The organism is Serratia sp. CY71090, from assembly GCF_052166845.1.
In the GTDB taxonomy this organism is placed as follows: Bacteria; Pseudomonadota; Gammaproteobacteria; order Enterobacterales; family Enterobacteriaceae; genus Serratia; species Serratia nematodiphila.
Window position 1 is genome coordinate 57,672 of record NZ_JBJNOA010000010.1, and the last position, 57,162, is coordinate 114,833.

The 57,162-nt window shown below is 58.4% G+C and carries 52 protein-coding genes and 1 tRNA gene (2 of these 53 running past the window's edge); 35 read left to right on the plus strand and 18 right to left on the minus strand.

Going from position 1 to position 57,162, the window contains the following annotated elements:
* From lpdA to pdhR, 4 genes are all read right to left on the minus strand, one after another.
* Positions 1-537, minus strand: the beginning of a protein-coding gene (gene lpdA / locus ACJ8OK_RS18185; RefSeq protein WP_004937500.1) for a dihydrolipoyl dehydrogenase. Its footprint begins 888 nt before the window's first position; 537 of the gene's 1,425 nt are visible here — the first part of the coding sequence; it begins with the start codon at positions 535-537; the stop codon falls past the left edge of the window.
* 233 nt (positions 538-770) lie between these two features.
* Entirely contained in the window at positions 771-2,654 is a 1,884-nt protein-coding gene (gene aceF, locus ACJ8OK_RS18190; protein WP_033632105.1) for a pyruvate dehydrogenase complex dihydrolipoyllysine-residue acetyltransferase, read from the minus strand.
* Between the two features lie 13 nt (positions 2,655-2,667).
* Positions 2,668-5,331, minus strand: a complete 2,664-nt coding sequence (aceE, locus tag ACJ8OK_RS18195; RefSeq protein WP_033632104.1) for a pyruvate dehydrogenase (acetyl-transferring), homodimeric type — start codon at positions 5,329-5,331, stop codon at positions 2,668-2,670.
* A gap of 165 nt (positions 5,332-5,496) precedes the next feature.
* Complete coding sequence (pdhR, locus tag ACJ8OK_RS18200; protein WP_004937490.1) at positions 5,497-6,261, minus strand: pyruvate dehydrogenase complex transcriptional repressor PdhR; 765 nt, start codon at positions 6,259-6,261, stop codon at positions 5,497-5,499.
* A gap of 631 nt (positions 6,262-6,892) precedes the next feature.
* On the opposite strand from pdhR, the gene ACJ8OK_RS18205 reads away from it, so the two are divergent.
* Complete coding sequence (locus ACJ8OK_RS18205) at positions 6,893-8,269, plus strand: amino acid permease (protein ID WP_004937488.1); 1,377 nt, start codon at positions 6,893-6,895, stop codon at positions 8,267-8,269.
* A 63-nt stretch (positions 8,270-8,332) separates the two neighbouring features.
* Here the strand turns inward: ACJ8OK_RS18205 and ACJ8OK_RS18210 are convergent, their stop codons facing one another.
* From ACJ8OK_RS18210 to ACJ8OK_RS18220, 3 genes are read right to left on the minus strand one after another with little or no spacing between them, the layout of a single operon-like run.
* Entirely contained in the window at positions 8,333-9,568 is a 1,236-nt protein-coding gene (locus ACJ8OK_RS18210; protein WP_033632103.1) for a cytochrome c, read from the minus strand.
* The gene (locus tag ACJ8OK_RS18215; protein ID WP_015379038.1) at positions 9,565-10,119 is read right to left on the minus strand and encodes a (2Fe-2S)-binding protein; all 555 of its coding nucleotides are present in this window, start codon (positions 10,117-10,119) and stop codon (positions 9,565-9,567) included. The genes ACJ8OK_RS18210 and ACJ8OK_RS18215 overlap by 4 nt, the downstream gene beginning before the upstream one ends.
* Positions 10,116-12,905: a xanthine dehydrogenase family protein molybdopterin-binding subunit gene (locus ACJ8OK_RS18220; protein ID WP_015379039.1), complete on the minus strand. Its 2,790-nt coding sequence runs from the start codon at positions 12,903-12,905 to the stop codon at positions 10,116-10,118. The genes ACJ8OK_RS18215 and ACJ8OK_RS18220 overlap by 4 nt, the downstream gene beginning before the upstream one ends.
* A 208-nt stretch (positions 12,906-13,113) precedes the next feature.
* Between ACJ8OK_RS18220 and ACJ8OK_RS18225 the strand changes: the two genes are divergently transcribed.
* Together ACJ8OK_RS18225 and ACJ8OK_RS18230 are read left to right on the plus strand one after the other, a co-directional pair.
* Complete coding sequence (locus ACJ8OK_RS18225) at positions 13,114-13,698, plus strand: nucleotidyltransferase family protein (RefSeq protein WP_048325364.1); 585 nt, start codon at positions 13,114-13,116, stop codon at positions 13,696-13,698.
* Between the two features lie 8 nt (positions 13,699-13,706).
* Positions 13,707-14,759 (plus strand): XdhC family protein, encoded by a 1,053-nt coding sequence (locus ACJ8OK_RS18230; RefSeq protein WP_135638612.1) that lies wholly within the window; start codon positions 13,707-13,709, stop codon positions 14,757-14,759.
* Here the strand turns inward: ACJ8OK_RS18230 and ACJ8OK_RS18235 are convergent.
* Together ACJ8OK_RS18235 and fumA are read right to left on the minus strand one after the other, a co-directional pair.
* Positions 14,683-15,549: a helix-turn-helix domain-containing protein gene (locus tag ACJ8OK_RS18235; RefSeq protein ID WP_033632099.1), complete on the minus strand. Its 867-nt coding sequence runs from the start codon at positions 15,547-15,549 to the stop codon at positions 14,683-14,685. The two genes, ACJ8OK_RS18230 and ACJ8OK_RS18235, sit on opposite strands and share 77 nt — an antisense overlap.
* Positions 15,550-15,699: 150 nt before the next feature.
* Positions 15,700-17,346 (minus strand): class I fumarate hydratase FumA, encoded by a 1,647-nt coding sequence (gene fumA, locus ACJ8OK_RS18240; RefSeq protein WP_004937467.1) that lies wholly within the window; start codon positions 17,344-17,346, stop codon positions 15,700-15,702.
* 349 nt (positions 17,347-17,695) lie between these two features.
* On the opposite strand from fumA, the gene ACJ8OK_RS18245 reads away from it, so the two are divergent.
* The 6 genes from ACJ8OK_RS18245 (at position 17,696) to ruvX (ending at position 21,898) form a co-directional block, all read left to right on the plus strand.
* Positions 17,696-18,208: a SprT family zinc-dependent metalloprotease gene (locus ACJ8OK_RS18245; protein ID WP_004937462.1), complete on the plus strand. Its 513-nt coding sequence runs from the start codon at positions 17,696-17,698 to the stop codon at positions 18,206-18,208.
* Positions 18,209-18,309: 101 nt separating this feature from the next.
* A complete protein-coding gene (gene endA, locus ACJ8OK_RS18250) occupies positions 18,310-19,005 on the plus strand; it encodes a deoxyribonuclease I (protein ID WP_015379043.1) in 696 nt (231 codons plus the stop codon).
* Positions 19,006-19,074: 69 nt separating this feature from the next.
* The gene (gene rsmE / locus ACJ8OK_RS18255; protein WP_033632097.1) at positions 19,075-19,806 is read left to right on the plus strand and encodes a 16S rRNA (uracil(1498)-N(3))-methyltransferase; all 732 of its coding nucleotides are present in this window, start codon (positions 19,075-19,077) and stop codon (positions 19,804-19,806) included.
* A 10-nt stretch (positions 19,807-19,816) separates the two neighbouring features.
* Positions 19,817-20,767, plus strand: coding sequence for a glutathione synthase (gene gshB / locus ACJ8OK_RS18260; RefSeq protein WP_033632096.1), 951 nt, complete (start codon positions 19,817-19,819; stop codon positions 20,765-20,767).
* Between the two features lie 145 nt (positions 20,768-20,912).
* On the plus strand, positions 20,913-21,476 hold the full coding sequence (locus ACJ8OK_RS18265; RefSeq protein ID WP_004937452.1) for a YqgE/AlgH family protein: 564 nt from the start codon (positions 20,913-20,915) through the stop codon (positions 21,474-21,476).
* Entirely contained in the window at positions 21,476-21,898 is a 423-nt protein-coding gene (ruvX, locus tag ACJ8OK_RS18270) for a Holliday junction resolvase RuvX (RefSeq protein WP_033632095.1), read from the plus strand. Before ACJ8OK_RS18265 ends, ruvX begins: the two co-directional genes overlap by 1 nt.
* On the opposite strand, the gene ACJ8OK_RS18275 is transcribed toward ruvX, so the two are convergent.
* A complete protein-coding gene (locus ACJ8OK_RS18275; RefSeq protein ID WP_135638616.1) occupies positions 21,895-22,917 on the minus strand; it encodes a type IV pilus twitching motility protein PilT in 1,023 nt (340 codons plus the stop codon). The two genes, ruvX and ACJ8OK_RS18275, sit on opposite strands and share 4 nt — an antisense overlap.
* 20 nt (positions 22,918-22,937) lie before the next feature.
* Between ACJ8OK_RS18275 and ACJ8OK_RS18280 the strand changes: the two genes are divergently transcribed.
* The 6 genes from ACJ8OK_RS18280 to hemW all read left to right on the plus strand — a co-directional run bounded on the left by ACJ8OK_RS18280 (position 22,938) and on the right by hemW (position 27,231).
* Positions 22,938-23,645 carry a YggS family pyridoxal phosphate-dependent enzyme gene (locus tag ACJ8OK_RS18280; RefSeq protein ID WP_015379048.1) on the plus strand — a complete coding sequence of 236 codons (708 nt, stop codon included), beginning with the start codon at positions 22,938-22,940 and terminating at the stop codon, positions 23,643-23,645.
* Between the two features lie 19 nt (positions 23,646-23,664).
* Entirely contained in the window at positions 23,665-24,486 is an 822-nt protein-coding gene (proC, locus tag ACJ8OK_RS18285; protein WP_033632092.1) for a pyrroline-5-carboxylate reductase, read from the plus strand.
* Between the two features lie 31 nt (positions 24,487-24,517).
* Positions 24,518-25,072 (plus strand): YggT family protein, encoded by a 555-nt coding sequence (locus ACJ8OK_RS18290; protein ID WP_033632091.1) that lies wholly within the window; start codon positions 24,518-24,520, stop codon positions 25,070-25,072.
* A complete protein-coding gene (gene yggU, locus ACJ8OK_RS18295; RefSeq protein WP_016930091.1) occupies positions 25,069-25,362 on the plus strand; it encodes a DUF167 family protein YggU in 294 nt (97 codons plus the stop codon). The genes ACJ8OK_RS18290 and yggU overlap by 4 nt, the downstream gene beginning before the upstream one ends.
* 140 nt (positions 25,363-25,502) lie before the next feature.
* Positions 25,503-26,096: an XTP/dITP diphosphatase gene (locus tag ACJ8OK_RS18300; RefSeq protein ID WP_049239920.1), complete on the plus strand. Its 594-nt coding sequence runs from the start codon at positions 25,503-25,505 to the stop codon at positions 26,094-26,096.
* On the plus strand, positions 26,089-27,231 hold the full coding sequence (gene hemW, locus ACJ8OK_RS18305; protein ID WP_033632089.1) for a radical SAM family heme chaperone HemW: 1,143 nt from the start codon (positions 26,089-26,091) through the stop codon (positions 27,229-27,231). Before ACJ8OK_RS18300 ends, hemW begins: the two co-directional genes overlap by 8 nt.
* 37 nt (positions 27,232-27,268) lie before the next feature.
* Here the strand turns inward: hemW and ACJ8OK_RS18310 are convergent, their stop codons facing one another.
* The 6 genes from ACJ8OK_RS18310 to trmB all read right to left on the minus strand — a co-directional run bounded on the left by ACJ8OK_RS18310 (position 27,269) and on the right by trmB (position 30,775).
* The gene (locus ACJ8OK_RS18310) at positions 27,269-27,517 is read right to left on the minus strand and encodes a DUF2442 domain-containing protein (RefSeq protein ID WP_004937422.1); all 249 of its coding nucleotides are present in this window, start codon (positions 27,515-27,517) and stop codon (positions 27,269-27,271) included.
* Positions 27,501-27,743 carry a DUF4160 domain-containing protein gene (locus ACJ8OK_RS18315; protein ID WP_004937418.1) on the minus strand — a complete coding sequence of 81 codons (243 nt, stop codon included), beginning with the start codon at positions 27,741-27,743 and terminating at the stop codon, positions 27,501-27,503. The genes ACJ8OK_RS18310 and ACJ8OK_RS18315 overlap by 17 nt, the downstream gene beginning before the upstream one ends.
* 94 nt (positions 27,744-27,837) lie before the next feature.
* Positions 27,838-28,560 carry a DUF2884 domain-containing protein gene (locus tag ACJ8OK_RS18320; RefSeq protein WP_015379052.1) on the minus strand — a complete coding sequence of 241 codons (723 nt, stop codon included), beginning with the start codon at positions 28,558-28,560 and terminating at the stop codon, positions 27,838-27,840.
* 30 nt (positions 28,561-28,590) lie between these two features.
* Complete coding sequence (gene glsB / locus ACJ8OK_RS18325) at positions 28,591-29,514, minus strand: glutaminase B (RefSeq protein ID WP_004937414.1); 924 nt, start codon at positions 29,512-29,514, stop codon at positions 28,591-28,593.
* A gap of 215 nt (positions 29,515-29,729) precedes the next feature.
* Complete coding sequence (locus ACJ8OK_RS18330; RefSeq protein ID WP_442530795.1) at positions 29,730-30,056, minus strand: YggL family protein; 327 nt, start codon at positions 30,054-30,056, stop codon at positions 29,730-29,732.
* Positions 30,056-30,775, minus strand: coding sequence for a tRNA (guanosine(46)-N7)-methyltransferase TrmB (trmB, locus tag ACJ8OK_RS18335; protein WP_048325379.1), 720 nt, complete (start codon positions 30,773-30,775; stop codon positions 30,056-30,058). Before trmB ends, ACJ8OK_RS18330 begins: the two co-directional genes overlap by 1 nt.
* Positions 30,776-30,952: 177 nt before the next feature.
* Here trmB and mutY point away from each other — a divergent pair, with 177 nt between their 5' ends.
* The 3 genes from mutY to mltC all read left to right on the plus strand — a co-directional run bounded on the left by mutY (position 30,953) and on the right by mltC (position 33,462).
* On the plus strand, positions 30,953-32,053 hold the full coding sequence (gene mutY / locus ACJ8OK_RS18340; protein WP_311265867.1) for an A/G-specific adenine glycosylase: 1,101 nt from the start codon (positions 30,953-30,955) through the stop codon (positions 32,051-32,053).
* Complete coding sequence (locus tag ACJ8OK_RS18345) at positions 32,050-32,322, plus strand: oxidative damage protection protein (protein WP_004937404.1); 273 nt, start codon at positions 32,050-32,052, stop codon at positions 32,320-32,322. Before mutY ends, ACJ8OK_RS18345 begins: the two co-directional genes overlap by 4 nt.
* A 63-nt stretch (positions 32,323-32,385) precedes the next feature.
* Positions 32,386-33,462 (plus strand): membrane-bound lytic murein transglycosylase MltC, encoded by a 1,077-nt coding sequence (mltC, locus tag ACJ8OK_RS18350; RefSeq protein ID WP_033632087.1) that lies wholly within the window; start codon positions 32,386-32,388, stop codon positions 33,460-33,462.
* A gap of 48 nt (positions 33,463-33,510) precedes the next feature.
* On the opposite strand, the gene speF is transcribed toward mltC, so the two are convergent.
* Positions 33,511-35,676 carry an ornithine decarboxylase SpeF gene (gene speF, locus ACJ8OK_RS18355; RefSeq protein WP_442530827.1) on the minus strand — a complete coding sequence of 722 codons (2,166 nt, stop codon included), beginning with the start codon at positions 35,674-35,676 and terminating at the stop codon, positions 33,511-33,513.
* A gap of 705 nt (positions 35,677-36,381) precedes the next feature.
* On the opposite strand from speF, the gene ACJ8OK_RS18360 reads away from it, so the two are divergent.
* The 16 genes from ACJ8OK_RS18360 to ACJ8OK_RS18435 all read left to right on the plus strand — a co-directional run bounded on the left by ACJ8OK_RS18360 (position 36,382) and on the right by ACJ8OK_RS18435 (position 55,182).
* A tRNA-Phe gene (locus tag ACJ8OK_RS18360) sits at positions 36,382-36,457 on the plus strand.
* 609 nt (positions 36,458-37,066) lie between these two features.
* Positions 37,067-37,549: an Hcp family type VI secretion system effector gene (locus ACJ8OK_RS18365; protein WP_004937362.1), complete on the plus strand. Its 483-nt coding sequence runs from the start codon at positions 37,067-37,069 to the stop codon at positions 37,547-37,549.
* A 47-nt stretch (positions 37,550-37,596) separates the two neighbouring features.
* Entirely contained in the window at positions 37,597-38,079 is a 483-nt protein-coding gene (locus ACJ8OK_RS18370) for an Hcp family type VI secretion system effector (protein ID WP_004937359.1), read from the plus strand.
* Positions 38,080-38,115: 36 nt separating this feature from the next.
* The gene (locus ACJ8OK_RS18375) at positions 38,116-38,976 is read left to right on the plus strand and encodes a hypothetical protein (protein WP_228392543.1); all 861 of its coding nucleotides are present in this window, start codon (positions 38,116-38,118) and stop codon (positions 38,974-38,976) included.
* 918 nt (positions 38,977-39,894) lie between these two features.
* Positions 39,895-41,190, plus strand: a complete 1,296-nt coding sequence (locus ACJ8OK_RS18380) for a lysine N(6)-hydroxylase/L-ornithine N(5)-oxygenase family protein (protein ID WP_033632085.1) — start codon at positions 39,895-39,897, stop codon at positions 41,188-41,190.
* 50 nt (positions 41,191-41,240) lie between these two features.
* Entirely contained in the window at positions 41,241-42,125 is an 885-nt protein-coding gene (locus ACJ8OK_RS18385; RefSeq protein ID WP_033632084.1) for an ATP-grasp fold amidoligase family protein, read from the plus strand.
* Between the two features lie 640 nt (positions 42,126-42,765).
* Positions 42,766-43,671, plus strand: coding sequence for an alpha/beta hydrolase (locus tag ACJ8OK_RS18390; protein ID WP_442530797.1), 906 nt, complete (start codon positions 42,766-42,768; stop codon positions 43,669-43,671).
* Positions 43,672-44,098: 427 nt separating this feature from the next.
* Positions 44,099-44,509: a GNAT family N-acetyltransferase gene (locus ACJ8OK_RS18395; RefSeq protein WP_004937348.1), complete on the plus strand. Its 411-nt coding sequence runs from the start codon at positions 44,099-44,101 to the stop codon at positions 44,507-44,509.
* A 27-nt stretch (positions 44,510-44,536) separates the two neighbouring features.
* Positions 44,537-45,226 carry a helix-turn-helix transcriptional regulator gene (locus tag ACJ8OK_RS18400; RefSeq protein ID WP_004937346.1) on the plus strand — a complete coding sequence of 230 codons (690 nt, stop codon included), beginning with the start codon at positions 44,537-44,539 and terminating at the stop codon, positions 45,224-45,226.
* Between the two features lie 20 nt (positions 45,227-45,246).
* Positions 45,247-46,548, plus strand: a complete 1,302-nt coding sequence (locus ACJ8OK_RS18405; protein WP_033633580.1) for a cytosine permease — start codon at positions 45,247-45,249, stop codon at positions 46,546-46,548.
* A gap of 529 nt (positions 46,549-47,077) precedes the next feature.
* On the plus strand, positions 47,078-47,692 hold the full coding sequence (locus tag ACJ8OK_RS18410; protein ID WP_004937341.1) for a helix-turn-helix domain-containing protein: 615 nt from the start codon (positions 47,078-47,080) through the stop codon (positions 47,690-47,692).
* The gene (locus ACJ8OK_RS18415; protein WP_004937338.1) at positions 47,693-48,589 is read left to right on the plus strand and encodes a queuosine precursor transporter; all 897 of its coding nucleotides are present in this window, start codon (positions 47,693-47,695) and stop codon (positions 48,587-48,589) included.
* Positions 48,567-49,406 carry an NADPH-dependent 7-cyano-7-deazaguanine reductase QueF gene (gene queF / locus ACJ8OK_RS18420; RefSeq protein WP_033633579.1) on the plus strand — a complete coding sequence of 280 codons (840 nt, stop codon included), beginning with the start codon at positions 48,567-48,569 and terminating at the stop codon, positions 49,404-49,406. Before ACJ8OK_RS18415 ends, queF begins: the two co-directional genes overlap by 23 nt.
* Before the next feature lie 122 nt (positions 49,407-49,528).
* Complete coding sequence (locus tag ACJ8OK_RS18425; protein ID WP_033632082.1) at positions 49,529-51,676, plus strand: phosphocholine-specific phospholipase C; 2,148 nt, start codon at positions 49,529-49,531, stop codon at positions 51,674-51,676.
* Positions 51,677-51,761: 85 nt separating this feature from the next.
* Positions 51,762-52,898 carry an ABC transporter substrate-binding protein gene (locus ACJ8OK_RS18430; RefSeq protein ID WP_033632081.1) on the plus strand — a complete coding sequence of 379 codons (1,137 nt, stop codon included), beginning with the start codon at positions 51,762-51,764 and terminating at the stop codon, positions 52,896-52,898.
* Between the two features lie 160 nt (positions 52,899-53,058).
* Positions 53,059-55,182, plus strand: a complete 2,124-nt coding sequence (locus ACJ8OK_RS18435) for a TonB-dependent receptor family protein (protein WP_442530800.1) — start codon at positions 53,059-53,061, stop codon at positions 55,180-55,182.
* A 26-nt stretch (positions 55,183-55,208) separates the two neighbouring features.
* Here the strand turns inward: ACJ8OK_RS18435 and ACJ8OK_RS18440 are convergent, their stop codons facing one another.
* A complete protein-coding gene (locus ACJ8OK_RS18440; protein ID WP_048325731.1) occupies positions 55,209-56,105 on the minus strand; it encodes a LysR family transcriptional regulator in 897 nt (298 codons plus the stop codon).
* A gap of 272 nt (positions 56,106-56,377) precedes the next feature.
* On the opposite strand from ACJ8OK_RS18440, the gene ACJ8OK_RS18445 reads away from it, so the two are divergent.
* On the plus strand, positions 56,378-57,162 hold the 5' portion of the coding sequence (locus tag ACJ8OK_RS18445) for a M20 family metallo-hydrolase (protein ID WP_442530801.1). It continues 532 nt past the right edge of the window; the window shows 785 of its 1,317 coding nt (coding positions 1-785); the start codon lies at positions 56,378-56,380; its stop codon lies beyond the right edge, outside the window.

Here is a 57,162-nt window from a genome sequence, read left to right on the forward strand (position 1 = left end):
CAGCAGACGCTCTGGGACGGTTTTCAGTTCCAGCGCATCGGTAGAATCCCACACGCGTGGATCTTCATGAGGAATGAATGGCAGTTGGATCGGACGAGAACCTGCGGCGATGATGGCGTTGTCGAAGTTGATGGTGGTTGGGCCGTTTTCGCCTTCCACAACCAGGGTGTTAGCGCCGGTGAACTTGCCCAGGCCGTTGACCACTTTCACTTTACGGCCTTTGGCCATGCCAGCCAGACCGCCGGTCAGCTGAGTGATGACTTTTTCTTTCCAGACGCGCACTTTGTCGATGTCGGTTTTCGGCTCGCCGAAAACGATGCCGTGTTCGGCCAGCGCTTTGGCTTCTTCGATCACTTTGGCAACGTGCAGCAGTGCTTTGGAAGGGATACATCCCACGTTCAGGCAAACCCCGCCCAGAGTGGAATAACGTTCAACCAGAACGGTTTCAAGACCTAAGTCAGCGCAACGAAAGGCTGCAGAGTAACCTGCCGGGCCCGCCCCAAGTACCACGACCTGAGTTTTAATTTCAGTACTCATCATGACCTCTTAATTGATTGTCCGGCGGGTCAGACGTCATTTTTATTGCTAATCGATCTCATAACGCCCTTCATCCACCGGGACGCTTACACCGCGAGCAGTTTACAGAATTGTTAATAATCTGCAAAGCGTGTTCGAGTGACCCGTGTCTCAACAATTTTGTCGAGTTATGCAAAATCCGACAAAACTGCTACAGAATCGTCAGGGGCGCAGCATGCTGCGCCCCTTTTGCATTACATCACCAGACGGCGAATGTCGGACAACATGTTGTTGATGATGGTGATGAAGCGCGCACCATCGGCACCGTCGATAACGCGGTGGTCGAAGGACAGCGACATCGGCATCATCAGGCGCGGCATGAACTCTTTACCGTTCCAGACCGGCTCCATCGCAGACTTGGAGACGCCCAGGATAGCCACTTCCGGCGCGTTGACGATCGGCGCGAAGTGAGTCGTCCCGATACCGCCCAGGCTGGAGATGGTGAAGCAGCCGCCCTGCATCTCGCCCGCGGTCAGCTTGCCGTCGCGCGCTTTCTTGGAGATGGTCATCAGCTCGCGAGACAGCTCGGTGATGCTCTTCTTGTTCACGTCCTTGAACACCGGAACCACCAGGCCGTTCGGGGTATCTACCGCCACGCCGATGTTGATGTATTTCTTCAGCGTCAGCTTCTGGCCATCTTCGGACAGCGAGCTGTTGAAGCGCGGCATCTGCTCCAGAGCGGCAGCGACGGCTTTCATGATGAACACGACAGGCGTGAACTTCACGTCCAGCTTGCGCTTGGCCGCTTCTTCGTTCTGCTGCTTGCGGAACGCTTCCAGATCGGTGATATCGGTTTTGTCGAAGTGAGTCACGTGCGGGATCATCACCCAGTTGCGGCTCAGGTTCGCGCCAGAGATCTTCTGGATGCGGCCCATTTCGACTTCTTCGATCTCGCCGAACTTGCTGAAGTCCACTTTCGGCCATGGCAGCATGCCCGGCAGACCGCCGCCGGCAGCAGCCGGAGCCGCTTCAGCGCGTTTCACCGCGTCTTTCACGTATGCCTGAACGTCTTCGCGCAGGATGCGGCCTTTACGACCGGTGCCTTTCACTTTCGCCAGGTTAACGCCGAATTCACGCGCCAGACGACGAATGACCGGAGTCGCGTGCACGTAGGCCGCGTTCTCGGCGAACTCGCCTTTGTCTTCAGCTTTCGCAGCCGGAGCGGCGGCTTTAGCGGCGGCCGGCGCCGGCGCAGCGTCCGCTTTAGCGGCTGGCGCGGCGGCAGCGGCAGGCGCAGCGCCTTCCACTTCGAACACCATGATCAGGGAGCCGGTTTTCACTTTGTCGCCGGTCGCGATCTTGATCTCTTTCACGGTGCCCGCGAACGGCGCTGGCACTTCCATAGAGGCCTTGTCGCCTTCCACGGTGATCAGAGACTGCTCGGCGGCAACCTTGTCGCCTACCTTGACCATCACTTCGGTCACTTCGACTTCGTCACCGCCGATGTCCGGCACGGCGACGTCTTTGGCCGCAGAGGCCGCAGGCGCTGCAGCGGCAGCCGGTGCTTGCGCCGCAGCCGGAGCAGCAGCGGAAGCGGCGCCAGCCACTTCGAACACCATGATCAGGGAACCGGTTTTCACTTTGTCGCCGGTCGCGATCTTGATCTCTTTCACGGTGCCCGCGAACGGCGCAGGGACTTCCATGGAAGCCTTGTCGCCTTCCACGGTGATCAGGGACTGCTCGGCTTCCACCTTGTCGCCCACTTTCACCAGGATCTCGGTCACTTCGACTTCGTCGGCGCCAATGTCCGGCACGGCAACGTCTTTGGCAGCAGCGGCAGCCGGAGCAGCTGCTGCTGCCGCCGGTTTTTCTTCCGCTTTCGCCGCCGGAGCAGCTTCCGCTGCGCCTGCCGCTTCGAAGATCATGATCAGTTTGCCGGTTTCGGTTTTATCGCCGACCGCCACTTTGATCTCTTTCACCACGCCCGCCTGCGGGGAGGGCACTTCCATGGAAGCCTTGTCGCCTTCCACGGTGATCAGCGATTGTTCCGCTTCAACTTTATCGCCGACCTTCACCAGAATCTCGGTGATTTCGACTTCATCTGCACCGATGTCCGGTACGTTGATTTCGATAGACATTATTCAGTACCTCTTAGGCCAGACGCGGGTTAACTTTTTCCGGGTTGATGTCGAATTTCTTGATTGCGTCAGCAACCACAGAAGCTTCGATCTCACCGCGTTTAGCCAGTTCACCCAGAGCAGCAACCACCACGTAGGATGCATCGACTTCGAAGTGGTGACGCAGGTTTTCGCGGCTGTCCGAACGACCGAAGCCGTCGGTGCCCAGTACGCGATAATCGCTGGCCGGCACATAAGTACGAACCTGTTCGGCGAACAGTTTCATGTAGTCGGTAGAGGCTACCGCAGGCGCGTCGTTCATCACCTGAGCGATGTAAGGCACGCGTGGCGCTTCGGTTGGGTGCAGCATGTTCCAGCGCTCGCAATCCTGGCCGTCGCGCGCCAGTTCGGTGAACGAGGTCACGCTGTAGGTGTCGGAACCCACGCCGTAGTCCTTCGCCAGGATCTGCGCAGCTTCGCGCACGTGGCGCAGGATGGCGCCGGAGCCAAGCAGCTGTACCTTGCCTTTGCTGCCTTCCAGCGTTTCCAGCTTGTAGATACCCTTGCGGATACCTTCTTCCGCACCCTGCGGCATCGCAGGCATGTGGTAGTTTTCGTTCAGCGTGGTCAGGTAGTAGTACACGTTTTCCGGGTTGTCGCCATACATGCGCACCAGACCGTCGTGCATGATCACCGCCACTTCGTACGCGTAAGCCGGATCGTAAGAGATGCAGTTAGGGATGGTCAGAGACTGAATGTGGCTGTGGCCATCTTCGTGCTGCAGACCTTCGCCGTTCAGGGTAGTACGGCCCGAGGTCCCGCCGATCAGGAAGCCGCGCGCCTGTTGGTCGCCCGCTGCCCAGCACAGGTCGCCGATACGTTGGAAACCGAACATCGAGTAGTAGATGTAGAACGGAATCATCGGCAGATCGTTGGTGCTGTAGGAGGTCGCTGCGGCCAGCCAGGAAGAGGCTGCGCCCAGTTCGTTGATGCCTTCCTGCAGGATTTGGCCTTTCTCGTCTTCTTTGTAGTAAGCAACCTGCTCACGGTCCTGCGGGGTGTACTGCTGGCCGTTCGGGCTGTAGATACCGATCTGACGGAACAGACCTTCCATACCGAAGGTACGCGCTTCGTCGGCGATGATTGGCACCAGACGATCTTTGATCGACTTGTTCTTCAGCATCACGTTCAGGGCACGCACGAAGGCGATAGTGGTGGAGATCTCTTTGTTCTGCTCTTCCAGCAGCGAGCTGAAATCTTCCAGCGCCGGCATTTCCAGCTTCTGGGTGAACTCCGGCAGACGGGTAGGCACGTAGCCTTTCAGCGCCTGGCGACGTTCGTGCAGGTATTTGTACTCTTCGGAATCTTTCTCGAAGGTGATGTACGGCAGTTTTTCGATGTCAGCATCGGCAACCGGCACGTTGAAACGATCGCGGAAGTGGTGAACCCCTTCCATGTTCATTTTCTTCACCTGGTGAGCGATGTTTTTACCTTCCGCGGTTTCACCCATGCCGTAACCTTTGATGGTGTGGGCCAGGATAACGGTCGGTTTGCCTTTGGTGTCCTGCGCTTTTTTCAGTGCAGCGAAGATTTTCTTCGGATCGTGACCACCACGGTTCAGCGCCCAGATTTCGTCGTCGGTCATGTCTTTGACCAGCGCCGCGGTTTCCGGGTAACGGCCGAAGAAGTGCTCGCGCACGTAAGCGCCGTCTTTGGATTTGAAGGTCTGGTAGTCGCCGTCCAGGGTCTCGTTCATCAGCTGAACCAGTTTACCGCTGGTGTCTTTGCGCAGCAGCTCGTCCCAACGGCCGCCCCAGATCACTTTCAGCACCTGCCAGCCTGCGCCGGAGAAGATGCCTTCCAGTTCGTTGATGATCTTGCCGTTACCGGTGACCGGGCCGTCCAGGCGCTGCAGGTTGCAGTTGATGACGAACACCAGGTTGTCCAGCTTCTCGCGGGTGGCGATGGTGATGGCGCCTTTGGATTCCGGCTCATCCATCTCGCCGTCGCCCAGGAAGGCGTAAACGGTCTGCTCAGAGGTGTCTTTCAGGCCGCGGTGTTCCAGGTATTTCAGGAACTTCGCCTGATAGATGGCGCTGATTGGGCCCAGGCCCATGGATACGGTCGGGAACTGCCAGAATTCCGGCATCAGCTTAGGATGCGGGTAAGAGGACAGGCCGTTGCCGTGCACTTCCTGACGGAAGTTGTTCATCTGTTCTTCGGTCAGGCGGCCTTCAAGGAAGGCGCGCGCGTAAACGCCCGGAGAGATGTGGCCCTGGAAGTAGACCAGGTCGCCGCCGTCTTTCTCGTTGCGTGCGCGGAAGAAGTGGTTAAAGCAGACTTCATAGAAGGTCGCGGAAGACTGGAAGGAAGCCATGTGGCCGCCCAGCTCCAGGTCTTTCTTGGATGCGCGCAGAACGGTCATGATCGCGTTCCAACGGATCGCAGAGCGAATGCGGCGTTCCAGATCCAGGTTGCCTGGGTAAGCCGGTTCGTCTTCTACCGCGATGGTGTTGACGTAGTTGTGCGCTGCAGCACCGGCCGCAACGTTAACGCCGCCTTTGCGGGCTTCTCCCAATACCTGATCAATCAGAAACTGAGCTCGCTCAACACCCTCTTCACGGATGACCGATTCGATCGCCTGCAGCCAGTCGCGGGTTTCGATCGGATCCACGTCATTGTTTAAACGTTCTGACATGGTGGTATTCCTTATCTGTCTAATGGTTTGTTTGGAGCCTGTCTTCCTGTGCTCTGTGAAAAAACACACGAAGACAGGCCCATCAGTTTAGTTGCCGCTTAAGTACTTAACTAAGTACCTCGAACTTAACCCCCGCAGGCTGGTGTACCCTGAAGAGGACAGCTCTTAATCCTTGCGTTGCTGGAGACGCCGCAGCGATCTCTCGCGCCGAGTATGCTCCCGGCTGAGATCCAGCAAGATTTCCTCGATAAACGCCAAGTGGCGATGCGAGGCTTCACGGGCCTTTTCCGGCTCGCGTGCCACAATCGCCTCAAAAATTCCGGCGCGGTGGCTGCTCACTTTTGCCAACATCTCACGGCGCGAGTAGAGCAATTCAAAGTTCTGACGCACGTTCTGTTCCAGCATCGGCCCCATGCAGCGTAGCAGGTGAAGTAACACAACGTTGTGAGCGGCTTCGGTCACGGCGATTTGATACTGCATGACCGCATCGGCTTCGGCGTCGAGATCGCCGCTGTCTTGAGCCTGTTGAATCACGATGTGGCAGTCGCGGATGCGCGCCAGATCTTCATCGGTGCCGCGCAGCGCCGCGTAATAGGCGGCAATGCCTTCCAGCGCGTGACGGGTTTCCAGCAGATCGAACTGTGATTCGGGATGGTCGGCCAGCAGCTCGGCCAGCGGATCGCTGAAGCTCTGCCACAGATTAGTTTGCACGAAGGTGCCGCCGCCCTGACGGCGCAGGAGCAGCCCTTTCGCTTCAAGGCGCTGAATGGCCTCTCTCAGAGAAGGACGGGAGACATCAAATTGTTTCGCCAGCTCGCGCTCCGGAGGCAGTTTTTCGCCTGGGCGCAGTGTCCCCTCGAGGATCAGGTATTCGAGCTGTTGCTCGATAACATCTGACAACTTGGGTTGGCGGATTTTGCTGTAGGCCATGAGTGAATTCTTCTCTGCGAATGGCGCGGAGTCAATTGGTAATACCAATTTCAAAAACGTGACGGTAAAGTAACAAAGTATTCACCTCCTGTCCATACGGGCCTTGATCGAAATCAGGTTACCCGCACATTTTAACACCCCGCTGAAAACCCCGCTGCAAACCGGTAACGCCGTGATGGTATTACCATTTACGCGGCGGGTTGGGGATTTAACTTTAACCAAACCTTACGCAAGGCAGAGTGCAAACTTTTTGCCCGAGTTTTATTGCATGGTTATTACGCTTTAATGAATGGCTATTTGGCGAGCAGCGCAACGGCGGTTCGTTCATTATTTGAACGCAGCCCACCGTTCAGATCTACGTTATTTTTGCGCATTATGTGATTTGTTGCTTATTTCATGCACTGAATCCCCCCTGCCGTCACACAACCCGCATTTTGTTTCCTAAACTGCTGCAATCTTAATCACTCACACGACAAAGCAGGTGCAAACCGACGCGCATAACATTATTCTCTGCCAAACGGTAGCGGCGCCGTGGAATTAATAGCTATAACGCCGTAAATAAAACAAAACACACATCGTAACCACTGCTTTACAGGCAGGTGGGCATTCACAACGACAGAGGGTTAGATTGATGGATGGTCAACAGCATGGTGACCAGCTGAAGCGCGGCCTGAAAAACCGCCATATTCAGCTCATCGCCTTAGGTGGCGCAATCGGCACCGGGTTATTTCTCGGTATCGCTCAAACAATAAAAATGGCCGGCCCGTCAGTGCTCCTCGGCTACGCCATCGGCGGCTTCATCGCGTTTCTGATCATGCGCCAGTTGGGAGAAATGGTGGTGGAAGAGCCGGTCGCCGGTTCCTTCAGCCACTTCGCCTACAAATACTGGGGCAACTTCGCCGGCTTCGCCTCCGGCTGGAACTACTGGGTGCTGTATGTCCTGGTGGCGATGGCGGAGCTGACCGCGGTCGGCATCTACGTGCAGTACTGGTGGCCGGAGATCCCCACCTGGGTTTCCGCCGCGGTATTCTTCCTGGCGATCAACGCCATCAACCTGGCCAACGTCAAAGTTTACGGCGAGATGGAGTTCTGGTTCGCCATCATCAAAGTGGTGGCGATTATCGGCATGATCGTGTTCGGCGCCTACCTGCTGTTCAGCGGCATGGGCGGCCCGGAAGCCACCGTCACCAACCTGTGGGCGCAGGGCGGGTTCTTCCCGAACGGCGTCATGGGCCTGGTGATGGCGATGGCGGTGATCATGTTTTCCTTCGGCGGCCTCGAGCTGGTCGGCATCACCGCCGCCGAAGCCGACAACCCGCAAAAAAGCATTCCGAAAGCCACCAATCAGGTGATCTACCGCATCCTGATCTTCTATATCGGTTCACTGGCCATTCTGCTGTCGCTGTACCCGTGGGGCAAAGTGGTCGAAGGCGGCAGCCCGTTCGTGCTGATCTTCCACGCGCTGAACAGCAACCTGGTAGCGACCGTGCTGAACATCGTGGTGCTCACCGCCGCGCTGTCGGTCTACAACAGCTGCGTCTACTGCAACAGCCGCATGCTGTACGGCCTGGCGCAGCAGGGCAACGGACCGAAAAGCCTGCTGAAGGTCGATGGCCGCGGCGTGCCGGTGGTGGCCATCGGCATCTCCGCCCTTGCCACCGCGCTGTGCGTGCTGATTAACTACCTGATCCCGGGCCGCGCCTTCGAACTGCTGATGGCGCTGGTGGTGTCGGCGCTGGTGATCAACTGGGCGATGATCAGCCTGGCGCACCTGAAATTCCGCGCCGCCAAAAACCGCGAAGGCGTAGTGCCGAAGTTCAAAGCGTTCTGGTACCCGTTCAGCAACTACCTGTGCCTGTTGTTCATGGCCGGCATCCTGGTGATCATGTACCTAACGCCGGGCATTCAAATCTCGGTGCTGCTGATCCCGGTATGGGTGGCGATCCTGGCCGTCGGTTACGCCATCAAACAGCGCAGCCAACGCGTCGACGGCGTCACCAGCCGTTGAATCCCGTGACCGCGCAATAAAATGGCCCGCATCTGCGGGCCATTTTTTTCGCCTGAACGCCGCTTACTTGCGCAGCGCTTTCACCTGCTCGGCGGTGACGTTCGCCGGCAAACCGCCCCAGGTCACCCGCAGGTAGTTTACCAGTTCCGCCACGTCGGCATCGCTCAGACGCTCGCCGAAGCCCGGCATGCTCTGCATGCTTTCACCGTTCGGGAACTGCTGGGCCGGCAGGCCGTCCAGCACCGACACGATCAGGTTCTTGCCGTCCGCCTGGCGCAGCGTGGCGTTATCGCGCATCGCCGGTGCGACGTGCGGTTTGCCCTCGCCTTCACGCGCATGGCAGCCGGCGCACTGATCCAGATAGACCATACGCCCGGCATCGCTGCCCTGCCCCATTTTCACCGGCACCGCCGCCGGCGGCTGCTCGCCCATCAGATACAGCGCCAGCGCCTGATGATCTTCCGGCGTCAAATAACGGGTGCTGAGATCCACCACCATGTGCATCTCGCTGAAGGCGGAACCCTGCGGCGCAAGGCCGGTGCTGAGGAAGCGGCTGACGTCCTGCGGCGTCCAGCCGCGCTGCGCCAGACCGTGCGGCGTAATGTCCGGCGCCATGAAGCGGCCGAGATCGCCGCCCTGCATCGGTTTGCCGAGATCCATCTGCCCCAGCGCGCCGCGCGGCGTGTGGCATTCGCCACAGTGGCCCAGCACATCGGCCAGATAGCGGCCGCGCTGCCATTGCGGCGAGCTGCCCTGCGAGCTGGCCGGCAGCGGATCCTGGCTGCGGAACAGCAGATTCCAGCCGATCAGCGCCATGCGCTGGTTGAACGGGAACGGCATCTCGTTGGCCGGAATGGCCACGTCCACCGCCGGGCGCGTCATCAGGTAAGCGTAGATGTCGTCGGCGTCCTGGCGCGAAATGCCCTTGTACGAGGTGTAAGGCATCGCCGGGTACAGGTGCCGCCCGCCCGGCGCCACGCCCTGCGTCAGCGCCAGGAAGAAGTCGTCCTTGCTCCAGCGCCCGATGCCGTGGTCGGCCGACGGCGTCAGGTTGCTGCCGTAAATCGTGCCGAACGGCGTGTCCAGCGGATAGCCGCCGGCCAACGGCGCCCCACCGCTGGCGGTATGGCAGGCGGCGCAGTCGGCGGCCTGCGCCAGATAGCGGCCGCGGGCGATCTGTTCGGCGCTGGCGGTCACCTGCTGCACCGGGCCGTCGTAACGGCGGTTTTCCCGCCACCACAACAGCGCAATCACCACGATCGCCACCAGCACAATCAACACTGCGAGACGTTTTTTCATTGCGCCGTCTCCTTCAGCAGGCCCGGCGTTTTCAGCACCACGTCGCGCACCGCTTCGTAGTAGCGCACGTAGCCGGTGCAGCGGCAGATGTGGCTGTCCAGCGCCTGCTCGATGGCGTTCTCCAGCTGATCGCGGGCGATCGGCTCACGCTTGAGCTTTTCCACGAAAATGGTGGCGGCGTTGACGAAGCCCGGCGTGCAGTAGCCGCACTGGAAGCTGTAGTGCTCCAGAAACGCCTGCTGGATCGGCGACAGCTCAACCACCTCCCCCTGTTCGTCCACCCTGGCGTGGCCTTCGACGGTGCGCACTTTCTTGCCGTTGAAGAAATGCGCGCCGGTGATGCAGGTGCGCACCTCTTCGCTGGTGCCGCTCGGGTGATCGACAATCGCCACGCAGGCGTGACAAATGCCCTGCCCGCAACCGAGGCGCGAACCGGTCAAATCGAGATACTCGTGCAGGAAATCGATCATCATCAAGCCTTCTGGCACCTCGATCGGGCCGTACTGTTTCTCGTTGATGGTCAGGGAAATCGGCTGGGTTTTAATGCTCATTGTAATACCTCACGAATATTTTCTGCACGAACGGGCAAATCACGGAAACGGTGGCCGGTGGCGTCGGCAATGGCGTTGACCAGTGCGGCCACGATCGGGATCATCACCACCTCCGCCATGCCTTTCGGCGGATCGGTTTCCGACAGCGCCGGCAGGATGTCGCCGCTCTGTTTCCACACCGCCACATCGCTGGCGCGCGGCAGATGGTAACGGTTGAAGTTCCAGGTGCCGTTGCCCGGGCCGTCTTCGTACAGCGGTAAATATTCGTGCAGCGCATGGCCAATGCCCATCGCCAGCCCGCCCTGCAGCTGGCCGGAAACCAGTTCCGGCACGATCAGGTTGCCGCACTCCATGATCGAATGGTGATTCAACAACTCCACCTGGCCGGTGGCGATATCCACCGCCACTTCCGCCAGCGTGCCGACGGCGCTGTAGTAGGTCACCGCCGCATTGTTGCGCTGGGTCGGCGGGTAGTAGACCTGCCCGCGCGCCAGCGGCTTGAATTCGCCGTTGGCGTTGCGCAGCGCCATGCCGTCGATCGGCAGGCGTTCGCTTTTGCCGTTCAACGTGAAATCGGCCTCCGCCCACTGCCAGCGGTTGAACACGTGCACCGCCGCGCCGGTGACGCCGCCCATCTGATAAGCCGTCTTGGCCAGCAGTTCGAGGCTCAGCACCGACATGCCCGCCGCCGTCAGGCCGCCTTCGACCCAACGCGCATCTTCGCGCCGCACCACCAGCGGCGCTGCCTGGCCGCCGCCGATGCCGGCCTGCCACAGCGCCATCGCCGCCGGCCACAGGCCGTGATCGAAGATCAGGCGCGCCGCTTCGCGGGTGCTGTGCGAGAAGTAATAGGCCGAGTTGCTGGCGCTCGACGGCGAACAGTAGCTCGGCGTCCAGTTAGGGTTGGTTTGCAGCTTGTCCTGCTCTTCCTGCGACATCAGGTAAGGATCGCCGCTGGTGACCATCGGCAATACCGACCAGTCGGTGACCGAGAAGTGGGCTTCGTCGGCCGGTTTGCCCAGCCACTGCGCGCACAATACCGACTGCGAGGTCGACATGCCGGTGCCCATCTCCGCGCCGCTATGATGCAGCGTGATGCGGCCATCTTCGCTCAGCTCCACCCGGGCGAACGAGGTTTCCGCCCCGGTGCCAAAGTCTTTCTGTACGCAGCCGAAGCCAACGCCATAGCGCTTGCCGGGATGGCGGCTCTCAAACTCGGCCTTGCGTTCGGCGCGCTTGAGCCACATCTCGTGCTTCGCCGCCTTCTCCAGCACTTCATCGGCGCGGATCGCACCGGCCGGGATCGCCCCCTGGGTGTTTTTCATGCCGGATTTCAGCACGTTGCGCAGGCGAAACTCGATCGGGTCGATCTTCAGCTCGGCGGCCAGCTCATCCACCATCATCTCGGTGGCGGCCATGCTCTGTAGCGTGCCGTAACCGCGCGCCGAACCGGCGTCGATGGCGCGTGAGGCCAGCCCGACCGACGACAGATCGCTTTTCGGGAAGTAGTAAATCGACTGGGCGGCGGTCGCGCCGACCATCACCACCGAAGGGGTGAAGTTGCTGCGGCCGCCGCCGTCCGCGGTCATGTCACCGAGGAACGACTGCATGACGCCGGTCTGCTTATTCACCGCGATGCGGTAGTTCATGTCGAACGCATGGCGCTTCAGCGCCGTCTGGAACTGTTCGAAGCGATCATTGGCCAGGCGCACCGGGTGGCCGTCGCCATACATTGCCGCCACCGCGCCGTAATACGGGAAGTTGTAGTGATCTTTCGAGCCGTAGCCCACGGTGTAGCACGGGTGCAGGATCAGCTGTTTCACCGGCGGGTTGCGCTTGGCCAGCATGCGCGGCATCTCGTCGGCTACTTCCTGTGGCGACTGAGTCGGCACCACCAGATGCAGGGTTTGCGTCTGCGCGTCGAACCAGCCGTTGGCGTTGTCCGGCTCCAGCGCCGAGGTGTCGATCGACTGCGTGGTGTAGCGGCGTGACATCACCAGCCAGTCGGCCGGCGGATTCGCCAACTCGTCGGCGATCAGGCCCGCATAGCGCATGCCTTCCTGATCCAGCTTGCCGCCCTCGCGCCCTTCCGGCCACACCGGCAGGTGTTTTTTCATCGATACCGGGAAGATCGGCGTATCCTTCAGGCTGGAGAAGCGATCGTCGTCGAACGGCTGTTCTCCCCCCACCCGCACATAGCGGAAGCTGCCCCAGGGATCGCGCTCCAGCGGGCCGGTGACCGCGCCGTATTTGATGGTTTCTTCGCGGAATTTCAGCTTGTCCTTGGCGAAGCGGAAACGGGCGAAGTCGTGATAGATCAGGATCGCCACCGCCTGGCCAAGGTAGGCCGGAGTTTTGCCGTTCGGCAGCAGCATGTCGTCACCGTAGAACGCCGGAAAGGCCAGGCCATCGCGCGCCAGATCTTCCGCCGTCACCAGGCGATCGGGCTGCAGATCGTCCCCCAGCAGCGACAGATCGACCCCCTCGAACAGCCGGTCGGCTTTGGTCACGCGCAGAATGAAGGCGTGCGCCTGTTTCTGCGGCCAGTGCGGCATGTCCACCGCGCGGATATCGCGTGCGAACACCTTCTGCCCCATGACCTTGGCGCGGCCATCGATACGGAAACGCACGCGCTTGGCCTGCGGATCCCAGTTGGGTGACTGGAGGATTTTTTGCTCGAACAGCGCGGCGTAGGCGCGGCTGTACAGGGGGGCGAGGTACACGGAGACCCCCGCAATCACGGCGCTTTTGATAAAGCGGCGCCGCGACGGGTTGAAATTGCTCATAAATAAGTCCTTCACGTCTTTCTTGTAATTGGTTTTTGTTCGCGGTGTTGTTGCGCAAACGCTGACGACCTTGCCGTAGACGTCATAAGCATATGCTTATAACTAAAATTATGTGATGATTAACAGGCTGTTTTCAACAAAAAAACATTTACAAAACACAGGTAGTTTGTAGGCTAATAAATAATTTGCGCAAACGCGGACTTCAACCATGACCACGGGCATTGTCATTACCGCCGCCGGACGCGGAGAGCGCTTTATTCAGGCCGGCGGCCAGGGCAACAAATTGAACGCCGGGTTTGCCGATGCGGCGGGCGAGCGGCGTTCGCTGTTCGAGCACACCCTATGCCAGGCGCTGGCCTCCGGCCTGCCGGTACAGGTGGTGACCCGGCCGGATAATCTGCCGGTACTGGCAGCCTGCGCCGCCAACCAGGTGCCGGTCACCTTGCTCGCCAGCGCGGGCCTCGGCGACTCGATCGCCGCGGGCGTTGCGGCCACGCCGCACTGGCAGGGCTGGCTGATCCACCTGGCCGATATGCCATTCGTCGGCGCCGACGTTTTCCGACAGGTGGCGGATGCCTTACGGCAACACCCGATCGTGCGCCCCTGTTATGCGCAACAGCCCGGTCACCCGGTCGGCTTTTCCGCTCTATTGCGCAAACCACTTTGCCAACTGCGCGGCGATAATGGCGCGCGTGAACTGCTGCAAGGCGCGGCAGTCCACCTGCTGCCGCTTGAGCACCCCGGCGTCGTGCGGGATATTGATCTTCCATCGCAACTCCCGGCCAGCGAGTAAATTCACCTATGCAACATCTTGATGTCACCGTGGTCAGCCAGGCGATAAGCTGGCTGCAACAACAGCCGGTTTGGTTATGCACCGTGCTCAGCACCTATGGCTCTTCGCCGCGCTCGCCGGGCGCGTTGATGGCGGCGACCCGCGACGGCCGCTACAGCGGCTCATTGTCGGGCGGATGCGTGGAGGAGGACTTTCTGCGGCGCGTGGCCGCCGGGGAGTATCAGGCGGCCAGCCAGGTGATTCGTTACGGCGAAGGCGGCATGACGCCCAATGTAGCGCTGCCGTGCGGCGGCGTGCTGGACGTGCTGATCGAGTATCTGCCGGCGGGAGAAGCCAGCGTCGCTTACCTGCAGCGCATCGCCGGCGCGCTGGAAGGGCATCACGCGTTGCTCAAACGCCTGACGCTGCCCCACGCCTGCCACAGCCTCGAGCAAAGCCACTTCACCAGCGCCACTCAGGTCGAACGCCGGCTCGAGCAGATTACCCTGCACATCGCGGCCGCGCCGCGCCTGCTGATCGCCGGGCTGTCCAGCGTGGCGCTGTACTGCGCCGATTTCGCCGTGGCGCTGGGGTTTGAGGTGCTGGTGTGCGAGAACCGCCCGGAGGCGCTGGATAACTTCGCCGCCGAGTTAAAACCGGGCGTGACGCTGCTGCGCCAGTTTCCGGCCAAGTTCATTGAGGACGGCGGTTGCCACGCCAATACCGCCGTCGTGGCGCTGACCCACGATCCGCGTATGGACGATCTGACGCTGATGGAAGCGATCCACACCCCGGCGTTTTATATCGGCGCCATGGGCTCGCTGAGAAACAGCGCGCGCCGGCGCCAGCGGTTGCAGCAGATCGCCGAGTTCACGCCGCAGGAGCTGGAACGCATCCATGCGCCGATCGGCCTGCCGCTCGGCAGCAAAACCCCGGCGGAAATCGCCCTGGCGGTGATGGCGGCGATCGTGCAGCAAAAAAACCGGCTGCCGGCCGCCGACGGGATCAGTGCAGCGGCACCACCGGCACCAGATGCTGCAGCTCCAGGTGCAGCTCCTCTTTCCCGCTCAGCGAATAGCTGAACACCGTCATGTCCGGCCCGTCGCCGCGGGCCAACCCCATTTCGGGCAGCACCTGCGTGTAGATTTGAATGATGTGATCATTGAGCGCCACCGGCTTGCCGGAATAGCGAAAACGGCAAAACTCGCCGTGGACCTCCGGCAGCGGCTCCAGCGCCACGCCTTCACGCAGCGGATAGTCCGCCGTCACGCCCAGGGTATAGTCGACCCTGACCCGCTCGCCGTCCGGTACCAGTTGGGTAAACGAATAGGTCTGCGCCGGACGCTCGCCCAACAAGGTGTAGAACTGCGCCCGCAGCGCGCTGCGCTGCGGCAGATGCGACTTGTCCAACTTTTCGATATCCAGGTGATAAGCGTACTGTTTACCGTGAAAGGCGTATTGCCCTCTGGCGATGCTGACGCGTTCGACCTGAATATCGCCGGGCTGGCTGGCCGCCAGCGAACGCACCAGATTGCTGAAGTCCTGTTTGCGGGCATGACGATACACGCTGGGCGATTCGGCGAAATGTTTCTTGAAACAGCGCGAGAACGTCTGCTGGTTATCGAATTGATACTCGACCGAAATATCGAGGATGCTCTTCTGCGTGAAACGCAAGGCGAAGGCGGCGATGTAGAGGCGGCGAGCGCGAATGTAGGAAGCTAACGATAATCCGGTCTGCTTCTTGAACATGCGCTGCAGGTACCATTTCGTATAACCTGACTTGGCGGAAACGATATCCAACGACAGCGGATTGGTCAGGTTGTCTTCAATCCAGACCAGCAATTCCCTGATGTGACTTTCCTGCGTACCCATGTGCTTGCCGAACCTTATGTTGCCGATATTCCATTAGTCGAATTTTAGTGCTATTCGCGTAGGGTATACAGGTTAAAACTCGACGTCCAGCAAGCTACAGGACTTTACACAATCCCCTCCACCGCCTGCGGGCGGTGAAGGGGGTAGCGATTATTTCAGGCAGCTGGAGCACTGACCGGCCTGGATCTTCTGGAAGAAGTCATTGCCTTTGTCATCCACCAGGATAAACGCCGGGAAATCTTCCACTTCGATTTTCCAGATCGCTTCCATGCCCAGCTCAGGGTACTCCACGCACTCCAGGCTCTTGATGCTCTGCTGCGCCAGCACCGCCGCCGGGCCGCCGATGCTGCCGAGGTAGAAGCCGCCGTGCTTGTGGCAGGCATCCGTCACCTGCTGGCTGCGGTTGCCTTTCGCCAGCATGATCATGCTGCCGCCGTGAGATTGCAGCAGGTCGACGTAGGAATCCATACGCCCGGCGGTGGTTGGCCCCAAGGAACCGGATGCATAGCCTTCCGGCGTTTTAGCCGGGCCGGCGTAGTAGATCGGGTGGTCCTTGACGTACTGCGGCAAGCCTTCACCGCGATCCAGGCGCTCTTTCAGCTTGGCGTGCGCGATATCGCGGCCGACGATGATGGTGCCGCTCAGCGACAGGCGGGTGGAAACCGGGTACTGCGACAGCTGTTTGAGGATCTCGGCCATCGGGCGGTTGAGATCGACCTTGATCGCCTCGCCCTCCCCGGCCTGGCGCAGCTCCTGAGGAATGAATTTACCCGGATTGTGCTCCAGTTTTTCCAGCCAGATGCCGTCGCGGTTGATCTTGCCTTTGATGTTGCGGTCCGCCGAGCAGGAGACGCCCATGCCGACCGGGCAGGAGGCGCCGTGGCGCGGCAGGCGCACTACGCGGATATCATGTGCGAAGTATTTGCCGCCGAACTGTGCGCCCAGCCCCAGGTTTTGCGCTTCTTGCAGCAGTTCCGCTTCGAGTTCCAGATCGCGGAACGCCTGACCATGCTCGTTGCCTTCCGTCGGCAGGCCATCGTAATACTTGGTCGAGGCCAGTTTGACGGTTTTCAGCGTCGCTTCCGCCGAGGTGCCGCCGATGACGAACGCCACGTGGTACGGCGGGCAAGCCGCGGTGCCCAGCGTGCGCATCTTGTCGACCAGGTAGTTTTTCAGCTTGCCCGGCGACAGCAGCGCCTTGGTTTCCTGATACAGATAGGTTTTGTTGGCGGAGCCGCCGCCCTTGGCGATGCACAGGAATTTGTACTCTTCGCCGTCCACGCTGTAGAGATCGATCTGCGCCGGCAGGTTGCTGCCGGTATTGACCTCTTTGTACATATCCAGCGCGGCGTTCTGCGAATAGCGCAGGTTCTCTTCGATGTAGGTGTTATACACCCCGCGCGACAGCGCCTCTTCATCGCCGCCGCCGGTCCAGACGCGCTGGCCCTTTTTGCCGACGATGATCGCCGTGCCAGTGTCCTGGCAGGTCGGTAAAATACCCTTGGCGGCGATTTCTGAGTTACGCAGAAATTGCAGCGCAACGTACTTGTCGTTTTCGCTGGCGTCCGGATCTTTGAGGATATCGGCCACCTGCTGTTGGTGCGCCGGGCGCAGCATGAACGAGGCGTCGTGGAACGCATGCTGGGCAAGCAGGGTTAACGCTTCAGGGGCAACTTTCAGAATTTCCTGGCCTTCAAATTCGCTCACGGAAACGTGGTCGCGGCTCAGCAGGTAGTATTCGGTATCGTCTTTCTTCAGCGGGAACGGATCTTGATAGTGGAACGGTTTATTCGACATTGATCTCTCACTTGCAACATCAGCTGCGTTAAATTCACACTTGCGGCGCGCGACACGGCGCCTTGTCAAAAAACTGCCTCCACCTTACGTATTTTTAATCAGTCAGTTATTGCGCCAAATCGCAAAATAACCGCTATTTGCGTAAGGGATTACCACAGGCGGCGTTTCAACCTTGCTCGGTGAGAACTGCGGGTACAGACTCATCATGCACGCTTTATTATCCCGCAGTTAACACATTGATTACAATCCATCGGCGGCGATCGTCTTATCAATGTGGTGAAAAAGCGCCGGATGCGATTTGCGCCGGGGCATATTGTCAGCCGCCGCGCCATTGCTTAAGCTAGCCGCAATGAACAAACCGAGAATCCCCATCGCGCTGCAACAAGCGGTGATGCGCTGCCTGCGAGAAAAGCTGCAGTTGGCCCGCCAGCATTTTGCCGTCGAGTTCCCCGAACCCAGCATCGTCTATCAGCAACGCGGCACCAGCGCGGGCACCGCCTGGCTGCAAAGCTGGGAAATCCGTCTGAACCCGGTGCTGCTGCTGGAAAACCAACAGCCGTTTATCGATGAAGTGGTGCCGCACGAACTGGCGCACCTGCTGGTGTTTCGCCAATTCGGCCGGGTAGCGCCGCACGGCCGCGAATGGCGCTGGATGATGGAAAGCGTGCTGCTGACGCCCGCCAGCCGCACTCATCGTTTCGAAACCGCCTCGGTGCAAAGCAAAACCTTCCCCTACCGCTGCGGCTGCGGGCAGCACCAGCTCACCATTCGCCGCCATAACCGCGTGCTGCGCGGCGAAAGCGAATACCGCTGCCGCCGGTGCGGTGAAAAACTGAAATTTCTTGCTAGCGAGAACCTTTAGTTAAACGATTTATACGTTAAAACAAGTAAATATCGCCATTTGCCACTGCCGACAAGTTCCGTTACCCTGCCTGCTTTTCCAATTTTGAGCTGTTTTGGAATATGCTTCGCAGAATTTTGTTTATGGCGGTTTTCGCCGCAGGCGCCGCACAGGCGCACGGCATCAATAACTTCTCTCAGGCCAAGACGGCGGCGGCCAAGATTAACCAGGATGCGCCGGGCAGTTTTTACTGCGGCTGCCGCATCGAGTGGCAAGGCAAGAAGGGCATTCCCGATCTCGCCGGCTGCGGCTATCAGGTGCGTAAAAACGCCCAACGCGCGCAGCGCATTGAATGGGAACACGTGGTGCCGGCCTGGCAGTTCGGCCACCAGCTGCAGTGCTGGCAAGACGGCGGGCGCAAAAACTGCAACAAGGACGCCACCTATCGCCAGATAGAAACCGATCTGCACAACCTGCAGCCGGCGATCGGCGAAGTGAACGGCGACCGCAACAACTTCATGTACAGCCAATGGAACGGCGGCGCAGGCCAGTACGGGCAGTGCCCAATGAAGGTGGACTTCAAGAATAAACAGGCGGAGCCGCCCGCCCGCGCCCGCGGCGCCATTGCCCGCACCTACTTCTACATGCGCGATCGCTACCAGCTGCGGCTGTCACGCCAGCAAACCCAACTGTTCGAGGTGTGGAACCGGCAATATCCGGTGAGCCAATGGGAATGTCAGCGCGAAGCACGTATCGCCAAGGTGCAGGGCAACCACAACCCCTATATTCAACAGGCTTGTCAGCAGCGGAAAAGCTAACCTACTATAGCCTTTATCTTTCATGGCGCCGCCAACCCGCGGCGCCGTTTCGTCAGGATCAGACTACCCATGCGCATACCCCGCATTTACCATCCGCAGCCGTTGACCGACCGGGCGGAGATCGCCCTCAGCGAGGACGCCGCCAACCACGTCGGGCGCGTGCTGCGCATGAGCGCCGGCCAGGCGCTGCAGCTGTTCGACGGCAGCAACCAGGTGTTCGACGCCGAAATAATCCGGGTGGACAAAAAGAGCGTGCTGGTGCGCCTTGGCGACGGCCGCGTGGAGGACATCGAATCGCCGCTCAACCTGCATCTGGGCCAGGTGATCTCGCGCGGCGAGAAGATGGAGTTCACCATCCAGAAATCCATCGAGCTGGGCGTCAACGTCATCACCCCGCTGTTTTCCGAGCGCTGCGGCGTGAAGTTGGACGGCGAGCGTCTGGCGAAGAAAATCCAGCAATGGCAAAAGATCGCCATCGCCGCCTGCGAACAGTGCGGCCGCAACCGCATTCCCGAAATCCGTGAGGCGATGTCGCTGGAGGCCTGGTGCGCCGAGCAGGACGGCAGCCTGAAACTCAACCTGCACCCGCGCGCCAGCCACAGCATTAACACGCTGCCGCAGCCGGTGGATCATGTTCGCCTGTTGATCGGCCCGGAAGGCGGTTTGTCCGCCGACGAAATCGCCATGACCACCGACCACGGATTTACTGATATTCTGCTGGGACCACGCGTTCTGCGTACCGAAACCACAGCGCTCACCGCCATTACCGCTCTGCAGGTCCGCTTCGGCGACCTGGGTTAAAGGAGAAAAGATGATTAAGCTCGGCATCGTGATGGATCCTATCGATTCCATCAACATCAAGAAAGACACCAGCTTCGCCATGCTGCTCGAAGCGCAGCGCCGCGGTTACGAATTGCACTACATGGAGATGAACGATCTCTATCTGCATGCCGGTGACGGGCGCGCACGCACCCGCCTGCTGAGCGTGAAGGAAGACAAGGAGAGCTGGTTCAGCTTCGGCGCCGAGCAGGATCTGGCGCTGCACGAGCTGGACGTGATCCTGATGCGCAAGGATCCGCCGTTCGATACCGAATATATCTACGCGACCTACATTCTGGAACGCGCCGAAGTTAAAGGCACGCTGGTGGTCAACAAGCCGCAAAGCCTGCGCGACTGCAACGAGAAGCTGTTCACCGCCTGGTTCCCGGAGCTGACGCCGGATACGCTGGTCAGCCGCAGCGCCGCGCACATCCGCAAATTCCACCAGCAGCACGGCGACATCATCCTGAAACCGCTGGACGGCATGGGCGGCGCGTCTATCTTCCGCGTGAAGCAGGACGATCCTAACCTGTCGGTGATCATCGAAACCCTGACCGAACACGGCAGCCGTTTCTGCATGGCGCAGAACTTCCTGCCGGCGATCAAGGACGGCGACAAGCGCATCCTGGTGGTGGACGGCGAGCCGGTGCCTTACTGCCTGGCGCGCATTCCGGCGCAGGGCGAGACCCGCGGCAACCTGGCGGCCGGCGGCCGCGGCGAAGCGCGCCCGCTGAGCGAAAGCGACTGGAAAATCGCCCGCGCCGTCGCCCCGACGCTGAAAGAGAAAGGGCTGATCTTCGTCGGCCTGGACGTGATCGGCGATCGCCTGACCGAGATCAACGTCACCAGCCCAACCTGCGCGCGCGAGATCGAGGCGGCATTCCCGATTTCGATTACCGGCATGCTGATGGACGCGATTGAAAAGCGCCTGGCGGCGAAGTAATGCGTCATGCGGGCGGCATGCCGCCCGCTATCCCGTATCGCGCCCGCCAAAGCTCGCCTTTGCGCGCGGCTTGAAAGGCGGCGGGTATAGCCGCATACTGGCGGCTGTTTATTTTCTCACCCATTGATTACCTTATATTAACGCCATGAATTTACAGCACCATTTTCTGATCGCCATGCCAACGCTGCAGGATCCTCGCTTCAAGCGCTCGGTGATTTACATTTGCGAGCACAATGAAGAAGGCGCCATGGGTTTGGTGATCAATAAACCGGTGGAGCAATTCACGGTAGCCACGGTGCTGAGCAAGCTGAAGATCATGCCGCCTGCGCGCGATCCGGCCATCAGCCTGGACAAACCGGTGTTCGCCGGCGGGCCCCTGGCGGACGATCGCGGGTTTATCCTGCATACGCCGCGCCACGGCTTCGGCGCCAGCATTCAAATTTCTCCCAACACCATGATCACCACCTCGAAAGACGTGCTGGAGACGCTCGGCACCCCGGAACAACCGGACGACGTGCTGGTGGCGCTGGGCTATGCGGGCTGGGAAAAGGGCCAGCTGGAGCAGGAGGTGTTGGAAAACGCCTGGCTGACCATCGAAGCCAACACCGACATTCTGTTCCGCACGCCAATCGCCAGCCGCTGGCGCGAGGCGGGGAACCTTCTGGGCATCGACATTCGCAGCATCGCCAACCACGCAGGACACGCCTGATGAGTAACCGCACCATTATCGCCTTCGACTTCGGCACCAAAAGCATCGGCGCGGCCATCGGCCAGGAGTTGACCGGCAGCGCCCGCGCCCTGCCGGCTTTCAAAGCGCAGGACGGCTCGCCGGACTGGCTGAAAATCGAAAAGCTGCTGAAAGAGTGGCAGCCGGATTTGGTGGTGGTCGGCCTGCCGCTGAACATGGACGGCACCGAACAGCCCGTTACCGCCCAGGCGCGCAAGTTCGCCAATCGCCTGCACGGCCGTTTTGGCATCCAGATCGAGCTGCAAGACGAGCGTCTGAGCACCGTGGAAGCGCGCGCCAACCTGTTCGATCGCGGCGGCTTTCGCGCCCTTGATAAAGGCAGCGTGGACTCCGCCTCCGCGGTGGTGATCCTCGAAAGCTGGTTCGAACGGCAGCTGGGCTAAACGCCCGTTCCCTCCGCCGCGCACTCCCCCAACACACCGGCGTCGATCCGCTGCTGCAAACCTTGCTCAAAGGTTTGCATGCCCGACTGCGCGCCGGTTTGCAACACGCTCGCCAACTGATGGGTTTTCCCTTCGCGGATCAGGTTGCTGACCGCCGCCGTCGCCGTCAGCACTTCAAAGATCGCCACGCGTCCGCCGCCAGGGCGCCTCATCAGCTTTTGCGCGATCACCGCTTGCAGGCTGCCGGCCAGCTGGGCCCGCACATAGGGTTTCTCTTCCGCCGGAAACACGTCCACCAGCCGTTCCACCGCCTGCGGCGCGCTGCGAGTGTGCAGCGTCGCCAGCACCAGGTGGCCGGTCTCCGCCGCAGTGAGCGCCAGCCGGATAGTGGCGGTATCGCGCAACTCGCCCAGCAGGATCACATCCGGATCTTCGCGCAGCGCGGCGCGCAACGCCGCATCGAAGCTGTGGCTGTCGCGGCCGATCTCCCGCTGCTGGATCAGCGAACGCCGGCTGTGATGCAGGAATTCGATCGGATCTTCCAGCGTCAAAATATGCCGCTGCTGGTGCCGGTTGATCTCGTCGATCATCGCCGCCAGCGTGGTGGACTTGCCGCTGCCGGTGGCGCCGGTGACCAGGATCAATCCGTCGGCGCGCCGCAGCAACGCCGGGACGATGGCTGGCGCCGCCAGCTTGGCAAGCGAAGGCGATTGCCCGGCGATACGCCGCAACGCGAGAGAAACTCCCGCGCTTTGCTGAAAAACGTTGGCCCGCAGCCGTTCCCCGCTCGGCCTGTGCAGCGCCAGATCGACCTGCCCCAGCCGCCGCAGGCTCTCGCGCTGCTGCGCATTCAGCAATCCGTCGCAGAGGGCCTGCGCGCCCTGCGCCGTCAGCGTTGGCGCCGCCGCCAATGGCTGCAGTTCACCGTCGATGCGCAACATCGGCGGATGACCGGCACAAAGGTGCAGATCGGAAGCATTATGCTTTACACTAAGGGCCACGAATTCATCGATATCCATATCACTCTCCCGGGTCAATAATGAGCACTATCCAACAGAACCTGCAGGATGTCAGAAACCGCATTGCGGCCGCCGCGCGAAATTGCGCGCGGGCGCCAGAAGAAGTTGCCCTGCTTGCAGTCAGCAAAACCAAACCTGTGGCGGCGATCGAAGAAGCCATCGCCGCCGGCCAGCGCGCCTTCGGCGAGAACTACGTGCAGGAAGGGGTAGACAAGATCCGGCATTTCGCCGAGTCGCCGCAAAGCGGCGAGTTGGTGTGGCACTTTATCGGCCCGCTGCAATCCAATAAGAGTCGGCTGGTGGCGGAACACTTCGCCTGGTGCCATACCGTGGATCGGCTGCGCATCGCCCAGCGCTTGAGCGATCAGCGCCCGGCCGACATGCCGCCGCTCAACGTGCTGATTCAAATCAACATCAGCGACGAGCAAAGCAAATCCGGCATTGCGTTGGCCGAACTGCCGGCGTTGGCCGAAGCGATCGCCGCGCTGCCGAACCTGACGCTGCGCGGCCTGATGGCTATTCCGGCGCCGGAAGCGGATTATCAGCGGCAGCTGGCGGTATTCAGCCGGATGAACGACGCATTTCTCGCCCTGCGTCAGCGTTATCCGCAGGCCGATACGCTGTCGATGGGCATGACGGACGATATGGCGGCGGCGATCGCTGCCGGCAGCACCCTGGTGCGCATCGGCACCGCAATTTTTGGCGCCCGCGACTACTCGCAGGCCTGACACACAGACGAGGGATTTGATGCAACATCGCAAGATTACCTTTATCGGCGCCGGCAACATGGCGCGTGCAATCATCGCCGGCCTGGTGGCGGGCGGCTATCCAGCCAAATCCATCAGCGTCTGCGCCCCTTCGCCGAAAAACCGTGATGCGCTGGCTGCAGACTACGGCATCGTCAGCAGCGGCGACAACGTCGCCTGCGCGCGTGAAGCCGAGGTGGTGGTGCTGGCGGTCAAACCGCAGATGATGGCCGACGTGTGTCAGCCGCTGCGCGAACAGGTCGATTTCAGCGGCAAGCTGGTGCTGTCGATCGCCGCCGGCATTCAGGTCAGCCGTTTCTATCAGCTGCTCGGCGACCAACTGGACATCGTGCGCATCATGCCCAACACTCCGTCGCTGGTCGGCAAGGGCATGAGCGGGCTGTACGCGCCGGCGCAGGTCAGCCAGCGGGATCGCGATTACACCGGCGATTTAATGGCGTCGGTCGGTAAAGTTTGCTGGGTCGATGACGAAAATGGCATCAACGGCGTGATCGCCGCCGCGGGCAGCGCCCCGGCCTATTTCTTCCTGTTTATGGAAGCGATGCAAAAAGAGGCCGAGCGCATGGGCTTCGACAGCCAGACCGCGCGCGATCTGGTACAACAGGCCGCTTCCGGCGCCGCCGCATTGGTGGAAGCCAACCCGGATACGCCGCTGGGCACGCTGCGCGAGCAGGTGACCTCCAAAGGCGGCACCACCGCCGAAGCGCTGCGGGTGTTCAACGAACGCCAACTGCCGGAAACCGTGGGGCAAGCGATGCAGGCCGCCGTTTCCCGTGCCCAAGAGATGGAAAAATTATTTTAAATAACCGCGAGTTAAGGAGAAGGACCACTTCATGCTAACGCTGACTTTCCTGGTCAAGACCGTTATTGATCTGTACGTGATGGTGCTGTTGCTGCGCATTTGGATGCAGTGGGCGCGCACCGATTTTTACAACCCGTTCTCACAGTTTGTGGTGAAGATCACCCAGCCGGTGGTCGGCCCACTGCGCCGCATCATCCCGTCACTGGGGCCCATCGACAGCGCTTCGCTGCTGCTGGCGTTCCTGCTGATGACCATCAAGTACCCGCTGCTGCTGCTGATTCAGGGCGGCGCGATGTCGCTCAGCCCGTATAACCTGTTGTTCGGCCTGATCTCGCTGGTGAAGTCCGCCGGCTACCTGATCTTCTGGGTGATGATCATTCGTGCGCTGATGAGCTGGATAAGCCAGGGCCGCAGCCCGATCGACTACGTGATGTACCAACTGACCGAACCCTTGATGGCGCCGATCCGTCGCATCATCCCGGCGATGGGCGGCATCGACTTTTCCGCCATGGTCGTGATCCTGATCCTCTATTTGATCAACTACCTGGGCATGGATGTGTTCGGTGAGATCTGGTTCCTGCTGTGAGTGCAGTCACTCCGGTGCTGGACGGGCTGGCGATCAGGCTATATATTCAGCCGAAAGCCAGCCGCGACCAAATTATCGGCTTGCATGGCGACGAACTGAAAGTCGCCATCACCGCCCCGCCGGTCGACGGCCAAGCCAACGCCCATTTGATCAAGTTTATCGCCAAGCAGTTCAAAGTGGCGAAAAGTAACGTCACCATCGAGAAAGGCGAACTGGGGCGGCATAAACAGTTACGCATCGTGAATCCGCAACAGATCCCCGCCGTGGTCGCAGCGCTATACACAAAGTAGCTGGAGCCGCAGCAAGGCGGCAAGGGCTTGAGTCCCCAGGAGCTGGGTCACTCCAGTGACTGGGGTGAGAGCGTGCAGCCAACGCGGCTGCGGCTTCAGATACGCAGAGTATCATCGAATAATTTTCAAGGTAGTCACTTATGCAAAAAGTCGTTCTTGCCACCGGTAACCCGGGCAAAGTGCGCGAACTCGCCGACCTGTTGGCCGATTTCGGCCTGGACGTGGTCGCACAAACCGATCTGGGCGTGGAGTCCGCCGAAGAGACCGGCCTGACGTTTATCGAAAACGCCATTCTGAAAGCGCGCCATGCGGCACAGGTCACCGGCCTGCCGGCGATCGCCGACGACTCCGGCCTGGCAGTAGACGCGCTGGGCGGCGCGCCGGGCATCTACTCCGCGCGCTATGCCGGTGAAGATGCCGACGATCGGCAGAACCTCGACAAGCTGCTGGCGGCGTTGAAAGACGTGGCGCCGGGCCAGCGCGGCGCGCAATTCCATTGCGTGCTGGTCTATCTGCGCCATGCGGCAGACCCGACGCCGCTGGTGTTCCACGGCAGTTGGGCCGGCGAAATCACCGAGCAGGCCGCCGGTGAAGGCGGCTTCGGTTACGATCCTGTCTTCTACGTGCCGGAGCTGGGCCGCACCGCCGCCGAGCTGAGCCGCGACGAGAAGCGGGCGATTTCGCACCGCGGCAAGGCGCTGAAGCTGATGTTGGAAGCCATGCGCAATGCTTAAGCTGCCCCCGCTGAGTCTCTACATCCATATCCCGTGGTGCGTGCAGAAATGCCCGTACTGCGACTTCAACTCCCATGCGCTGAAGGGTGATGTGCCGCATCAGGAGTATGTCGAGCATCTGTTGGCGGATCTGGATGCCGACCTGCCGCTGGCCGGCGGCCGGGAAATCAGCACTATCTTTATCGGCGGCGGCACCCCCAGCCTGCTGAGCGCCGAGGCGATGCAAGCCTTGCTGGACGGGGTGCGGGCGCGCATTCGCGTCGCCGACGACGCCGAAATCACCATGGAGGCCAATCCCGGCACCGTGGAGGCCGATCGCTTCAGCGGCTACCAGCGCGCCGGCGTCAACCGCATCTCCATCGGGGTGCAAAGCTTCAGCGCCGAGAAGCTGAACCGTCTGGGGCGCATCCACGGCCCGGAAGAGGCCAGGCGCGCGGCGACGCTGGCGACCGATCTTGGCCTGCGCAGCTTTAACCTCGATCTGATGCATGGCCTGCCGGATCAGTCGCTGGAAGAGGCGCTGGACGATCTGCGCCAGGCTATCGCCCTCAATCCGCCGCACCTGTCGTGGTATCAGCTGACCATCGAGCCGAACACCCTGTTCAGCTCGCGCCCGCCGGTTTTGCCGGACGACGATGCGCTGTGGGACATCTTCGAACGCGGCCACCGGCTGTTGAGCGCCGCCGGCTATCAGCAGTACGAAACCTCGGCCTACGCCAAGCCGGGCTACCAATGCCAACACAACCTCAATTACTGGCGCTTCGGCGACTATCTGGGGATCGGCTGCGGCGCGCACGGTAAGGTGACCTTCAGCGACGGGCGCATCCTGCGCACCGCCAAGACCAAGCATCCGCGCGGCTTTATGCGCGGCGACTACATGGACAAGCAGCATGAGGTGGCGGCGGCGGATCGGCCGTTCGAATTCTTCATGAACCGCTTTCGCCTGCTGGAAGCCGCGCCGCGCGCCGACTTCGTCAACTACACCGGGCTGGCGGAAAGCGTCATTCGTCCGCAGCTGGACGAGGCGTTAGCCAAAGGCTATCTGGAAGAAACCGCAGAGCACTGGCAGATCACCGAGAAGGGCAAGCTGTTTCTCAACTCGCTGCTGGAACTGTTCCTGGCGGACGACGAGTAAAAAAAAAGCGCTGAATAATCAGCGCTTTTTTTCATGTTCAGGCGGCATTATGAGGGCGATGCGTCACGTCGCCACGCCCCTTCAGCAATCCCTCAACGGAAACATCCTCGTCCAACGCATCCCAATGGATGCCGCGAGCGCTGAGTTCATACTCTGCCCGCTGTTCTTGCGTCGCATTCAACAAACGCGGAAACCAGGCCAGTGGCACGCCAATAATTCGGGCGTCGCTCAGTTCGACCCACATCGTCGCATCGTCAAAGCTGACGCGTTTAGCCGAAATACTCATGCCAAGCCTCCAAAAACAATGCCTGATAGGTATCAACCAGACCCGCCAGCTCTTTTAGCGTTCTGGCGTTAAAGCCGTCATTACGCGCCAACTGCACGCCAGGAACCAACCAGAATTTCGCTTCAGCCTCAGCATCTCTGATATGAACATGCGGCGGCTCAAGCGGGTCACCCTCGTTGGAATAAAAAAAGAACCTGTAGCCTTTATAACGGAATATCACTGGCATCAATGCAAAATCCTTTTGCCGATTGATTATAGTTTAGCCAGTTTGTCAGATAGCCGTCGTGAGGTCAAAAACGCACGGCGGCTACGCCTATCCGTTACTTCAACGCTTTCAGCAGATCCTTGCGCTGGGTTTCCAGTGCGGTGACGCGGTTGCACACATCATGGCCGAAGTTCTGGAAGTCCTGCTCCTGATTGTTCCATTCGTTCTGGATCGCCTTCTGCAAGCCGCCCAGGTTGCCCATGATCGCCTGCAGCGGGTTACCGCCGCTGTTGGCGGCCTGTTTGACGCCCATTTCGTTCAGGCTGTCCTGCAGCACGCCGCCCATGCTCTGCTGCACGATGTTGCGGCCATCCTGTTCCACCTGGTCGATCGCCTTGTGGTGGAAGGTCAGGCCGTCGCTGCGGTGCTCGATGATGCGGTTCATCTGCTGTTTCAGCTGGCCATTCAGGGTGGTCAGCCGGTTGCGCACGTTGCTGTTGCTGCCCAGCTCTTTGACGATCACTTTATCCAGCGCTGCGCGGGCTTTCTCCAGGTGTTTCTGCGCGCCGTCGTCGATCCACGGCAGTTGCTTGCGCAGCGCGCTCTGGTAACTGAAGGCTTTCTGCCGCTGGCTGTCGTTCAGGCTCAGCGCCTGGCCGTTGCGGATCACGTCGCCATCCGGCGAGATTTGCAGGTCGCCGCTGGCGCCTTTCACCTGCACGCTCTGCGGGCTGATGATCACATCGTCCTGGGGTTTAACGCTGCATTGGTACTCGGCGTGGGCCTGCGCGGCAGTCGCCGCCAGCAGCAGTAAGGCTAACCCGGTTTTCTTCAACATAGCTTCTCCTGACTCCCATCCAGACTGGGATTAAAAAATCGAACGACCGATACGTTGAGACAACAGTTCCAGCGCCGCAGTTCCCGCCAGCGAGTTGCCGGAAGCATCCAGCTCCGGCGACCAGACGACGATCGACAGCTCGTCCGGCACGATGGCCACGATGCCGCCGCCCACGCCGGACTTGCCCGGCATTCCCACCCGATAGGCGAATTCGCCGGCGCCGTCGTACATGCCGCTGGTCATCATCAGGGCGTTGATCTGCCGAGCCTGCAGCGGGCTGATCACCGCCTCGCCGCTGAGATCGCGGCCGTGATTGGCCAGATAGACGAAGCTGCGCGCCAGCTCCACGCAGCTCATGCGCAGCGCGCAGTAATGGAAATAGGTTTGCAGCACGGTGATCACGTCGTTCTCGAAGTTGCCGAACGACTTCATCAGATAGGCGATGGCCGCATTGCGATCGGAGTGTTCGAATTCGGAACGCGCCACCCGCAGGTCATAGGCCAGGTCGTCTTCGCCGGCCAGCTGACGCACCACCTCCAGCATGCGCTGTTTGGGGGCGCTGAGCCGGGTTTGCAGCATGTCGCACACCACCAGCGCGCCGGGGTTGATAAACGGATTGCGCGGTTTGCCCTGCTCCATCTCCAGCTGCAGCAGCGAATTGAACGGCAGGCCGGAAGGCTCTTTGCCCACGCGCCGCCAGATCTCAGGCTCCTGATAGCGCGTCAGCGCCAGCGTCAGGCTCAGCACTTTGGAGATCGACTGGATGGAGAAGCGCTCCGCGGCGTCGCCGGCCTGGAACAGTTCACCGTCCACCGTACACACGGCGATCGCCAACCGATCGGCGGGCACTTCTGCCAACGCCGGGATGTAGTCGGCCACTTTCCCCTGGCCAATCAGCGGGCGCACCTGTTGCAGGATCTCCTCCAGCAACGCGTTATCCAATGTAGTTACCACCTCGGTCACACTCCGGGCAAAACAAAGGCGCCGTTAAGGCACCTTAAATCCATCCCCGTCATACTTGAATCCGCATCTGTGTTGGCTGCGAGCGCTCACCCCAGTCACTTACTGAAGTAAGCTCCTGGGGACTCACACTCTTGCCGCCGTGATGCAAATCCAATTATTTAGGGGGAAATAAGCGGCGCGAAGCCGCGCTCATCGGGCAAGCGCGATCAATCCCACCAGATATCGAACAGATCGCTGACCTTAACGTCGGTCAGTTTGCGCGTTTCCAACCAGTTTTTCACCAGTTCGCGATGCTCGTCGGTGCAGTGGCCGATCTTCTGCAGGCAGATCAGACCTTCCCACTGCAGGTAGCCGCTGCCGTCAAACGCCAGGCCGTTCGGCTCGATCACTTCATCGATGAAGGTATCCAGCGTGCTGTCGATGTCTTCCACCGACGTGCCTTCGGCAAAACGCCAGGCTACGGAGAAACCCAGCTCCTGAAATTCTTCAATGTGCAACTTTTTACGTAAACGACGACTGCGGTTCTTAGCCATTATTCTTTCCTCTCAAACATCAAGTCCCAAACGCCATGTCCCAGGCGCTGGCCGCGTAATTCAAATTTCGTCAGCGGGCGTGAATCCGGACGCGGCACGTAATCATTATCGCTGGAAAGATTACGGTAGCCTGCGACCCCGTTCATAACCTCTAACATATGTTCCGCATAAGGTTGCCAATCGGTAGCCATGTGGAAGACGCCGCCGGTCTTCAGCTTGCGCAGCACCAGTTCGACAAACGGCGTTTGCACGATGCGGCGCTTGTTGTGGCGCGCCTTGTGCCACGGATCGGGGAAGAACAGCTGCACCATGTCCAGCGAGCCGTCCGGGATCATGTTTTCCAGCACTTCAACCGCATCGTGGCACATCACGCGCAGGTTGCTCAGCTTCGCCTCGTGGGCGTCGGCCAGGCAGGCGCCCACGCCCGGCGAGTGCACTTCGATCCCTAAAAAGTTCTGCTGCGGATTGTTGCCCGCCATGGTCACCAGCGAGGCGCCCATGCCAAAACCGATCTCCAGCACCGTCGGCGCTTCGCGGCCGAACAGCGCGGAGAGATCGACAGCGTCAGCCTGATACTCCACGCCCATCACCGGCCAATAGTTCTCCAGCGCGTGCTGCTGGCCTTTGGTCAGCCGCCCCTGGCGGCGGACAAAACTGCGGATACGGCGCATCGCGCGGCCGTTCTCATCAAATTCCGGGGAGATGACGTCATTAATCATAGTGCTTTCTGTCTGTTTGGCTGCCAATTAGGGAAACGCGCATTATGCAAAGATACATTGGTTTAGCAAGTGTTCATCTTCTGTACCCGCCGTGCGGCGTCGGAAAGTTCCGGTTTACAGCATCATGACTCTATGCTGCAATCTCGCTTCATTTTCTGCCGGATAACGACGCTGCTCATGATGCAAGCACAACAATTCGCACAGGTGGTGCTTGACTGGTACCAACGCTACGGTCGCAAGACCCTGCCGTGGCAGCTGGAGAAAACCGCCTATCAAGTATGGCTCTCCGAGGTGATGTTGCAACAGACTCAGGTTGCCACCGTCATTCCTTATTTTCAGCGCTTTATGGCCCGTTTTCCCAACGTGCGCGCGCTGGCGGAGGCTCCGCTGGACGAAGTGCTGCATCTGTGGACCGGCCTCGGCTATTACGCCCGCGCCCGCAACCTGCACAAGGCGGCGCAGACCATTGTCGCACAGCACGGCGGCGAGTTCCCGACAACCTTCGCAGAAATCGCCGATTTACCGGGCGTCGGCCGCTCCACCGCCGGCGCGGTGCTGTCGTTGGCGCTGGGCCAACACTATCCGATCCTCGACGGCAACGTGAAGCGCGTGCTGGCTCGCTGCTACGCGGTGGAAGGCTGGCCGGGCAAGAAAGAAGTCGAAAATCGGCTGTGGAAAATCAGCGAAGAGGTCACCCCGGCGCAGGGCGTCGGCCAGTTCAACCAGGCGATGATGGATCTGGGCGCCATGGTCTGCACCCGCTCCAAGCCCAAGTGTGAACTCTGCCCGCTCAACGTCGGCTGCCTGTCTTACGCCAATCACAGCTGGGCCAACTACCCCGGTAAGAAGCCCAAGCAGACCCTGCCGGAAAAAACCGCCTACTTCTTATTGCTGCAGCACGGCGACCGCGTGTGGCTGGAGCAGCGCCCGGCGGTGGGCCTGTGGGGCGGCCTGTTCTGCTTCCCACAGTTCAGCGCGCGCGTGGATGTGGAACTCTGGCTGCAGCAGCGCGGTCTGAAAGGCAAGCGCCTGGAACAGCTGACCGCGTTTCGCCACACGTTCAGCCATTTCCATCTCGATATCGTGCCGATGTGGCTGTCGCTCGACGCGGCGGGCAGCAGCATGGATGAGGGCGCGGGTCTCTGGTATAACTTAGCGCAGCCGCCGTCGGTCGGGCTGGCAGCGCCGGTGGATCGCCTGTTGCAACAGCTGGCGAAGCAGCCCCCGATCCAACAAAACTTATATGGCGATAGCGCCATCGACGAGGAATTAGCATGAGCCGCACCATTTTTTGTACTTTCCTGCAGCGCGACGCCGAGGGCCAGGACTTCCAGCTTTATCCCGGCGACGTCGGCAAGCGCATCTACAACGAGATCTCCAAGGAAGCCTGGGGCGAGTGGATGAAGAAGCAGACCATGCTGATCAACGAGAAGAAGCTGAACATGATGAACGTGGATGATCGCAAACTGCTGGAAGAGGAAATGATCAAGTTCCTGTTCGAAGGGCACGACGTGCACATCGAAGGCTATACGCCGCCGAGCGAATAACGCTGTTGGGGCCAGGCGCTGGCCCGCTTCAATCCTCTTATACTTCTTCCAAACGGCTTTAAGATGAAGAAAATTTTAGCTTTGCTCGTAATAGCGCCTTTGCTGATCTCCTGTTCCGGCAAAAAAAGTGAAGAAATCAACGAAGCCTGGATCAAAGACACCAACGGCTTCGACATTCTGATGGGGCAATTCGCTCACAACATCGAGAACATCTGGGGTCTGAACGAAGTTCTGATCGCCGGGCCGAAAGACTACGTCAAATATACCGACCAATACCAAACCCGCAGCCACATCAACTTCGACACCGGTGCCATCACCATCGAAACCATCGCCACCACCGATCCGGCCGCGCACCTGCGCCAGGCGATCATCAGCACGCTGCTGATGGGTGACGATCCGAGTTCCATCGATCTCTATTCCGACGCCAACGATATCCAGATCAGCAAAGAGCCGTTCCTGTACGGCCAGGTGCTGGATAACAAAGGCGCGCCGATCCGCTGGGAATGGCGCGCGGCGCACTTCGCCGATTACCTGCTGCAGACCAAGCTGCAAAAACGCACCTCCGGCCTGCACGTCATCTACTCGGTCACCATCCAACTGGTGCCGAACCACCTGGACAAACGTGCGCACAAATATCTGCCGATGGTGCGCAAGGCGTCGGAAAAATACGGCGTGGACGAATCGCTGATCCTGGCGATCATGCAGACCGAATCGAGCTTCAACCCGTATGCGGTGAGCGGTTCGGACGCGCTGGGCCTGATGCAGGTGGTGCAGCACACCGCCGGTAAGGATGTGTTCCAGATGCGCGGCAAATGGGGCACCCCGAGCCGCAGCTACCTGTTCGATCCAGAGAACAACATCGATACCGGCACCGCCTACCTGGCGATCCTGCAGAACAACTACCTGGGCGGCATTCAGAACCCGACCTCGCGCCGCTATGCGGTGATCACCGCCTACAACGGCGGCGCCGGCAGCGTGCTGCGGGTGTTCTCCAGCGACAGGACGCGCGCGGTGGGCATCATCAACGGCATGCAGCCGGGCGACGTGTACCAAACGCTGACCACCAAGCACCCGGCCGCCGAGTCGCGCCGCTATCTGGTGAAAGTGAATACCGCGCAGAAGAGCTACCGCAGAAAGTAGCGCTTCCCGCGTGGATAGGAGAAGGGCCGGTGCGAACCGGCCCTTTTTTTACTGCTTGATCATATAGCCAAAGATGCGCTTCCAGCCGTGATCTTTTTTCTCGATGTAGACCCCCTGCAGCTCCGGCGAGAAGCCCGGCAGGCGGTTGATACCCTCCTCGAGCGCCAGGAAGTAGCGCTGCACCGCGCCGCCCCACACTTCGCCCGGCACCACGCACAGCACGCCCGGCGGATACGGCAGGGCCCCTTCCGCCGCGATGCGCCCTTCCGCCTGGCCGATCGGCACCAGCTCGACGTTGTCGCGGATAAACTCCACGTTGGCGTCCTGCGGGTTCATCACCACCGGCGGGAAATGATCCTGACGGAACATCTCCTTTTGCAGCTGCTTAACGTCAAAGCTGACGTACAGATCGTGCATCTCCTGACACAGCCGGCGAATGCTGTAGCCGCGGTAATGCTGCTCGTTCTTGCGGTACACCGTCGGCAGCACCACGCTCAGCGGCGCATCCTCTTCGACATAGCGTTCGAACTGCGCCAGCATCTCCACCAGCTGTTCCATCTTGGCCGGGTTCTCCGCCGGGGTCAGCAGGAACAGGATCGAGTTGAGATCGCACTTCTCCGGCACGATGCCGTTCTCGCGCAGGAAGTTGGCCAGAATGGTGGCCGGTACGCCGAACTCGGTGTATTGGCCGGTCGCGGCGTCAATCCCCGGCGTGGTCAGCAGCAGCTTGCACGGATCCACCAGATACTGATCCTGGGCATAGCCTTCGAAGCCGTGCCACGTCTCCCCCGGCACGAAGGTGAAGAAGCGCGCGTCGTTGGCGATCAGATCGGTATCGTGATCCTGCCAGTCCTTGCCCGCCACCTGCAGCGGAATAAACGGCTTCAGCTGCGAGCAGCGCGTGAGCAGCTGTTTGCGCGTCTCGATGCCCAGCTTGACGCAGTCCATCCACATGCGGCGCCCGGCGGGGCCGGCGTGCATCTTGGCGTTGACGTCCAGCGCGGCGAACAGCGGATAGAACGGGCTGGTCGACGCATGCAGCATGAACGCGTTGTTCAGGTGCTTGTGGTTGCAGTGGCGTTTTTGCCCTTTGATATGGTCGTCTTTCTTATGGATCTGCGAGGTCTGCGAGAACCCCGCCTGCTGTTTATGCACCGACTGGGTGACGAAAATGCCCGGATCGTGCTCGTCCAGCTCCAGCAGCAGCGGCGAGCACTCTTTCAGCATCGGAATAAAGCCTTCGTAACCCACCCAGGCGGAGTCGAACAGAATGTAATCACACAGGTGGCCGATGGTGTCGATCACCTGGCGAGCGTTGTAAATCGTGCCGTCGTAAGTGCCGAGCTGAATGATCGCCAGCCGGAACGGCCGCGCCGCCGCGGCTTTCTCCGGCGCCACCTCGCGGATCTGCTCGCGCAGATAGCGTTCGTCGAAGCAGTGCGCATCGATGCCGCCGATAAAGCCGAACGGGTTGCGGGCGGTTTCCAGATAGATCGGCGTGGCGCCGGCCTGGATCAGCGCCCCGTGGTGGTTGGATTTGTGATTGTTGCGATCGAACAGTACCAGATCGCCGCGGGTCAGCAGCGCGTTGGTCACCACCTTGTTGGCCGCCGAGGTGCCGTTGAGCACGAAGTAGGTTTTATCGGCGTTGAATACCCGCGCCGCGTGCTTTTGCGCATCCTTGGCCGAGCCTTCGTGGATCAGCAAATCGCCCAGCTTGACGTCGGCGTTGCACATGTCGGAACGGAACAGGGTCTCGCCATAAAAATCGAAAAACTGCCGGCCGGCCGGGTGTTTGCGGAAGAACTCGCCGCCCTGATGCCCCGGGCAGGCGAAGGTCGAGTTTTCCATCTCGACGTAGGTCTTCAGCGTTTTGAAGAACGGCGGCAGCAGCGCCTGCTCGTAGGCGTCGGCGGCGGCCTCCAGCTGCGCCATGTAGAACGGCTTGCTGGCGCCGGCCAGCAGCGCGAAAACACCACTGACAAACGGCAGATAGTCCGGCGAGAGATGCTCGTCCCCTTCCACCGCCACGAAGGTCGGAATGTCGAACCCCGTCGCCTGCAAGCGCGCCAGAATGCCTGCGTTCACGTCGGCGACCGACACCACCGCCGCCGCCACGTCGGTGCAATCCGTCTGCTCTACGCGCACGATCTGGCGCAGCGTCTCAATGGTGGCGACCAGGCTGGCGCTGGTCGCGATTTTCAATTCTTTCATCATGCTGACTCTCAAACGGTGAAGGATGAGGGTGTGCCACCGGCACGGCAATGAGATAACGCGGTTATCCCGGTAAAAGCGATACCCGGGCACGGCAGCATAAGCGGCGTGCGTGACCGGCTCATGATCGGGGATCATCAGGCGGCTATCGGGGGAACTGGTCTTGGCAGCGTCCGACAGGCATCAGTAAAATCAGGGCCGCAGCGCTGGCTTTACGCATGCCTAACAGCGAGCGTCAGGCGGCCTTACCGCATGGCCGGCAGGCGTATTCGGGCGGATGACGTGCGGAGGAAACAACGGCGGAACGGTGGCGGCGTCAGATGTCTGGTGCGCAGCAGCGCTTGAGCAACAAAACCAGTCATGCCAATAACCCTCTGGCTTATAAGAAGCGGAAACACCGTCAGGGAACGGAGAGTGCTAAAATTTGCGCAATGATTGCATGATTCGTTGCAGGGTTCAAGCGAGAATCGCCTTGATTGAACGCCCATTGATTAAAGAATAATTCATTGTTATTTAATTGAAAAACCAAAAATCGCGCGTTTTAAGATGGTATAAATACACGTTTTATATGCATATTTATTGAATGCGGATATCCCCCCGTCCCCCGCCCCTCCGGGCTTGCTGCCTGAAAATAGAGCAACCGATCGGCTTTGTGACAGAAAGCGATTGACGCCATCCGGCCAATACGGTTTAATGCGCCCCGTTGCCCGGATAGCTCAGTCGGTAGAGCAGGGGATTGAAAATCCCCGTGTCCTTGGTTCGATTCCGAGTCCGGGCACCATATTTAGAATAACCCGCCTATGGCGGGTTTTTCGCTTTCTGGAGTACGAACTCTCCATCGAACTGCGTTCGATTATTCGGTCAAAGGCCTCACCCTGCGGGCCAGCGCTAAAGCCCTGTTCAACGCGGCGCCAGCGCCGGTTGTCCGAGTCCGGTCGCCCTATTCAGAAGAACCCGCCTATGGCGGGTTTTTCGCTTTCTGGGGTACGGACTCTCCATCGAACTGCGTTCGATTATTCGATCTTACGGCCTCACCCTGCGCGCCAGCGCTAAAGCGCCACCGCATCATCCGATGGATGTGCAATTTCGCATTACAGGTGCACTTTCTCAAAAGGCCCGCCCCCAATCCTCCACGCGTCAAACGAGCGCACTCATATTCTCCGTTTATCGAGTGTTTTTTATTGTCATTCGGTGATGGAATATAGCCACGAACCTCTAAAGGTATCACTTTGTTAAATCACAACATATTGAATTAAAACTAGGAACATTCCGAATAAAAACGACATTGCTGTTAATTCATTCATATAAGGCTATGCTGAATTTTACCCATTGATAAGACATTTTTATCCTATTCCGCTGCCAACGCGAAATAATGGAGGATCCGGCGACAATGGCAATTGATATGTATATGAAAGTTGAAGGAATGACGGGCGAGTCCCAAGACAGCAATCATAAAGGATGGACCGACGTACTTTCGTTTAACTGGGGCGCTTCACAGCCAGGAAATATGGCTGTCGGCGGTGGAGGCGGTTCCGGGAAAGTGAATTATCAAGACCTCCGTATTCAAGCGCTTATCGACAAATCTACACCCGCCATTCTTAAATATTGTTCCAGTGGAAAACATGTCGCGAAAATCGAGCTTTCCGTATGCAAAGCGGGTGGCAACCAGGTGGAATATTCCAAAATCGTTCTCGAAGACGTGCTGGTGACGCAAACCGATTTTAATGGTGTCGGTCAAAATGATGCGATCCTGGTTGATTACGCCTTCCAGGCGTCAAAAGTCACCATGAGTTACTGGGAACAAGGCAGCAGCGGCACTAAAGGCGCTGAAAGCAAATCTGGTTGGGATATCAAGCAGAATAAAGAGAGCTAAGTGCATTCGGGCACCTAACAATACGTTAATGATCGGGTGATAAAATCATGGCAATGGATATGTTTTTAAAAGTTGAAGGCATTAATGGCGAATCGAAAAATGCGAATCACAAGCAATGGATCGATGTCTTCTCCTTTAACTGGGGCGCGCGGCAGCCTGGCAATATGGCCGTTGGCGGCGGCGGCGGTACGGGTAAAGTGAATTTTCGCGATCTGACCGTACAGGCTCTGATAGATAAAGCGACACCTGCCTTATTGAAATACTGTTCGGCCGGTAAACACCTCGCCAAGGTGCAGTTGTCGCTTTGCAAAGCCGGTGGGCAGGAAGTGGAATATACCCGCATTACTCTGGAAGATGTATTAGTGACTCATACCGACTTCATCGGTGTCGAGCACGGTTCCACGCTAGGCATTGAATACTCTTTTCAGGCCGGTAAAGTATCGATGGAATACTGGGAGCAAGCGAAGCAAGGCAATAAAGGAGCTTCGGTGCAGATGGGCTGGGACATTAAGCAAAATAAAGAAAGCTAATCACATTACGGTGCATATCGTAATGGCGGGGGGATTATGGCATTTCCTAAGTCACATGAAATTTTAGCTCTGACATCGCAACACGAATCGAATAATCGGGTGTCAGCCAACTTTTTGACCCGTGAGATTTTGAATGAGGCGCTGATCCTAGTCAGGTCTCTGTCACCAGAAGAAGTCTTTCGATTAACAAAAACGGAGACCGGCCAGATCGCATTTACGCTGGGTGAACTCAAAGATGAAAACAACCGCCGATTGACCGCCAATAATATTGAGTCAGGACAACGACCAGGCGGAAGAATTAATCACCTGGATAACCGCATTAATGTCTCTTTTCCCGGAACCTCATGGCAAATGGGGGCGCGTGTTCAGCATTTTGAGAATATCGCGTCGAGTACCGTCGGCGGAGCCGGTCTGGTTTTGATCGCGGGATTATGGACGGGGGCCGGTTCTGGCGTTGGCAGCATTTTAGGCAGAAATGCCGCCCAGCTCGCGGTAGTGACTGGCACGTATTTGGGTAAACGCTTCGTGACCAATAAAACCATGGTCGTGAATCAGATGGCAGCACATATCAAAAACCTTGCCGATATGTTTAACTCCACCCACAACGCCTTTAATGATTTCAAGTTCGAAAGCGCAGCCAAGCGCGCACAATACAGTCCCGATCCTCAGGCACAGCACCCTATTACTTTTGAACAGAAAGTCACGGATAACAATGCAGTTCCTGCTAATCATACCGATGCCATTCAGGCTATCGTGCGCCGTTTTGTGACGGGAACTTACCAACGTGTAGATATCGTCGGCCAGGGCGATATGTTTATAAAAGTCTTTTTCAGCGATGGGGAACTGGACATTTCGCAAGCCCAGTATGACTACCTCAGCAATTTGAAGCTCCCGTGATTGATCAACCTGGCAGGTCTTCGCGGTTCTGGCGCAACGGTTGTCATTCTGTCCAGGGTGCAAAAATGCCCCGAATTGACGAAAAGATTTTTATTGTCGGTAAGAATGGTCAATGACGATGACAAGGCAGACTGCCGGATCGGACGCGATCGTTGCACCAGCGTGGCCAGGTTTTTTCACACTCGGCTCGAGCAAGCGTCCTCTCCGGGCAGTCTTTGTCCGGCATTAATTAAACGAACCCTCCCCCCGGTAGTTAACGCGAACCATCCGCGTCCATAGGGTGCAGCTCGGGGTAAAATATTGCCGTTCGGGGGGCAACAAGAGGAGATAAAGGTACAGAAGTGTGCGTATCACCTTAGTGAAAAAGTGTGACGCCCTGCCGCAAAATAACATATTGAATTAAATGATAAAAATCAACTTACAACGCACAGATTTCATAATTTCACTTCCGATTTCATCTTTGCAAAAAGCATCCTGCCTCTAATATCACGTTATTTCACCTTCCCCGCGCCTATTTTAAGGCTATTCTAAGCATCGAATACACCGAGCCCGGCAGTGCAATGGCATATACATCAGAAAAGCAGATAAGAACTCATACGGTGGGCATCCTCCCTGGTGGCCGTTTTCATGGCTTGATGAATCAGGGGGGCATCGGAATTTTACTTAGGAATATTCATTAAATACACGCGCAAACCTTCATAGGGATTTTCATGGAAAGAAATACGCCCGTAGCCTTTGCCTGATGCGCTACCGAATTCTAAACGGGCATTTAAAATTGCGGTATTTTGGCCCGCACACCTTTTAATTACATTTAATTCGTGAAGCTTACTTATAAGAAAAAGGCAGCCTGGTTGCTATAAGCCACCCTATCTGCAGTCGTATTTCTGGGTATTATTCTCATTATACTGGAGCTTATTAATGAATCAGCGTTTGGATATCATCGGTATTGGCCTTGGCCCGTCGAATCTTAGCCTGGCAGCCTTAGGAAGTGAAATAGAGGGATTTACGGGACAGTTCCTTGAACGCAAACCTCATTTCTCCTGGCACCCAGGGATGATCCTGGCGGATTGCAGTATGCAGACCAACTTTTTAAAAGATTTAGTGAGCGCGGTTGCCCCAACCAATCGCTACAGTTTTCTCAACTATCTGGTAAAAAACAGAAAATTTTATCGTTTCCTAACGACGGAGCAGCGCACCGCATCGCGCGAAGAGTTCGCCGATTACCTCACCTGGGCCGCCGCCGGGATGGGATCATTGGCATTCAATCAAGACGTTCAGCGGGTCGAATTTGACGATCGGCAGCGCCAGTTCGTGGTGACCACCTCGAATAAGGTCTTCCACGCCAAACACGTCAGCATTGGCATAGGCAAGAAAATAAAGTTGCCGGATTGCGTGACGATGCAAAGCGATCGCTGTTTCCATGCCAGCGAAATGATGCTGCGCAACCCCGATCTGACCGGCAAACGCGTGGCGATCGTCGGCGGCGGCCAGAGCGGCGCAGATCTGTTCCTGAATATGTTTAAAGGAGAATGGGGGCAGCCGGCGCAGCTCGACTGGATATCGCGCCGCAATAACTACAATGCGCTCGATGAGGCTGCTTTTGCCAACGAATACTTCACGCCCGATTACGTCGAGAGCTTTTACTCACTGGACAGCGCGGCCAAGCGGCATATGCTGGCCGAACAGAAGATGACCTCAGATGGCATCACCAGTGAGTCGCTGCTGGCGATTTATCGCGCCATGTACCACCGCTTCGACGTCCTGCGCGAGAAATTATGGGTGCGCCTGCTGCCCAGCCGTTCGCTGACGGCCGTGAAACACACGCTGGATAACGCCTACCAGCTCGAAACGCGTCATCATCTCGATCACGGCCAGGAAACCTTCAAGGCGGACGTGGTGATCTTTGCCACCGGTTATCAATCGGCGACGCCTGAGTTCCTTGAGCCTTTGGCCCACCGGTTGTTAAAGACTGCGGACGGCGAATACCGCATAGCCCCGGACTTTACCTTTGAGTGGGAAGGCCCAGTGGAGAACTGCTTATTTGCGATGAACGCCAGTATGCATAATCACGGCATTGCCGATCCTCAGCTGAGCCTGATGGCCTGGCGATCGGCCCGCATTCTTAATCGGGCGTTAGACCACAAGCCATTTGATCTGGGAACAACGCCGACAGCCATTCAATGGCGCAGTGAAAGCGTACCGCCCGCGTTTTAAATACAAGAACGTCTTAATCATTGTCACTATGCTTTGATGGAATTACGTATATGAAGAGACAATTCAAGAAGTTTATTCTAGATCAACTGGCCGTATTAGCCCCCGAGTTCAAGGCCAGATTGATATACAAAAGGGCATTTGGCAAACCGCTGAATTTACAGTCGCCCTCAACCTGGAATGAAAAAATAAATCATCTTAAGTTGAATGACTACAGTAATAACGCATTGGTGACTCAATGTGCAGATAAATATGCGGTGAGAGAGTACATCAAAGAAAAGGGATGTGAAGAGATTCTAAATGAGTTGTATTTCTCCTGTGATTCAGTGCAGGAAATACCCTGGGAAACGCTGCCTGATAAGTTTGTCATTAAGGGAAACCACGGTTCAGGGTATAATTTAATTTGCCAAAACAAACAATCGTTGAACATTAAAAACGCCTCTCATCTGATCGATGGATGGATGAAAGACGATTACTGGAAAACCTATGTAGAACTCAACTACAAAGGGATACAAAAAAAGATCATTGGGGAAAAGTATATCGAATCGGCCAATGGTCACGGGCCTGAAGACTATAAAATCTATTGTTTCCGCGGTGTGCCTTACTGCACCTTGCTGTGCGTCGGCAGGGATACCGGGACGCCAAAATATTACTTCTTCGACAAAGAGTTCAAGTTCCTTTGCTATAGCGAAGACTGCCTGGCATTGAGCCAGGAGGAGATAGACGCTTTCGTGAAGCCTGAGGGATACGATGAACTGTTTGAGTACGCCACTCGCTTGTCGGCGCCCTTTGAGTTTGTTCGCGTTGATTTCTACATCTCGCAAGGCCACATCATTTTTGGCGAGCTAACCTTTACCCCCTCCGCCGGATTGGATACGGATATTTTGCCGCCGACCGATATTTTGCTTGGCAAGATGCTGACGCTGCAGCAGCACTGATTTTCACCGGACGCTCGCAGGGAAGATCGGGCGGCGCAGTGCCCAGCGCGAGGAGGAATACCGGCCGACATGTTCGCAGCCTGTCGGCCGGTATTGCCCTGAAGGTATCGGGCCAAGGATCTCGCTTGTTCATACCGCCGTTACAGAAAAATCCCGCCACCTATCCCTGATAGCCCGCAACCGACCCAAGCGCAACACCTCAGCCGGACCACATAACCATTTGAAAAATAATGGCATTAGATAATCAATAAGAATCACTTACATATTTATAATAAAATGTTCTATATGTATAGGAAGCTATAATATAAGATACCGGAAAGTTTCCCTGGTGTTGTTGTGTGTCTTTGCCCTATTTTATAGGGCTTTTTTTGCTAAAAATCGTTGATAACCGTGTGTTTCCCCCGCTATTCGCCATTCCCCCCCCCCATAAAAACCATAACCATTTCTAATTAATTGCAATCTCTCTTATTCCTGACTTACCAATAATAACAATGAGTTGCTATTAACCCGGCAAAGCAACTGGCGGCCCTCTTCCGGATTTTGGCCGCCATTCGCGGCCGAAATATCCGCCCTAAAGGTAGGTTTTTGCCGGGCGCGAACGGATGCTACTATCGGCCTTTTTCCGAAGGTGTTAACCCGCATGTTTTTGTCCAACCGGCATTTTATCTCTGCGCTTCTGGCGCTCGCCATCGGCCTTTGGCTGCCGGGTTCCGTGCTGGCCAGGCCCGATTTGGAACGCAAGATCGGCGCTACCGTAGCCGATAGCGATTCTGCGGATTACCGCTTCAGCGACCTGCGCTTCACCTCCGCCGATGGCCGACGGCATTACCGCGTTCGCATCGCCCAACCGCATCGGGCGCCTGAGCCGGGCGGCTATCCAACGGTTTATTTCCTCGACGGCAACGCGGTGCTGATGGAGCTGAACGCCGCCTTACTGGCCAAATTGGCGGCGGCGAAGCGGCCGCCGGTGCTGGTCATGATCGGCTATGACAACGATCTGCGCATCGATGCCGCCGGCCGCGCCTACGACTATACGCTCCCTCTGCCGGCAGGCATGAAGACACCGCCGCGGGCCGGCGGGGGCGCGGATGCGTTCCTGCAATTGATTGAAACTCGGATCAAACCGGCGATCGCCGCCAGACTGGCGGTCGATCCGCAGCGACAGACGCTGTGGGGGCACTCCTACGGCGGGCTCTTCGTTCTGCACACGTTGTTTACCCATCCTGCCGCCTTTCAGCGCTATATCGCCGTGGAACCCTCGCTGTGGTGGGGCAACGGCATGATCCTGCAAGAAGCGCAGCGGATGACGGAACGGCGCGCGGCGCCGGCGGTAAGGCTGCAACTGTGGGTTGGCCTGGCGGAACGCGATCGCGCGGCCCCGCCCGGTGTAAAGAGCCCCGCTCTGCCGGCGGACGCGACGCATTTGCTGGCCGAACAGCTCGACGGTTTCACCGTCGGCTATCGGGAATGGCCCGCCTTAGGGCACGGCGCCATGCTGGGCGCGACCATCGAGCCGGCGCTGGGCAGCGTCATCGCAGAAGACTGAATTCGCAGCTCAGAAGGCATCGGCCACATTTTCATCTGCGGCGCATATCTTCTGATAAGAAGAGTGTTTAATATCTGAGACAGAGAACGGTGGCCGCGGGCGGGCGCGTCAAAAAACAAAGTGGCTCCCCCGTCGGCAAGTGAGCTTGCTCTATCCGGTGGAGCCATACAGTACTGCAGTTTTCCCGGTGGGGCCCTGGTGAGGCGCAAGTAGGAAAAGATGGTGTAAGCAGGGCATTTCAGCGTTTTAATACCGCCTGTTTCACTATTTTCTTCTCCCTGTGGCGCCTATCATAAGCGCCCGCTCACCAGGCGGAAAAGGGTGAAAACCACCCTTGAAATACATTAACGAAAGTGATATTAGAAGCGGTTGGGGCGAAAGCGCCTAGTTCAGTTTTGAATAATTAAATCAGGGAATTATATTAAAAATGAATATTAATATCACCGACAAACCCAACCCGCAGGATGAAGAGTTCGTTATCGACAGCCTTTGGGCGCACAATCACAAAACCCAGCCCGTAGACATTCACCCGCTGTTCCTGACCGTTACCGACGACAACCAGCAGATCGTCGGCGGCCTGGTCGCGCGCACCTGGTGGGGCGGCCTGGAAGTGCAGTATCTGTGGGTTGGCGATCAATGCCGCAAAAGCGGGTATGGCCGCCAATTGATGGAGTTGGCCGAAGAAGAAGCCCGCAAGCGCGGTTGCCATATGGCCTATGTCGATACCTTCGATTTCCAGGCCAGAGGCTTCTACGAAAAATTGGGCTACCGGGTCTACGGCGAGCTGGGCGACTATGCGCATCGCCACACCCGCCATTATCTGGCTAAAAGCCTGTAACGCGGCCTGAGCGGCACAGAGGTGGGTATGGGTTCATCACATAAAAATAATGAATCTTATTTTAAGGGCCTCATCACCATGATGGAGCACCTGAGCGAACCCTGGGGCATCAAAGACCACCTGTCCCGCCACCTCTATATGAACCGCGCCGCTTATCTCTATACCAATACGCCGCTGAATTTCGACGTCGCCGGCAAATATGACCACGAGTTCCCCGCCGACTGGGCCGACTCCGCCGCCGACTTTATCGAGCATGACAAGATGACCGAAGCGGCGCGCGATCGGGTCACGGTCATAGAAACGCACTACTGGTACGGCAAAGACAGCCTGACGCCGTTTATCAGCGAAAAGCTGCCGGTGTACAACGATGACAAACAGGTGATTGGCGTGATCTGGAACGCCAAGCCGATGAACAGCCTGTCGCCGCTGAAGTATATCAATCAGCAAAAACCCAGCGTGTTGACCACCGAAGTCAATAACGAGCTGTTCACCCGTGCCGAACTCGATGTTATTTTCCTTATGCTGCAAAGATTTACGGTGAAAGAGATCGCCAAAATCTATAATGTCAGCAATAAGACCATCGAAAACCGCATTTATAACATTTACCAGAAGGCCAACGTGCATACTCAGCAGCAATTTGAGGAATACTGCAAATACGCCAATCTGGATAACTACATTCCCGATCGCCTGATAACCAAAGGCATTCAATTTATTTGAACCGCAAGGAAGATCTCACCGTGATAAAGATCGAAGATTATCCGCTCACCCGGGTGCCGCAGGATAAACGAGTTTCGTTTTTAAGCGTGGCCATCGTGCATATGGGCATGCTGACCGCGCTGGACCAGTTCATGCTCGGCGCCGTACTCGGCAATTCCATGACGCTGATTGACGCCTTCACCGCCATCTTCGTCGGCAGCCTGATCTTCGGCGTGGTGACCTACGGCCTGGGGCTGGCGGGCATGCGCGAAGGCATTTCCGGCAGCCTGCTGGCGCGCTGGTGCGGCTTCGGCCGTCTGGGCTCGGTGCTGATCGGCGTGGTGGTTGCCGTCAGCCTGCTGGGTTGGTTCGGCATTCAGAACGCCATTTTCGCCAAGTCGCTCGACTTCGCGCTCGGCAATAAGCTGGGCTTCGGCCTGGCCGCCGGGCTCTCGGGCACGCTATTGACCATCCTGGTGGCATTCGGCTTCAAGGCGCTGCGCATCGCCGCCCGTATCGCGGTGCCGATGTTCATCATGCTGGTGGCCTATATTTCGGTGACCGCGCTTTCCGGCCATAACCTGCAGGAGATCATCCAGCTGGCACCGCCGGGTGAACCGCTGACCATCAGCGCCGGCATCACCATCGTCGTCGGTGGCGCCATCGTGGCCAGCCTGATGACCCCCGATCTGACCCGTTACTCCAAAAACGGCAAGCACGTGCTCGGCGTCACGCTCTTCACCATTATCGCCGGCGAGTTCGTGGTGAACGGCCTGGCGATCCTGATCGCCAAAACCCTGGGCACCGCGGATGTGGTCACCATCATGTCGCAAGCGGCCGGCGGCGCCGGTTTGCTGGTGGTGGTGTTCTCCACCCTGCGCGTCAACGATCTCAACCTGTACTCTTCTTCGCTGGGCATCGTCAATGCTGTGGAAGGCATCACCGGCAAGAAGCTGAAGTACACCTACACTACGCTGGTGATCGGTATTCTGGGCACCACGCTGTCGGTGCTGGGCATTCTTGACCGTTTTGTCGACTTCCTGACGGTGCTTGGCGTGGTCTTCCCGCCGATTATCGGCATCATGCTGGTGGACTATTATCTGCTGCGCAGCCATCGCAAGATCCTGGATGAGAGCCGCCGGACCGGCCAGTTGCCGAACGAAACGCCAACTATCGGCTGTGCGGCGATCGTCGCCAGCATCGCCGGCGGCGCCGTTGGCCTGGCGACCGAATGGGGCGTACCGACCATCAATTCCCTGGTCGCTGCCAGCCTGCTGTATTGGCTGCTTAAACTGGTCTTCAGCCGGGCGCAAAAACCGCTGGCATCACAGAAATCGCTCTGATTTTCGTGAACGCGGTAATGCACTCCTCCGGTAACGGGGGAGTGTTAAACGCTCGAAAAGGGGATTCAATGCAAAAGAATGAGCCGATCGCGCAGATAAACGGCCGTGGTGGTTAGGGTCCCTGGTGTCGGTAGCAAGCTATCCATTATGCTCAGAGTGTGGCAACGCCCCCTCTGAGCTTTTTATTATAAAAACTGTCGGCTTCCGTGTTTTGATCGTAAAGAGAAACTTCAGCTTGCATGAACAGTAGCCCATGAAATCGGCTTTGGTCAACATAAAAGTAAACATAAAACCGGCTTTTGTGTTCACTTTTCCATAAGAGAAACCTAATCAATTGATTTGCACGGCTTTATCTTTCGCGCAGAGGAAGCAGACCGCCTCCGCTGATATCATTGCGCTAAACGGCTGACGGAAAACAATAATTACTACTAATAATCAGTTCGTTACCTGCTCGCCTGCGCCTTTTTATCTGGACAACGCCAATGCGTAAGTTATAGTGAAGCCTGCGTAATGTTTGTAAGGACAGCCAATGAAAACCACCAACGCACAGCGCAAAATCAACATCATTAAAAATATTGAATATCTGATGCGTACCCGCGGTGAAACCAAGGCTTCCTTTTCCAATCGCAGCGGCCTGACGCGCACGACTCTCTACAAAATTCTTGACGGAAGAGTGAACAACGTTCAGCAATCCACCGTGAATCGGATCTCCGATTTCTTCGGTGTCTCCTGTGAAGAGATCGAAGATTACGATCTGGAAAAGCTGGAGCTGCTTAACGAAACGCTGTCCACCGAAGGCAACAAGAACCCTTCCGCCATTCCGGTGATCCCGCAGTCGCGCTACCTGGCCGTCTCGCAGCGCAAGATCGGGCAACTGGTCACTGAGTTCCCTTTGACTTATTTCTTCGGCGATGAGTCGAACATGTTGGCAATGAAAATAGAGACCGAAATTAAAGGGTCATTTATTCCCGGCGAAGTCATCATCATCAAACGCCCGCCGGTACTGATTTGCGATTCGCCTTTGCTGTATCACTCGGGAAAAAGCGGCTTCTTTGTGGTTGACGACAAAGACAGCGAAAGCATGGACAAACGCCCTCAGGACACCGTGCAATTCCTGGGTTACATCGTTGGAGAAAGGCTATAAATGGAACCGAATCAGAAGTTCAAGCTGTTGGGCTTCACCCGGCATGGCACCATCGCGGCCAATGTCATGGTATTGGCCACCGGCAAAACCATCACCATGGGGCTGAATGAGCTGGCCGACAGCGAAATATCAGAAGATTTAAGCCGGCATGAGCTGCAGGCGCTGTACCGTAAACTCTATGGTGACAACCAACAAAAAACCGCCTATGAGCTCAGCGATCGCCATGAACGATCCTGGTACGCCTACCTGATTATTACCGTGGCGCTCAGCGTGATTTATATTTTCTCAACGCTGTGCGGCGTCAAGCCGATCCAAATCCCGGTGCTGAATCTCATCACGCCGCCGGCGATCTTCATTTACCCGCTCACGTTCATTCTGGTGGATATCCTCAACGAATTCTATGGCTTACGGCTGGCCAGGCGCACCATCATCATCTCGTTTATCGCCAATCTGACCTTCGTCCTGGGCGTTTGGGTAACGACGCTGGTGCCGAGCATTCCGCAGTGGGAGTACAGCGAGACCTACAACGGCATCGTGCACAGCATCATGGCGGTGCTGGTGGCCTCGTCGGCGGCCTATCTGATCTCCGAAAACGTCAACTCCTACCTGCTCTGCAAAATCAAAGAGTTGACCAATTCCCGCTACCTGTTTGTGCGCGTGATCACCAGCACCGTAGTGGCTTCGGCCATCGACAGCGTGGTGTTCTGCACGCTGGCGTTCTACAACGTGCTGAGCTGGGACATCATCAAAACCATGATCCTGTCGCAGTTCCTGATCAAGGTGGTTTACGCCCTGCTGGGCGTCGGGCCGATCTACGCCACCCGCAGTCTGTTTAATCGCTACATCAATACCGAACAAGCAAAGGGCAATGAATATGCATATCCAAAAGCAAGATAAAATCACCCATCTTGGCGCGAACTCCGATTATCCGGATCAATATGCTCCCGCATTGCTCGAAGCCTTGCCGCGTGCCCGCGGCCGCGATCTGATCGGCGTGGACGAGCGGCAACTGCCGTTCAGCGGCTTTGATCTGTGGACCGCCTTCGAGCTGTCGTGGCTCAACGCCAAGGGCAAGCCGGTGGTGGGCATCGGCGAATTTACCTTCCCGCATTCCTCGTCGAACCTGATCGAATCCAAATCGTTCAAGCTGTATCTCAACAGCTTCAACCAAACGCGCTTCGACAGCGTGGAACAGGTGAGCGCCGCTATGCAGAAGGATCTGTCGCAGGCGGCCAATGGCCAGGTCACCGTCAAGCTCTATCCGGGTCTGGAAGGTTATCCGGCGCAGATCGATCGTCTGCCGGGCATCAACATCGACGATCTGGATATCGCGGTCGATGACTTCGCCTTCAAACCGGAATACCTGAGCGGCGCGGCCGATCAAGGGGAGCACGTAGCGGAGACGCTGTCTTCCAATCTGCTGAAATCCAACTGCCTGGTCACCAACCAGCCGGACTGGGGCAGCGTGGTGATCCGCTATGAAGGCCGCCAAATCGATCGCGAAAGCCTGCTGCGCTACCTGATCTCCTTCCGCCAGCACAACGAATTCCACGAGCAGTGCGTCGAGCGCATTTTCAACGACATCAAGCAGAGCTGCCGCCCGGAAAAACTCAGCGTGTTCGCGCGTTACACCCGCCGCGGCGGCCTGGACATCAACCCCTTCCGCAGCGATTTCGAAACGGCGCCGACGCTCGGCCGCCTGATCAGACAGTAAGCCTCATCCCCAATGCTCCCGCCAGGGAGCATTGTTTCTCTCGCTTTCATCTCCCTGTTATTTTTCGCCATTATCGTCGTCAGCGGCTATCTTCAAAGCACACTGACGGAGATTAACGACGCATGCCTGACCTTTCTCGCAGAGACATCCTGCGGGCTGCCGCCATCGGATCGGCGTTCTCGCTGTTGCCCGCCTCGATTCGCAAAGCGCTAGCCATTCCCGCCAATAACCGCACCGGCACCCTGCGCGACGTCGAACACGTGGTGATCCTGATGCAGGAGAACCGCTCTTTCGATCACTACTTCGGCACCTTGCCGGGCGTGCGCGGCTTCAGCGATCGATTTACCATTCCACTGCCCGGCGATCGCCTGGTCTGGCAGCAACAGGGCGCCGAACGGCTGGTGCTGCCCTACCATCTGGACAGCAAACGCGGCAACGCCCAGCGCGTCACCGGCACGCCGCACTCGTGGGTGGATGAGCAAGCCGCCTGGGATCACGGCCGCATGAGCGCCTGGCCCACCTACAAAACGCCGGCCTCGATGGGCTACTACCGCCAGCAGGAGCTGCCGTTCCAGTTTGCGCTGGCCAACGCCTTCACCCTGTGCGATGCCTATCACTGCTCCATCCACGCCGGCACCAACACCAACCGGCTGTTCCACTGGACCGGCACCAACGGCCCGTCCGCCGCCGACGTGGCGGTGGTGGTCAACGAATGGGACAGCCCCGGCCCGGCGGACAGCGGCTACCAGTGGACAACCTATCCGGAACGGCTGGAGGCAAGCGGCGTCAGCTGGAAGGTGTATCAATTCCTGCCGGACAACTTTACCGACAACCCGCTGGCGGGTTTTCGCCAATACCGCGCCGCCAGCATTCAAGTGGGCAACCCGGCGTGGCCACCGAAAGACTTCAACGCTTTCGTGCCTTATAGCGATGCGCTCAACGAGGCCGCACCGCTGTACAAAGGCAACGGCAACACTCTGCCGGCCGCCGACGGCAACGATCTGGACGCCATGCTGGCCGGATTCCGCGCCGACGTGCAGCAGGGCAAACTGCCGCAGGTCAGTTGGATCATCGCGCCGGCGGCCTATTCGGAACACCCCGATCCCTCCAGCCCGGTACAGGGCGGCTGGTTCACCCAAGAGATCCTCAACGCGCTGACCGACAACCCGGAGGTGTGGAGTAAAACCGTTCTGCTGGTCAACTACGACGAAAACGACGGCTTTTTTGACCATATGCCTTCGCCTTCCGCGCCGTCGCTGCGCGAAGACGGCAGCTTCGCCGGTAAATCGACGGTGCCGTTCGACACCGAGATCTTCCAGCACGTGGCGCCACCCGGCTCGCAGGATCAACCGCCGCCGGATGGCCGCATCTACGGCCCCGGCCCGCGGGTGCCGATGCTGGTGCTGTCGCCCTGGAGCCGCGGCGGCTGGGTCAATTCGCAGGTTTTCGATCACACCTCGGTGCTGCAATTTTTGGAAAAGCGCTTTCAGGTGCATGAACCCAACATCAGCGCCTGGCGCCGCGCGGTGTGCGGCGATCTCACTTCGGCGTTCAACTTTGTCGATCCTAACGGCGAAGCGCTGCCGAGCCTGCCCGCCACCAGCCGCCACGCCGCCGACGGCCTGCGCCAGCGTCAGGAACAGCTGCCGCAAGTACCGCTGCCATCGCCCGCCCACCAGCGTTTACCCCATCAACGCCGCCTGGCGCGCCCTTCCCGCGCGTTGCCCTACCAGCTGCACGTCGAGGCCAGCGTCGCGGTCGAGCAACGCCGCGTGACGCTGAACCTGTTCAATACCGGCGAGCAGGGAGCGGTGTTTCACGTCTACGACCGGCGCGATCTGGCGCAGATCCCGCGCCGTTTTACCGTCGAGGCGGGCAAGGCGGTCAGCGACGACTGGCAAACGGAGAATGAGTACCATCTGTGGCTGCTTGGCCCCAACGGCTTTCATCGTGAGTTGCGCGGCGCCCTGAGCCGGCCGCAGCCGGAGGTGCGTTTGCGCCCGACGGGCCGCAACCTGCTGCTGCAGTTGAATAACCCGGCCCCCGAAGCGATAACGGTCACCCTCGAACGCTGCCCTTACACGCAGCAAGGCCCGTGGCCTATCACGCTGCCTGCGGGCGGCAGCCATCAGCAAGCGTTTGACGCCCGCGCCAGCGGCGGTTGGTACGATATTACGCTGCAAAGCGCCGGGGGCTGGCTGCGCCGCCTGGCGGGGCGGCTGGAAGATGGCGAACACAGCGTCAGCGACCCGCTGATGGGCCATGAGTAACTATCGGCATCGAGGGAGTTCAAAAATCGAAAGGATATCGCTTATCATTGCGCTCTCGTTCTTCGCCGATTACCCAAGGATCTTCATGCCCGCTGTTCTTATCGCCAAAGCCGGCCGCTGGTTGGCCGCCTGCGTTTTACTGTTGGCCGGCGCCGCTCAAGCCGCGCCGATCGTCGTCACCGATGTCGCCGGCCGCCAGGTCACCCTGCCGCAACCGGCCAAACGCGTTATCCTGGCCGATGCCCGCGCGCTGCTGGCGCTGAATATTCTGCATCCGCAGGAGCCGCTGAAAAACATCATCGCCTGGGACAACTCGCTGAAGGTCAAAGCGCCGGATCTGGTTGAAGCCTACGCGAAAAAATTCCCACAGGTCATGCAGATCCCCACCTTCGACAACCCCTACACCAGTGATTTCAGCGTAGAAAGCGCGGTGGTGCGTCAACCGGATCTGATCATTTTCGACATTGGCCTGCTGAGCAAATTGAAAGACAGCGGCGTGCTGACCCAGTTGGAAAAAGTCGGCATCCCGGTGCTGATCATCGATTTTCGCCAACAGCCGCTGACCAACACCGTCGCCAGCATGGCGCTGTTGGGTAAAGTATTTGACGAGCAGCCCAATGCCGATGCTTTCATCCGTCTCTATCAGCAGCGCCTCGAGCTGGTGCGGCAGCGGGTCGCCACGCTGAAACCGGAGCAGCGCCCCAGCGTCTTCATCGAGCGCAGCGCCGGCATCAAAGGCGAACAGTGCTGCAACACCTTCGGCAAAGGCAGCTTCGGGCAGTTCATCGATACCGCCGGCGGCAATAATATCGGCAGCACGCTGTTTTCAGACATGGGCGGTGAAGTGAACGTCGAACAGGTGATCAGCAGCAACCCGGATTTCTATCTGCTGACCGGCGCCGACTGGAGCCGCGGCCATCGCGGCACGCTGGCGGTGCCGCTGGGTTACGCCACCGATATGGCCACCAGCCAAAAGAAACTGGCGCACCTGCTGGATCGCACCGGCATTAACGTGCTGAAAGCGGTGAAAGAAAAACGCGTGATGGCGATTTACCATCAATTTTACGACACGCCGCTCAACTTTATCGCGGTTGAGGCGATCGCCAAGTTCCTGCACCCGGCGCTGTTTAAAGATATTGATCCGCAAGCGGATATCGAAATGGTGCACCGGAAATTCACCGCGCTGGATTACAGCGGCGTCTTCTGGCTTACGCCGCAATAACCCCCGCCAGGGCCCGCCAGCCGGGCCCTGTTTCCCGCATTCATTATTTAGTTACCCGCTTAACTATCCCGTAACAATTCTATTTACTTGCCAATAATTATCATTAAGATTGTCTTTTCTAAAAAAACACATCCGGGTCTGAAACTCTTAAGGCATTATTATGTCACCTCTTTTTCGGCTTTCTCTGCTGACGGCTTCCATCGCCGTCGCATTCCCTGTCCTTGCTACTGATAACTCATCTCAGAACGATACCGACACCGTGACCGTCGTCGGCAACTGGCTGGACAACCCCGATACCAGTTCGGTGCTGCTCAACCATCCGGGCGCGCGTTCCATCGTCACCCAGCAGCAAATGCACGAACAGGGCGACCAAACCATCGCCGATAGCCTGCGCGGCGTACCCGGCGTGCAAGTGCGCGACAGCAACGGCACCGGCGGCAGTGACATCTCGCTTAACGTCGGCGTGCGCGGCCTGACTTCGCGTCTTTCTCCACGCTCCACCATTCTGATGGACGGCGTCCCGCTGGCGGTCGCGCCTTACGGCCAGCCGCAGCTGTCGATGGCCCCGCTGTCTATCGGTAATCTGCAATCGGTGGACGTGGTGCGCGGCGGCGGCGCGGTGCGCTACGGGCCGCAGAACGTCGGCGGCGTGATCAACTTCGTTACCCGTGACATTCCCAAAACGTTTGGCGGCACCGCCAGCGTACAAACCCAGGGCGCCAGCCACGGCGGCCTGAAGACCCTGACCAGCGCCTCCATGGGCGGCACCGCAGACAACGGCCTCGGCGCCGAACTGCTCTACTCCGGGCTGCACGGCCAAGGTTACCGCGACAACAACGACAACAGCGACATCGACGATTTCATGCTGAAAACGCGTTATGCGTTCACCGATCGTGACGAGCTGTTGGCCAATTTCCACTACTACGACGCCAAAGCCGGCATGCCGGGCGGGCTGAGCACCGCGCAATACGCGCAAAACCCGTTCCAATCCACGCGGCCGTGGGACCAGTTCGAAGGCCGCCGCAAGGATATGTCGTTCAAGTACAAACATCAGGAAGACGACAAACAGTTCGAAGTGTTGACCTACTTCACCGACAGCTACCGCGGCAGCAACATCGAATCGGAAGGCACAGGCAAAAACGCGGGCCAGCGGCGCATGGTCTCCTATCCGCGCCACTATTCAACCTGGGCTATCGAACCAAGTTATTCGCAGGTCTTCCGTTTCTGGGATATGGCGCACGAGATCACCCTCGGTTACCGCTACCTGAATGAAACCATGGATGAAAAGGCGTCGCGTTCGGCCTGGTATAACCCGGCGAATATCGGCTCGACGCCGGAGACCCCGGATTATTACCAGCACACCTCCGGCGGCACCGCGGCCAACGCGTTCTATATCGACGACACCATTAACGTCGGCAACTGGACGGTCACGCCGGGCCTGCGTTATGAAAGCATCCGCACCCACGTGGACGATTCGTTCAACAATATCAGCCGCAAGAAAAGCTACAGCGAGCCGCTGCCGTCATTGAACGTGATGTACCACCTGTCCGACGCCTGGAAACTGTTCGCCAACGCCAACACTTCGTTCGGCAGCATGCAGTATTTCCAACTGACCAAAGGCGGCAACGGCAACCAGCCGGCGCCGGGGCTAACGGCGGAAAAAGCGCACACCTATGAATTCGGCACTCGCTACGACGACACCGTAGTCAAGGCCGAGGCCACGCTGTTCTACATCGACTTCGATAACCAGCTGCAGTACATCAGCAATGACGTGGGCTGGACCAACATGGGTGCCACCAAGCACAAAGGCATCGAGCTGGCACTCAGCTACGATCTCAGCGAGCTGAATCGCGCGCTCGACGGCGCCAGCGTCTACACCAGCTATACCTACACCAAGGCCAGCACCGACAAGGGCGACTTCGCCGGTAAAGATCTGCCGTTCTACTCGCGCCAGGTCTATACCGTCGGTACACGTTACGCCACCGGCAACTGGGTATGGAATCTGGACGGTTATGCGCAGTCGAAACAGCATTCGCCGGGCACCGGGCCGGAGTACATCACGCAGGAAAGCGCCGATGGCCAGTTCGGCAATATCGCCGGTTACATGGTGTGGAATATGCGCGGGGAATATAACTTCGGGCCGCAGCTGTCGAACCTGACGCTGGGTGCCGGGGTGAAAAACCTGTTCGATCAGCGCTACTTCACCCGCTCCAACGACAACAACTTCGGCAAGTACGTCGGCGAACCGCGCACCTTCTTCGTGCAGGGGTCAATCGCCTTCTAATGCCGGGGCCCGGCAGGGCCCCGGTATCACCGACAGTAAAGGCGAAACAGGCGCGCCAGGTGCGCGCCCATCGGCGTCAGGGTGGTGTCCTTGCGTTGGATAAGATAAAACGTCGCTTTCGGCAGACGCTCTTCCAGCTCGAGCGGCACCAAATGCTTGCCCAAAATCGGATCAGAAATCACGTCCACCGAAAGAATGCTGACAAAATCGCTCTGCGCCACCAGGCTGGTACAGGCCATAAAGGTCTCGCAGGTCACGCTGATCGACGGCGCCATGCCCAAGTCCCCAAACAGATCGTGCAATAGCCGATAGTAACTGCCTTTCGGCGTCGGCATGGTCCAGTCGCAGTGCTGCAGCTGTTTCAGCGAGGTCGCCCCCTCCATCGGATGCCCTTTGCGCACCACTACCCGATACTCTTTTTCCATCAGCCGTTCATACTGCAGCTCGTTGTCGAGGCTGCTGGGGTAATAGGTATTGACGGTAAAATCCAGCTCGCCCTGGCGCAGTTCTGGGATCATCGACACCAGTTGCCCCTCGACGATGCGCACCTTCACGTTGGGATACTCACGGTGAAACTGGGTGATCACTTGCGGCATCACGGTGCGCGCAATGCTGCCGCCAACGCCGATATTCACCGTGCCGCCCGCCAACCCCAGCCGCTGCTGAATGTCTTCCTGCGCCACCCGCAGCTCTTCGAGGATCAGGCTGGCATGCTGGAAAAAGTTATCGCCGCAGTCGGTCAATACCACCCCCTGACTGCGGCGAATAAACAGCTTGGCGCCCAGCACCTCTTCCAGTTCCTGAATGGCCTTGGTCAGCGCAGGCTGGGAAAGGCGAGAGGTGCGGCTGGCGGCGCGGATGCTGCCCTGGCGGCTAACGTCCACAAATGCACGTAATTGGTGCAATTTTATCGAGGCTGGCATAGGCGAAAGGCGATAACCGTTGTTTATCAATAGCAAGATATTGGCATCTTATTTAGCCAGATTCCATTGTGTACATTCGGAAAAAACATAATAAATAACCAAATTCTTATTTCGCTTAATTAAGCGCATTTTCTGCGCCAATAAGCGCCATTCACGGCAGTTAGTAACCAAACGCACCTTTTTCTTTGCAATAGCTTCACCGTCTGATTTCAGTTCAGAGCATAACTGCTGCCTGGAGCGATCCAGCGCGCGATAACTTATGAGATATCACTATGACTAATTCGCTTTCGATGTTGGTGGCTGATTTGTACCCGCAATTGCAGGCCTGGCGCCGCGACTTCCACCGCTATGCCGAATCCGGCTGGTTTGAGTTCCGCACCGCCACCCTGGTGGCGGAAGAACTCGATCGGCTGGGCTATCGCCTGCAGCTGGGCCGCGAGGTCATCAAGGCAGAGGCGCGCATGGGGCTGCCCTCGCCCGCCGAGCTGGAAGCGCAGGAACAGCGCGCCCGCAATCAGGGGGCGTTGGAAAAATGGTTGCCGCATTTTTCCGGCGGCTTCGCCGGCATCGTCGCAACGCTCGATACCGGCCGCCCCGGCCCGACTATCGCTTACCGCGTGGATATGGACGCCCTCGATCTCAACGAATTGCTGGAACCCGAACACCTGCCGTTCCGTGAAGGGTTCGCCTCTTGCAACAGCGGCATGATGCATGCATGCGGTCATGACGGCCATACCACCATCGGCCTGGGGCTGGCGCACGTGTTCAAAAGCCTGGAGTCCCAGCTTCGCGGCACCGTCAAACTGATCTTCCAGCCGGCGGAAGAAGGCACACGCGGCGCAAAATCGATGGTGGAGGCCGGCGTGGTGGACGACGTCGATTTCTTCACCGCGGTGCATATCGGCACCGGCGTGCCGGCCGGTGAGCTGGTGTGCGGCAGCGACAGCTTTATGGCCACCAGCAAGCTGGACGTCACCTTTCGCGGCGTCGCCTCGCACGCCGGCGCCAAGCCGGAAGACGGCCGCAACGCGCTGCTGGCAGCGGCGCAGGCTGCGCT

Excerpts from the sequence above, each read along its gene's own strand:
- aceF (WP_033632105.1), bottom strand. The coding sequence starts at position 2,654 with ATGTCTATCGAAATCAACGTACCGGACATCGGTGCAGATGAAGTCGAA.
- aceE (WP_033632104.1), bottom strand. The coding sequence starts at position 5,331 with ATGTCAGAACGTTTAAACAATGACGTGGATCCGATCGAAACCCGCGAC.
- pdhR (WP_004937490.1), bottom strand. The coding sequence starts at position 6,261 with ATGGCCTACAGCAAAATCCGCCAACCCAAGTTGTCAGATGTTATCGAG.
- ACJ8OK_RS18205 (WP_004937488.1), top strand. The coding sequence starts at position 6,893 with ATGGATGGTCAACAGCATGGTGACCAGCTGAAGCGCGGCCTGAAAAAC.
- ACJ8OK_RS18210 (WP_033632103.1), bottom strand. The coding sequence starts at position 9,568 with ATGAAAAAACGTCTCGCAGTGTTGATTGTGCTGGTGGCGATCGTGGTG.
- ACJ8OK_RS18215 (WP_015379038.1), bottom strand. The coding sequence starts at position 10,119 with ATGAGCATTAAAACCCAGCCGATTTCCCTGACCATCAACGAGAAACAG.
- ACJ8OK_RS18220 (WP_015379039.1), bottom strand. The coding sequence starts at position 12,905 with ATGAGCAATTTCAACCCGTCGCGGCGCCGCTTTATCAAAAGCGCCGTG.
- ACJ8OK_RS18225 (WP_048325364.1), top strand. The coding sequence starts at position 13,114 with ATGACCACGGGCATTGTCATTACCGCCGCCGGACGCGGAGAGCGCTTT.
- ACJ8OK_RS18230 (WP_135638612.1), top strand. The coding sequence starts at position 13,707 with ATGCAACATCTTGATGTCACCGTGGTCAGCCAGGCGATAAGCTGGCTG.
- ACJ8OK_RS18235 (WP_033632099.1), bottom strand. The coding sequence starts at position 15,549 with ATGGGTACGCAGGAAAGTCACATCAGGGAATTGCTGGTCTGGATTGAA.
- fumA (WP_004937467.1), bottom strand. The coding sequence starts at position 17,346 with ATGTCGAATAAACCGTTCCACTATCAAGATCCGTTCCCGCTGAAGAAA.
- ACJ8OK_RS18245 (WP_004937462.1), top strand. The coding sequence starts at position 17,696 with ATGAACAAACCGAGAATCCCCATCGCGCTGCAACAAGCGGTGATGCGC.
- endA (WP_015379043.1), top strand. The coding sequence starts at position 18,310 with ATGCTTCGCAGAATTTTGTTTATGGCGGTTTTCGCCGCAGGCGCCGCA.
- rsmE (WP_033632097.1), top strand. The coding sequence starts at position 19,075 with ATGCGCATACCCCGCATTTACCATCCGCAGCCGTTGACCGACCGGGCG.
- gshB (WP_033632096.1), top strand. The coding sequence starts at position 19,817 with ATGATTAAGCTCGGCATCGTGATGGATCCTATCGATTCCATCAACATC.
- ACJ8OK_RS18265 (WP_004937452.1), top strand. The coding sequence starts at position 20,913 with ATGAATTTACAGCACCATTTTCTGATCGCCATGCCAACGCTGCAGGAT.
- ruvX (WP_033632095.1), top strand. The coding sequence starts at position 21,476 with ATGAGTAACCGCACCATTATCGCCTTCGACTTCGGCACCAAAAGCATC.
- ACJ8OK_RS18275 (WP_135638616.1), bottom strand. The coding sequence starts at position 22,917 with ATGGATATCGATGAATTCGTGGCCCTTAGTGTAAAGCATAATGCTTCC.
- ACJ8OK_RS18280 (WP_015379048.1), top strand. The coding sequence starts at position 22,938 with ATGAGCACTATCCAACAGAACCTGCAGGATGTCAGAAACCGCATTGCG.
- proC (WP_033632092.1), top strand. The coding sequence starts at position 23,665 with ATGCAACATCGCAAGATTACCTTTATCGGCGCCGGCAACATGGCGCGT.
- ACJ8OK_RS18290 (WP_033632091.1), top strand. The coding sequence starts at position 24,518 with ATGCTAACGCTGACTTTCCTGGTCAAGACCGTTATTGATCTGTACGTG.
- ACJ8OK_RS18300 (WP_049239920.1), top strand. The coding sequence starts at position 25,503 with ATGCAAAAAGTCGTTCTTGCCACCGGTAACCCGGGCAAAGTGCGCGAA.
- hemW (WP_033632089.1), top strand. The coding sequence starts at position 26,089 with ATGCTTAAGCTGCCCCCGCTGAGTCTCTACATCCATATCCCGTGGTGC.
- ACJ8OK_RS18310 (WP_004937422.1), bottom strand. The coding sequence starts at position 27,517 with ATGAGTATTTCGGCTAAACGCGTCAGCTTTGACGATGCGACGATGTGG.
- ACJ8OK_RS18315 (WP_004937418.1), bottom strand. The coding sequence starts at position 27,743 with ATGCCAGTGATATTCCGTTATAAAGGCTACAGGTTCTTTTTTTATTCC.
- ACJ8OK_RS18320 (WP_015379052.1), bottom strand. The coding sequence starts at position 28,560 with ATGTTGAAGAAAACCGGGTTAGCCTTACTGCTGCTGGCGGCGACTGCC.
- ACJ8OK_RS18330 (WP_442530795.1), bottom strand. The coding sequence starts at position 30,056 with ATGGCTAAGAACCGCAGTCGTCGTTTACGTAAAAAGTTGCACATTGAA.
- trmB (WP_048325379.1), bottom strand. The coding sequence starts at position 30,775 with ATGATTAATGACGTCATCTCCCCGGAATTTGATGAGAACGGCCGCGCG.
- mutY (WP_311265867.1), top strand. The coding sequence starts at position 30,953 with ATGATGCAAGCACAACAATTCGCACAGGTGGTGCTTGACTGGTACCAA.
- ACJ8OK_RS18345 (WP_004937404.1), top strand. The coding sequence starts at position 32,050 with ATGAGCCGCACCATTTTTTGTACTTTCCTGCAGCGCGACGCCGAGGGC.
- mltC (WP_033632087.1), top strand. The coding sequence starts at position 32,386 with ATGAAGAAAATTTTAGCTTTGCTCGTAATAGCGCCTTTGCTGATCTCC.
- speF (WP_442530827.1), bottom strand. The coding sequence starts at position 35,676 with ATGAAAGAATTGAAAATCGCGACCAGCGCCAGCCTGGTCGCCACCATT.
- ACJ8OK_RS18365 (WP_004937362.1), top strand. The coding sequence starts at position 37,067 with ATGGCAATTGATATGTATATGAAAGTTGAAGGAATGACGGGCGAGTCC.
- ACJ8OK_RS18370 (WP_004937359.1), top strand. The coding sequence starts at position 37,597 with ATGGCAATGGATATGTTTTTAAAAGTTGAAGGCATTAATGGCGAATCG.
- ACJ8OK_RS18375 (WP_228392543.1), top strand. The coding sequence starts at position 38,116 with ATGGCATTTCCTAAGTCACATGAAATTTTAGCTCTGACATCGCAACAC.
- ACJ8OK_RS18380 (WP_033632085.1), top strand. The coding sequence starts at position 39,895 with ATGAATCAGCGTTTGGATATCATCGGTATTGGCCTTGGCCCGTCGAAT.
- ACJ8OK_RS18385 (WP_033632084.1), top strand. The coding sequence starts at position 41,241 with ATGAAGAGACAATTCAAGAAGTTTATTCTAGATCAACTGGCCGTATTA.
- ACJ8OK_RS18390 (WP_442530797.1), top strand. The coding sequence starts at position 42,766 with ATGTTTTTGTCCAACCGGCATTTTATCTCTGCGCTTCTGGCGCTCGCC.
- ACJ8OK_RS18395 (WP_004937348.1), top strand. The coding sequence starts at position 44,099 with ATGAATATTAATATCACCGACAAACCCAACCCGCAGGATGAAGAGTTC.
- ACJ8OK_RS18400 (WP_004937346.1), top strand. The coding sequence starts at position 44,537 with ATGGGTTCATCACATAAAAATAATGAATCTTATTTTAAGGGCCTCATC.
- ACJ8OK_RS18410 (WP_004937341.1), top strand. The coding sequence starts at position 47,078 with ATGAAAACCACCAACGCACAGCGCAAAATCAACATCATTAAAAATATT.
- ACJ8OK_RS18415 (WP_004937338.1), top strand. The coding sequence starts at position 47,693 with ATGGAACCGAATCAGAAGTTCAAGCTGTTGGGCTTCACCCGGCATGGC.
- queF (WP_033633579.1), top strand. The coding sequence starts at position 48,567 with ATGCATATCCAAAAGCAAGATAAAATCACCCATCTTGGCGCGAACTCC.
- ACJ8OK_RS18425 (WP_033632082.1), top strand. The coding sequence starts at position 49,529 with ATGCCTGACCTTTCTCGCAGAGACATCCTGCGGGCTGCCGCCATCGGA.
- ACJ8OK_RS18430 (WP_033632081.1), top strand. The coding sequence starts at position 51,762 with ATGCCCGCTGTTCTTATCGCCAAAGCCGGCCGCTGGTTGGCCGCCTGC.
- ACJ8OK_RS18435 (WP_442530800.1), top strand. The coding sequence starts at position 53,059 with ATGTCACCTCTTTTTCGGCTTTCTCTGCTGACGGCTTCCATCGCCGTC.
- ACJ8OK_RS18440 (WP_048325731.1), bottom strand. The coding sequence starts at position 56,105 with ATGCCAGCCTCGATAAAATTGCACCAATTACGTGCATTTGTGGACGTT.